The following is a 57671-nucleotide window of genomic DNA, read 5'->3' on the forward strand; positions in this document are numbered from 1 at the left end:
GGCGCCCACTTCACTAGGAAGCTGGCTCATCAGTTTGGCGTGTTCCGCCGTGCTGGTAGGGGCGCATTATAGGGAGCGGCGCTGCGATGACAAGACTTTTTTTGAAGAAAATCACGAAAATTTCAAATTATTCAATTAGAAACAACTTATTCAGTGTATATATACAATGTTATCCACAATCCGGTTATTTCACTCCCATTTTAGCGTCATTTATGTCGCCTTTAGCGACCTTGGGAATGCCATACTGGAGCCGATAACCTCTCCCGAGTGGTCCATGGTAGCGCCAATCAGGAAAGCTGGTTACCATGGAGGTGAATATAGTGTTGCACCTTTTTTGCTTTCATTTACAAAAGGTCTTTTAAGATGAATTTATCCAAGTTTCCCGTATATATGCAGGCCGCAATCCTTGCTCTGGTATTGGCAGTGGTTGGCTACCTGGTTGCCCAGGCCCTGCAGTTCTCTTTGAAAGCGGAAGTGATTTTTGCAGCAGGTCTGGCCATCGGCGGTTTCGTGGTACCGCTGTTCCTGAAGCGAACCCCGGCCAATGTCGCCGAGTCGATCGCCAATCAGGAGACTTGCACCTTATATGTAGGCAACCTGCCCTATCGCGCCAATGAGATTGCAGTGCGCGAGTTGTTTGCCGAACAGGGCCAGGTCATTTCCGTGCGGTTGATGAAAGACAAGGCAACCGGCAAGCGCAGAGGTTTCGGTTTCGTGGAGATGCCCGCCGCCGATGCCGCCAAGGCGATTGCCGCTTTGAATGATAAAGAGTACCAGCAGCGCACCCTCAAGGTGCGTGAAGCAAATGACAAACGTGATAAAGAGGAAAGAGAAGGTAGCGAAACTGACGCCTAACAGCTCGTCAGTACTTCACCTCTTCCAGTGATGACAGCCCCCATGCTTGCAAGGGGGCTGTCAGTTTTTGGGCCTCCCCATCCAGCCGGGTACAGTAGGCCCTGGCAATCACCTCTTCTATATGTACAGGCTGCATGACAGCATGCCCGCCATTGCTCAGCAACCAGGCCACCCGTTTGGCAACGGCACTGCCCGAGTCAATAAGCTGACATTGCGGCATCAGTTGCCCAATCTCTTCATTAAGTAGCGGGAAGTGAGTGCAACCGAGCACCAGCGTATCCGGCTGCTCTTCCCCATCCAGCCAGTCGGCCAATACCTCGCGCAGCAACGCCATATTGACCGGCAGGCCCGCCAGCTTGTGTTCGGCTTCTATGACCAGCTCGGTGGTGCCCTTAAGCAGCACCCGCTTGCCCGGGGCAAACTGGGCGATCAGCTCGTGGGTATAGTCGCGGCTAACGGTGCCTGGCGTAGCCAGCAGACCGATACAACCGTTGCGAGTCTGCGCAGCTGCGGGCTTGATGGCTGGCACCACCCCCACCACGGGAATATCCAGTGCCTCGCGCAGGGCCGGCAGCGCTATGGTGCTGGCCGTGTTGCAGGCAATCACCACCAGATCGATATGATGACGGGCCACCATGGTGGTCACCAAGCGGGTGCAGGCAACAATCAGGGCGGGCTCGCTCAATTCACCATAGGGGAAGTTGGCATTATCGAAGCAGTAGAAATAGTTGTGTGCCGGCAGAACGCGGCGGATCTCGCGGTAGATGGTCAGGCCACCCATACCGGAATCAAACACGAGAATATTGGCCACTTGAGCTCCCCTTTGGTGCAAGGCGGCGATCATACTCCCGCCTGCCGCCAATAGAAAAGGCCCTGCCAATGGCAGGGCCCCTGATTTTTCCACTTGGCCGGCTCCGGCTTAGAGTGAGTAATCCATCGTCACGTAGTAAGCGCGCTCATCGGCCGGATACCCCACTGCAGTCTGATACTCCTTATCCAGCAGGTTGTTGATCTTGCCAGATACCTTGAGCGCCGGGGTGACCTTGTAGCCGACAGCCAGATTCCACACGCTGTAGCCACCGAGTTTGGTGGTGTTGGCCACATCGCCATAGCGCTCACCCTGATAGATCCAGCTCAACGAGCCGTCAAACTGCTGCCACTGCGCCTGCGTAATCCACTTGGCCCCTTTGCGGGAGATCAGCTGCAACTGTTTATCGGTCACCTTGTCTTTGGGATCCTTGTACTCGGCAGAGACCCTATGACTCAACCAGCCAGTGTCGAACTCCCCTTCCAGCTCGATCCCTTCAATGCGCGCCTTGCCAACGTTTTGTGGTGTCCACATCCCCTGACTGTTGGGAGCCCACTGGATCATCTGTTCGAAGTCATTGCGATAACCGGTGGCTCGCCACTCGACACCCGCAGTTTGACCATCCAGCATAAGCTCGCTGCTCTTAGACTCTTCCGGCTTCAGGTTGGGATTGCCAGAGCCCGGATAGTAGAGGTCATTAAAGGAGGGGGCGCGGAAACCGGTGCCGTAGCGGGCACTCAGGCGGTAATCCTCGACAAAACGCCAGCCTGCGCCGGTTTGCCAGGTGTTGTGACGACCAAACTGCTCGTTGTCATCACTGCGGCCGCTCAGCTCACCCTGCCATGTCTGGTTGTCGAACTGGACCAGGGCATAGACCCCGGTATTGTCCCGCTCCTTGGCCCCTGCCGGATAGGGGGAGCCAGAAGATCGCGAGCGATCGTCCAGCATGTCGCGCTGCCAGTCAGCACCGCCGCCGAGCGTCCACAGCTCGTTCAGCTTGAGGCTGTTGACCCAGTTCAGGCTGTACTGGCGGGTGTAGGTCCGGTTATTGGCCTGATCGCGGCCACTGTTGTCCTGATAGTCGTACGCATCCTGTTTGGAGAAGGCGCCACGCAACTCACTCAGATAGCGATCATCGTGATAGCGCGACCCCAGCTGATAGCTCTGGTTTTCAGTCCAGGTCTCGTTGCGCTGATGAGTGGCAGGCCCCCAGGCGGAAGCCGCAGAAGAGCGGTCGTACTGGGCGACATTGCGGAACCAGCGGGTTGTACCGAACAGATCCCAATTGCTGCCGAGCGCCTGCTGGTAGTCCAGCATGGCGTTGTAGCCCTGATGCCCGTGACGATCCCCATCGTTGATGCCGGGCAAGGGGTGTACGTTGTAACCCTCTTCATCATCAAAACCGCCAGCCACCTTGAGCTGACCCGCCTCACCGACCTGGCTGGCACTACTGAAAGCGGCCTGACGCTGTTGATGGGAACCAGCACCGATATTGAACTTGTGCTGATTTGTCCCCTTGTCGGGACGGGTAATGATGTTGATCACCCCGCCGATGGCATCAGAACCATAAATGGTGGCGCGTGGGCCACGAATGTATTCAATGCGCTCCACCTGATTGAGCGGCAGGTTATTCAGTTCGGTCATACCGGCGGTCAAAGAGGCACTGCGCACCCCGTCCACCAGTACCAGTGTCTGGGAGGAGGTGCCACCACGCACCCGCAACGAGCTGAGCTGGCCTCGGCCACCATTGCTGACCACTTCCACACCGGGCAGGGTCTTGACCACATCGGTCACGGTCTGGGCTTGCAGGCGATCGATCTCGTCCCGGGTCACCACATTGACCGGGGCAAGCACGCTGGAAGCAGGTTGGGCGACGCGGGTAGCGGTCACCACCATGGTGGGATTGACGGGAATGGTCAGCTGCTGGGCAAACGCCGCCGTCGGCAACAGGGCAGCCGCCAGAAATTTCTTCGACATGAGAGATCCTTAAGTTCGCGTAAGTATCTACTTCGTGGCCGGTTTCTCTCGGCCCGAAATACGAACTCTGGCAGGTCTTCGGGCTCGGGGGCTGATAGCCTACGGCGACGGCTTCCCGCCTGATGGCAGTGCCCTGATGTCGCTTCGTTCCCCCTTACCGCTGCGCGCCAGCTCCGGATTCTCACCGGATTCCCTATTAAGCATGATGCGCCAAAGCGGGAGGATTATAGGCAGAGCCAAGCTGGATGTATAGCCATCTAGATTTCTATTTATTGCCAACCAGCGCCGCCAACCGCTGCTGGGCCCCCTCCATCACCGCCTGTACCCCGGGATGGGAGAGATGGCGCCCTGCCGAGACCAGATAGTAAGAGAGGGTGACGTCGGTGAGAGTGGCGATCCGTTCCACCCCGTAGAGGCGACCAATCTCGTCGGCCATCGCCAGCGGCGCCGGGAAGATCCCCATCCCTGCCTTGCCGAACGACTTCATCAGGGTGGAGTCATCAAACTGCCCCACCAGATGGGGATGAATGCCCTGCTGCCGATACCACTCCAGCAGCCGATCGTGGGTGGCCGACTTCTCTCCGGGGATCAGCAGCGGCAACCCCTCCAGCGAGGCGGGAAAGCCGTCCCGCGCCCGCGCAGCCAGCTCCGGGCTGGCAAACAGCGCCAGCGGGCTGCGCCCCAGCTCGTGGTTATAGCCACGCACGCCGCTGTCGGGAGGGAGCGGGCGATCGATCAGCACCATATCCAGCTTGTGGCGGGCCAGTTCGCTGAACAGCTGCTCGGCCCGCTCCTCGTGACACACCAGGCGCAGCGGGGTCGCCAGCGCCATGGCGGGAGCCAGCAGCTCGAACGCCAGAGTACGGGGTACCGAATCGGCGATCCCCACCTGCATGGTCAGTTCCTGACTGGCGTGGCGCAGGGTGTGCTCCAGCTCGGCACCGAGCGAGAAAATCGTCCCCGCCTGTTCCTGCGCCTGCCGCCCGGCAGCAGTCAGCACCAGACGCCTACCCACCCGGTTGAACAGCGCCACCCCGAGGGACTGCTCCAGCTCGGCGACCTGACCGCTGATGGTCTGCGGCGTGAGGTGCAGCTGTTCGGCAGCTTGTGTCACGCTGCCACTGCGCGCCACATGCCAGAAATAGTAGAGCTGTTTGTAGTTGAGCATGCCGTTCCCTATCAGTTTTCACCGAACAACCATCAGCGAGAATCTGATTTTATCGAAACATTGCGGGCTCTAGCATGCAACCATTATCTGAACTGCCCTGCGAGCCATCATGCTGGACGTCGTTGTTCTCTTCTTTCTGTTTGGTCTGCTGACCGGTCTGGTGCGCTCCGAGCTCAAACTGCCGCCTGCCCTCTACGATACCCTCTCCCTCTTTTTGCTGCTGGCCATCGGCCTCAAGGGCGGCGTCGGTCTGGCCCAGCAATCCTTGCTGCCCCTGCTGCCGCAACTTGCGCTGGTGATCCTGCTCGGTGTGGTGCAGACCCTGCTCGGCTTTGCCGTGCTGCGCCTCAAGATGAACCGGGTGGATGCCGCCGCCACCGCCGCCCACTATGGCTCGGTCAGCGTCGCCACCTTTGCGGTCGGGGTGAACTGGCTGACCGAGCGGGGCATCAGCTTTGAATCCCAACTCTCCATCTTCCTCGCAGTGATGGAGATCCCGGCCATTCTGGTGGGCATAGTGCTCGCCCGCGGCATCAGTCGCGAGACCCGCTGGCGCATGCTGGCCCACGAGACCTTCCTCGGCAAAGGGGTAACTCTGCTGCTCGGCGGCATGGCAATCGGCTATCTGGCCGGACCGGACGGGATTGCCCCGCTCAAACCGCTGTTTGTCGACCTGTTCAAGGGGGCGCTGGCGCTGTTCCTGCTGGAGATGGGCCTCATCGTCGCCCGCCAGTGTCAGGATCTGCGCCGCCATGGCCTGTTCCTGCTCGGCTTCGCCCTTTTGATGCCGCTCGCCTCGGCGGGACTGGGATTGGCTGCTGGCCAGCTGATGGGGCTCTCCCTCGGCGGCCTGACCCTGCTGGCCACCCTGGCGGCGAGCGCCTCCTATATTGCCGTGCCGGCCACCATGCGCATCGCCGTGCCTCAGGCCAACCCGGGGCTATCCCTCAGCGCAGTGCTGGGGGTCACCTTCCCGTTCAACATCATGCTGGGGATCCCGCTCTACCACAGCTGGGCCCGCCACTTCACGGAGTAGCCACATGCAGACCGAGACCCGCACCCTGCTGACCGTCATCACGGAAGCCAATCTGGAGCCTACCCTGCTGCGCACCCTCACCCGCGAGGGGCTGCGCGGCTACACCATCACAGATGCCCGCGGCCGGGGGGATCATGGCGAGCGCAACGCCAGCTGGAGCGAGAGCGGCAACATCCGGCTGGAGGCCATCTGCAGCCGGGAGCAGGCGGAGCGGCTGCTGGCCCACCTGCAGAGTCGTTACTACCCCGATTACGCCATGATCGCCTTTCTGCAACCGGTCGAAATCGTGCGACCCGAGAAATTCTGAGCCGGCTTGTCGGCTCTTTTGCCCACCAAAAGCAAACGTTTGACAGCAAGGAACCAATACACATGAACACCCCTCCCCTGATCGGCCTGGTAATGGGCTCCGACTCCGACTGGCCCGTGCTGCAGGCCGCCGCCCGCATCCTCAAGGAGCACGGCGTGCCCTACGAGGCGCAGGTAGTCTCGGCCCATCGCACCCCGGATCTGCTGTTCGAGTATGCCGCCACTGCCCGCGAGCGCGGACTGCGCGCCATCATCGCCGGGGCCGGTGGCGCTGCCCATCTGCCGGGCATGGTCGCCGCCAAGACCACTCTTCCGGTGCTGGGGGTGCCCATCCCATCACGCCATCTCAAGGGAATGGACTCGCTACTCTCCATCGTGCAGATGCCCAAAGGGGTGCCAGTCGCCACCTTCGCCATCGGCGAGGCGGGGGCTGCCAACGCCGCCCTGTTTGCGGTCTCTCTGCTCTCCGTTGCACAAGACGACGCCCCACGCTACCGGCAGCAGCTCGACGACTTCCGCACCCGCGAGCGCGACCGGGTGCTTGCCCTCACGCTGGAGGAGCCGACATGATCCTGCCTCCCGCCACCCTCGGCATGCTGGGAGGCGGCCAGCTCGGCCGCTACTTCGTGATGGCCGCCCACTGCCTCGGCTACAAGGTGGTGGTGCTGGATCCCGATCCCGCCAGCATCGCCGGTGCCGCCGCCGATCACCATATTGTCGCTTCCTATGATGACCAGACCGCCCTGCACGAGCTAGCCAGCCGCTGCGAGGCCATCAGCTGCGAGTTCGAAAATGTGCCCGCCACCACCCTCGCCCTGCTCGAAAAACAAAAGCCGGTGCGTCCGACCGCCAGCGCTGTGCGCATCTGTCAGGATCGCCGCGAGGAGAAAGCCTTTCTGCGCGGGGCCAACATCCAGGTCGCCCCCTATCTGGCGCTACTGCCGGAAGAGCCCATCCCCGCACAGGCCAGCGAAATCTTCCCCGCCATTCTCAAGACGGCCCGCGAGGGGTACGACGGCAAGGGGCAGTGGCAGGTGAGCGACCTGGATGAGCTGGCGACGGCGCTGGCAGCCAGTGGCGTGCCCTGCGTGCTGGAAAAACGGCTGGCACTGGAGGGGGAGTTTGCCCTGACCCTGGCGCGCAGCCCGAGCGGTGCCATCAGCGCCCTGCCACTGGTGCAGAACTGGCACAGTGGCGGCATCCTCGATCAGACTCGCTCCCCGGCCAATGTGCCGGCGCTGGAGAGCGAAGCCAAAGCAATAGCCGAGCGGCTGATCGCGACCCTCGATTACGTCGGGGTGCTGACGGTGGAGTTCTTTCTGGTGGAAGGCCGACTGCTGGTCAACGAGCTGGCGCCCCGCCCCCACAACTCGGGTCACCCCAGCCTCGACAACGCCGCATGCAGCCAGTTCGAGTTACAGGTGCGGGCCCTGTGCGATCTGCCGCTGCCGGAGCAGATCGCCGTGCGCCCCGCCCTGTTAATCAACCTGCTGGGGAATCTCTGGGAGAACGGCACGCCAGACTGGGCCGCCCTGCTGGCGCTGCCCGACCTGCAGCTGCACCTCTACGGCAAGGGCGAACCCCGCCCCGGCCGCAAGATGGGCCATATCACGGTAACTGGTGACGACTGGCCAACGGTGGAGGAGAGCTGCCGTCAGGCCCGCCAGCTGCTGGGGCTAGCGCCACGCTGATCGAGCATCGGAAATGCAAAGACCCGGGCATGGCCCGGGTCTCTGTTTTTGCTTGCTATGGCAGGGAGGCTTATCAGGCCCGCTCCACCGCTACCGGTGCCGGCAGGCGGATGGTGAGGGAGAGCACCAGCGCCACCACCAACAACACCAGGATCAGGTGGAAGGTCGCCATAAAGCCGCCAAACAGGGAGGCCACGATGGAGCCGATGATGCTGCCCAGACCAAAGCCCAGATAGATGACGCCATAGTTCTTGGTCAGGTTGTTGAGACCGAAGAAGTCGCTCACCAGCGAGGGGTAAACGGTGATGGTGCCGCCGAAGCTGAACGCCACACAGGCGACCGCCACGAAGAACAGATTGGCATTGAGCGGCACGAACAGCAGCAGCGCCATGCCCGCCAGGGTAATCAGCTGGGCGATGGTGATGACCCGGATGCGGGACATCTTGTCGGAGAGGATACCCAGCACCAGACGGCCACCCAGGTTGGCCATAGCGATGATGGCGACGGCATTGGCGGCGACTACAGCAGGCAGACCCACCATCTTCTCGCCGATATCCTTGGCCACGCCGATGACATAGAGGCCGCTCATGCAGGCGGTGAGGAACATCAGCGCCAGCATCCAGTACTGCGGCTTGCGCATTGCCTCGGCCAGGGTGAAGTCACGGCTCTCGCTCTGCTGCACGGAAGCGGCCTGCTTGGGCGCATCCTTCATCAGCATGCCGCCCACCAGCACCATGGACATGGCGATCAGCCCCCACAGCTGGAAGGTGGTCTCAAGGCCGGAGCTGGAGAGCAGCAGCAGGTTGATATATTTGAAACCGAGACTGCCGAGACCATAGGCACCGATGGAACAGGCGGAGATCAGCCCCTTGCGCTCCGGGAACCACTTCACGCAGTTGGAGAGGGTCATCAGGTAGCCGGTACCGTCGGCAAAACCGACCAGAATACCCGCGCAGAGGTAGAGCATCGCCAGATTGCTGGCATGGGCGGTGAGGAAGAAGCCGATACCGAGCAGCACGCCAGCCCCCAGGGTCACGTTACGCACCCCGAACCGCTCCTGCAGCTTGCCCGCCATGGAGGAGGCGACCGCCAGCGAGAGGCTGAGCAGGCCGAAGGCGAAAGCGACCTGACTCACCGGCTCGTCCAGCTTGTCGGAGAGCTGGGCGTTGAACAGGCTCCAGGTATAAACAGAACCCAGTGCAAACTGGGTGATGATGGTACCGATCAGTGTCAGGTAGCGGGTGCGATTCATCTCTTTGGTCATGATGCGTCTCGGTCGATGGCCTTAAGGAAATTGAGGCCACTATAGGCAAGACGCAGCTCGCGCCGATCGATTAAGGCATGAAATGCAGATCGGCGGGAATGAATGACAATCAGAGCCGCATCAGCTGACGGAACGCCTTGATGTTGCTGCGACTGACCGGCACCTCGAACGGCAGATCATGAAGCCGGATGAGATAGGTGCTGTTAAACCAGGGGACTATTTCGCGGATCTTGTTGATGTTGACGCAGTAGGAGCGGTGGCAGCGAAAGAACCCCTCGGCAGGCAGCCGGCTGACAAACTCGCTGATGGTCATGGTCATCACGTAGCGATCATCGCGGGTATAGACATAGGTGAGCTTCTCGTCGGCTTCCGCGTAGTAGATCTGCTCGCAGGGGGTGACGATGATACGCTCCCCCTTCACCAGATTGACGGTGCGATTGTGGGGGCTGCTCCCCTCGCCGCTCGCCTCCCCCGTGGTGGCTGGCTGCGACTTGCCCGCATGCTCGAGCTTTTGCAGCAGATTGATGATGCGCGGCTCGTTGTAGGGCTTGAGGATGTAGTCGAACGCCTCCAGCTCGAACGCCTCCACCGCAAACTCCTTGTAGGCGGTGACGAAGACAATGTGGGGCGGATGGCTCGACTTGTGCAGGTTCTTGGCCAGCAGCAGGCCATCAATGGAGGGGATCTGGATATCCAGAAACACCACATCCACCTCGTGATCCTGCAGGTATTTGAACGCCTCCAGCCCATCCTCAAAGCTCGCCACTATCTCGATCTGGCTGTGCTGATTCACCAGATAGATCAACTCCTCGCGAGCCAGATACTCGTCTTCCACTATGATCGCTTTCAGCATGACAACACCTCTCGCGGCACACACTTATCCTCAACCATGATGGCACTCAGCATGGCATCGACTCCTGATCCGGCAGATAGAAACTCACCTCGGTACCCGGCTCCAGCCGCTTGAGGTGCAGGCCGTCGCCATAAAGCAGCTTGACCCGCTGATGCACGTTCATCAGGCCGATGCTGCGGCTCTCCACCCGACCGGCGGCCACCCCGTCGATCACCGCCTGACTGATGCCGTAGCCGGTATCCCGCACCGATACCCGGATGCCGCCCGCCAGCTGTTTTACCTCGATGGTGACCCGGCCCGGCGCGCTGCGGGGCTGGATGCCGTGCAGGATGGCGTTTTCCACCAGCGGCTGCAACAGCAGGCTCGGCACCTGAATGTGCACATCGTCCACCTCGAATACCACCTCCAGCTTGTCGCCGAAGCGGGCCTGCTCGATGGCCACGTAGTCGCGCACCTGCTGCAGCTCCTCCTGAATGTCGATGAGTTCATCCCCCTTGTTGAGGTTGTAGCGCAGGTAGTCCGCCAGATTGGCGATGAGCTGGCGCGCCTGCTGGGGCCGGATGCGGATCAAGGATGAGATGGCGTTGAGGGCATTGAACAGGAAGTGCGGGTTGATCTTGCTCTGCAGCGCGGTGAACTCCGCCTTTCGGGTCATCTCCTTGAGCTGCTCGATGCGCGACACCTCCATCTGGGTGGAGATGAGCTGGGAGAGGCCCACCGCCATCTCCCGCAGGGAGCTGGTGATGCTGTGGGTGCGGCGGTAGTAGATCTTGAGGGTGCCGCTCACCGAGCCCTTCTCCCGCAGCGGAATAATGATGACCGAGTGGAAATCGGAGAGGTGATACTGGCGCAGATCGTTGTTGATGATGATCTGGTCGAGCAGCACCGCCTGCTGGGTCATGCCGCTGATGGCGTGGTGCTCATCCAGCTCGTAGTAATCCTTGCCCACCCCGACATAGGCCAGCACGTCATGGGTATCTGTGATGGCCACCGCATCGGCGCTGATGTCGCGCCGGATCACATCGCACACCTGACTGAGGGAGTGGCGATCGATGTTCTGGAAGAAAGGCAGCGTCTTGTTGGCGATATCGAGCGCCAGCTTGGCCTGCTTGGCGGCAATCAGCTCCTTCTCGTCATCCAGATCCTGCACCAGCTTGATGATGAGGCCGATGCAGAGCGCCCCGGCGATCATCGGATAGGCGATATGGCTGACGATCTCGACGCCCACCTCGTGCGGCTCGGTCAGCAGCCAGATCAGCAGCATGGTGAGCCCTTCACACAACATTCCCGCCAGAATGCCGTAGAGCCAGAGCCGCGACTTGCGGCAGCGCAGGTGCAGCCAGGTGGCGAGCAGGCCAGCGATGATGCTGGCGATGAGGCACGGGATCGAGGTGTGGCCATCCATGTCGATAAGATAGCGGTGCAGACCGGAGATAACCCCGGCCGGAATGCCGACCCAGGGGCCAAACAGAATGCCGCCAGAGATAATTGCGATGATCCGCACGTTGACCAGCGCCCCCTCCACCGGAATGCCGGTGTAGGTACTGAACACCGCAAACAGACAGAAGATGGTGGCAACCAGCACCCGCTCCGCCGGGGTGTGATCCCGCTTCTGGAACAACCGCTGGAACGGCCGGGTGCGGGTCAGGAAGAAGAGGGTCATCAGCATCAGCGCCGCCCGTTCGAACACCGCCAGCAGCATCATCTGATTTTCAAGCACAACTGTATTCCTGCATCAACCAAGAGTACTCCGGATCATATCCTATTTGCTGGCAATGTACTGATTTCGAAACAGGATGAAAGTGGCCTAACCGTACGAATAAAACGAAACCATGTCTATGGATAACGAGTCAGCACAAGTTACTGGCTACTAACTTGCCAGCTAAAAAAACAGCTCACGGTTAATGTAATGGCATCCGTCATCCAAGCTCCACGCACAACAAAATCCTCTATCAACTATACTTTTAGAGATAATTACCTGTACAGTGCAAAACTGAATATATTCAAAAGCCATCTCTGAATCCCAGCCTCAAAAACATCCTTTCAAAAATCATTGATGATTTATTTAACATAGGAAATAGTCTACTCAAGTAGACAATCTTAATTTCTCTACTCATCATTGAAGACTTGCCACTTTATTTTGCTATCTGTGAGATTGGTACCCTTGATACCAAGCTAACTTTTTGGAGCAAAAACATCATTTACCGCCTATAAAATGATAGGCGTGATGCACGCACCAGTAAAAATAAAACCCACTGAATTTTTAATCACCCTGATTGCTATACGCTTACTAAACACCACCAATTTAAATGAGTGACCGACTTCAGAAAGTAATTTAATATAAAAGATCTAAAAACAACATAAAATATATCAGTGCAAATAAGTTGTTATTTTCCTCGCTTTATCAAAAAAATCACAAGTTCAAACCAACATGCCAGTCACCATCATGAATCTCCAGGTACTTTGCATGCCAACCCTAAAGGGGTAGAAAGAATACAACAAAAAAACAAAATATATTAAATTACATAAAATACCATGACTTCCAACCCTCCTTTTCAACATCACAGGTAAAAGACAACACCCTGTTTTTATTGGTATTTTTTTGTATTTTTAAATATTTTGAAAACCATCAACCCCGGTGATTAAATAACCACCAAAATCAGTCATCAACATGTCTCTGATGACGTGACACAACAATAAATCTTCTAATAAAAATTTATTTTTTTCTCAAAACCTGTTTCATTTCTGACAACCTTAGTCTTGTCAATAATGAAACTCTCAATTCAGATTAAAAAGGTAAAATATGAAAAAGGCAATTGTAGCTTCTGTATTGTTAGCTGTATTCTCTGGCGCCAGTTATGCTGAAAATAGTGCAACTCCAGCAGCAACTGATCAAGGCCATGGCGTGATCAAATTTATTGGTGCGATTGTAGATGCCCCCTGCTCTATCTCCCCGGAAAGCGTAGATCAAACAATTAATATGGGACAAATCTCCAACAGTGTACTCGAGCATCAAGGTGAGGGTCCTCTGCGTCCGTTCGATATTCATCTTGAAGGCTGCTCTCTTGATACCGCCAAAACTGCCGCGATTACCTTCAACGGCATTCCTGATGATACTGAGAAAAAACATTTAGCCATTAATGGTTTCGCAAAAGGTGCGGCTATCGCCATGATTAGCCAACTGGATGGTTCTGAAGTTGTTTTGGGCACCCCGACCAAAGCTGCCACTCTGGTTGAGGGTGACAATCACCTGAAATTTGGTGCCAAGTTGGTAAGCAATATCAAAGCGGGTGACGGCGAAAAAGCAATCCCGGGTGAATTTAGTGCAACCACTGATTTTATCATGACCTACCAGTAAATATTTAAATTTAATCAAACATTTATCCAGTAATTACGTGCAGGGAGGCGCGTTTCCTTTTGTTTACCTTATAAATTGAAATCTATGGAAAAATCTTTATTATCGTTGGCCATTTTTTTCATTTTTATGAGTGTGGCAAAAAGTTCTCACGCGGGTGATATTGAGTTCAATACTGACCTGTTGGATGTTAAAGATAAAGAAAGCATTGAATCAGGTGCTTTTAAACAGGCGGGTTATATTGTACCCGGTGAATACACCATGCAAATGGTGGTAAACGATGCCTTTATTGGCGAGCGTAACGTCAAGTTTCAAGCAACCTCCAGCAACAGCTCACAGCTGTGTTTGACCGTTGCGCTGGCCAATGAATTGGGCCTTAAAAATCACGATCTGGAACGTCTGCTGACTAGTGGGAAGAGTGGCTCTTGCCTTAATCCTGACGTACTCGAAGGAATAGTGATCAAGGGCGATATCAGCAAAGACACGCTTCTCATTTCTGTCCCTCAAGCATATCGGGATTATGTGAGTGACTCCTGGGATCCCCCGTCACGTTGGGATGAAGGGGTCAATGGTGCCCTGCTCGATTATGGCATCAATCTGCAAGAGAACCATTCGACCCATGGTAATGGTGACACAACCAATGTCAGTGCCTATGGTGTGGCAGGTGTCAATATGGGGGCCTGGCGGCTGCGGGCTGACTGGCAGGGTCGTTATGAGCGTAACAAAGAGCAAGCAGGCTCCCAAAGTGAGCTGGATGTCAGTCGTGTGTATGCCTATCGCGCCTTACCCGAACTCAGCGCCAAGTTGACGATGGGCGAACTCGATCTGGGTAACTCCATGTTCGATAGCTTTCTGTATACAGGCGCCTCTGTAGTTAACGATGACAACATGTTGCCCCCCGACTTGCGTGGCTACGCCCCGGAAGTGGTAGGTATTGCCAAGACCAACGCCAAGGTGGTGATTAGTCAGCAAGGGCGCGTTATTTATGAAACGCAGGTGGCTTCCGGGCCATTTCGTATTCAGGATTTGAGCAGCGCAGTCAGCGGCACCCTGGATGTCAGAGTAGAGGAGCAGGATGGATCGGTGCAGACTTTTCAGGTCAACACCTCTCGCATCCCCTATCTCTCCCGACCAGGCTCGATACGCTACAAGTTCAATAGTGGCAAGATCAGCAGTCAACCCCATCGCTTGGATGGACCGGCCTTTGCCAGCAGTGAATTCTCTTGGGGCGTGAGCAATGGATGGTCACTGTTGGGAGGGGCTCTGCTCAGTGAGGGTTACGATGCACTCTCTGTCGGGGTTGGACGTGATTTGCTGCAATTAGGTGCTATCTCTTTCGATATCACTGAATCTCGTGCCCAGTTGGCAGAGGGCTCAAAAACTGGCAGCTCTTATCGAATCAACTATTCAAAGAACTTCGAAGAGTATGACAGCCAAGTGGCGTTTGCCGGTTACCGCTTCTCGGAGCGGGATTTTATGAACATGAATGACTTTATGGCCGCCCGCAAGATTGGCCAACCATACAGGGGCGGCTCCAGAGAACTTTATAACGTGAGGCTAAGCAAGCAATTCAAAGCAGCTCAGCTGGGAGCATATATCGATTACACCCATCAGTCTTACTGGTCCCAGACAGATAGTGAGCGTATCAGCCTCTCTCTGTCTCACTATTTTGATGTAATGGAGTGGCGTGGCCTGGCGACCTCGCTCACCACCTATCACAACGAGCAGGGCCGTCAGACTGATAATGGCATGTACTTCACACTGTCGATTCCCTTTGGGCTGAACAAACATGTGAGTTACAGCGCCTCAACCATGGGGGGCAAAACCACCAACAATATCAGCCTCTTCAACCGGGTGGATGACCGTAACAGTTACTCAGTCACGGCCTCAACCTCGCCAGCAGGTGAAAGCGCCAGCGGTTTCTATACCCACACTGGCGACAAAACCACCCTGATGGCCAACGTTAGTCACCAGGCAGGTAGTTCAACAGCCGCAGGGCTCTCCATCAATGGCGGAATTACTGCGACCAAAGAGGGGATTGCCATGCACCGGGTAGGCATGATGGGGGGCAGTCGTATCATGGTAGATACTGACGGGGCCAGCGGTGTGCCTGTACACACCGGCGGGCCAGTCACCTTCACGAATCAAAATGGCAAGGCGGTTGTAGCCGATATATCCAGCTACTATCGTCAACGAACCAGCATCGACATCGATCAATTGGGTGATGATGTTGAGCCTATTGGGACACCTATTTCCATGGGGACCCTGACCGAAGGAGCTATCGGTTATCGTCATTTCGATATGTTGTCGGGCGGCAAGCGCATGCTTGAACTGGTCAAAACAGATGGCAGCCCAGTTCCATTCGCCGCTGAAGTCGTCAATGACAAGGGGCAACAATTGGGGATGGTCGGTGATGATGGCATGGCCTATCTCGCAGGCCTGCATGAAGGAAGTCCTGTGGAGGCTCGCTGGGGCAGCGAGCAGCATTGCCGCTTTTATTTGCCATCACCGCTACCAGAAGTCAACACGACGGCGAGACTGACTTGTCAGTAATCGATTTTGTATAACCAGATTGAGATAAACCGATATGACCAAGAAACTGTTGTTCACTCTGCCTCTATTGCTAACCATGATGGCTAGCCAGGTTCAGGCTGCCGTCTCATTGGATCGTACCCGGGTGATCTACCCGGCGGGAGCCAATTCAATGAGCCTGACGATCCACAATAACAACAAAACACTGCCTTACCTGGCCCAGGCCTGGCTGGAAGATGCCAATGGCAACAAGATAAATAGTCCGTTCACCCTGTTGCCACCGGTTCAGCGGCTGGAGCCGGGTATGGAGAGCCTGGTCAAGGTGCAAGCATTACCCGCTGTCGCTCTGCTGCCCCAGGATAAAGAGAGCTTGTTCTACTTCAACTTGCGGGAGATTCCCCCTCGCAGCGACAAGCCAAACACCCTGCAGCTTGCACTGCAAACCCGGATCAAGTTCTTCTACCGCCCCGCAACTCTGCTGGTTGAGCCGGGCAGCAACCAAGCGCCGTGGCAAGAAAAAGTTACCCTGCAAGCGGTAGGAGGAAAATACCAGTTGACCAATCCGACCCCTTACTACATCTCCATTGTGGATGGGGCCCGCACACTCAATGCGGGTAGTACTACGGGATTTGAGCCAGTCATGATTGCCCCCAATAGCAGTGCCATGGTCAATCTTGGTGTGGCCCAGCTTGGCCAGCAACCCACTTTTACCTATGTGGATGACTACGGCGGCCGTCGAACCCTGAGCTACCGCTGCACCGGGATCTGCCATTTGTTGCCCGCTCAAGATGCAAAATAGAGAGATAAATATGTGGCCAGGCTCTTCTCCGCGCGCGGCCCACTCAGGTGTTCGTTACCTGTGGTTCATATTGATCACATTGCAGGGCATGCTTCTCCCGTCTCAAGCTCAGGCGGGGAGTGATAACTTGATGATTAATGTCGTCGCAGAGGTAGTCAATCAAGCCTGTTCGCTGCGCCCCGGTGATGAAACCATCACCGTCAACTTTGGCAATATCGTGAACAAAGAGTTATTGAGGGACAAACGCACACCAAGTAGAGAGTTTCAGCTTCATCTTGAAGAGTGTGACCCCGATATCTCCAAGGGTGTGAAGGTGACATTCAGTGGTCAAGGAGCGCCAGACAATCCGGACTTGCTGGCGCTGATGGGGGACAGTACCGCCAAAGGGATTGCCATCGGACTGGAGCATCAGGGAAAGGCATTACCCCTCAACAAAGCAAGCCGTGCATTGATGTTAACTGCTGGTGACAACGTACTGACCTTTGCGACCTATGTGCAATTGCTACCATCGGGACAAACGGGCTTGGTATCAGGTACGTTTAGTACAAGTGCCAACTTCAAGCTAGAGTATGAGTAAAGATACTGAGTTAAAATTAGAATCCACAGTGTTCCTTCTCGAGATTTTCGACGACCCCCCGTGGCTTACTAAATTTCTACATGTGGTGGTGGATAAGTCTTAAACTTAAGTTAAGCATCATGCTCCATGCTCTCTTAATAGCAATTTTTAGCACCTTATTAATATTTATGTGACACTGAGGTTATATGGTCTTTTTTTTCGAAATAATACGAGGTGTATTTAGCACCAGTGATTTTAAAAAACACCTTGGTTACTTTTGGTGCTTCATAACAAATGTTATGTTTGTTTTTTTACTTGGCATAACAAATACCTATGCATCTAGCCTTTCCATTTCTTTAACCGAAGCTCCAGGACTTACAACGAAAGGCGATCCATATATGAAAGCGGTAATTATTGGGGGAGATAATAATGATCTCACGCCTAATTTATGTGCTGGTAAGAAATGGGGTGATTGTTCCATATTAGCTTGGTTAGTTGAAAGGTCATGGCCAAACAAACAACTTGATGGGTATAAATCATATGATGCCGGTGGCATTAACTCAGAGTCATGGCGAAGCTGTGTAAATTCCAATGAAAATAAAACGTTAGGAAAGGTTATTTCTTGCTGGCGAAATAATGGCGTACTTCAGAGACCCTTATATGATACTATCGGTAGTCGTAGACTTAAATCAGGCCCTGATTTATGTCTTTTTTATGGAAGAGATACAGTACAATCAGCCTCATATCCTGGACCAATATCAAATTGCGTATCAGGTTATAAACCAGCTGAGAGTTGTAAATTTGGCCCTAACATTTCCATAAATGCAAAAGGTACAGCAAGCGAATTTAAAAATATGTCTGCAAGTGCAGAAAGTTACTTAGAGTGTACGAATACAACCTCAGGCACAATTAAATTAACCGATGAAAAAGGTCAATTGGTTTTAGATGGTGGAGGTTATTGTAATCTTGATTTAGGTTCTGGTCCAAATAAACCTCATAAGTTAACAGTGCAATATGGAATGCGGAAAAAAGTGATCGCTAAATGCCTATTTTCAGGCGTGAATACTCTAGGTTTACATCGAGGTGCGGGAATAATTGTATTTACGGTAGATTAAATGCCCAGAAAATTTGGAAGTGCTGCTTCGGCTCGTTACATATAAAGTAAAGATTAAGTTATAATTTGATATCACTTTGACGCTGATATCAGATTGTAACTTGACACATACGCTTTATATATTAGCTTTTACTTATAACTCCATATCAAAACAAGCATTCTTATTCTGACTTTATTAACATCTCATTACCGATAATTCTATTTATAAAACAATGTATCAGTCACTTCTCTATCTGGCGACAAGTAATCATCCATATTAATGAGACACTCAACTTTCTTAAAGTACTAACTATTTTTACCATTGAATACTTTTGTATAAAATAAAACCCCACCAAAAAGACTTGTTACATGAACAATCTCATTTTTTATCTTAATTGTGCGCAAATAAGCATCATCCTGTGTAAATTGATCAAAAATGGTATAAATTTGAGGATCGGCTTGCAAAATATCTTGCTGTATCGATTTGACCTTCAATGACTTATTCTCAAGATGTCTCAAACCATTCTCATAAAAATGCACGCGAGAAATCTTTTTTATTTCAAACACCATGTTTTGCTTTGCATCGTTAAACATCAAATCTTGAGCCCATGCGGCTTGTTCAACATTATCATTATCAATGCCGGTAGTTTTGATCAACATATAACCGATATAGTCTGCTTTAATCTGGCATGGGCGATAGAATCTCAAACGCACAAATCCCATCCCAGGAATATCGTGTACATTGATCGGTGAAACAGCTTCAAGATTAATATTCTGAGCAATGCATTCCAGCTGTTTCTTTATGTCCAGCCGCTCATCCATTAAAAATGTTTTTTGCCAAACTATATTATCCTTTATATTAAAGTCCAAATATGAGAATGCATCTTTTGATGCAAGAGCATAAAAGTTTCGGTCTTTTTTTATCAACTTTTCAATATATTTATACTCGTCAGGGGAACGAATATCCTCTGTATACATAACAATACGATTAACACTTGGTGTTGCTAATTCCTTTATCTTTTCAAGCTTTCTAAACTCTAATGAAATCTCATCTTTTTCTGTCAAAATATAATATGATGTAATAGCTGAAATGACAGTAACAATAAAAACAAAGAACATTAATATATATTTATCAAGTCGACCGCGATCAAAGAGTCTTTGTTCCTCATTTGCATCAACATCATCGGATTCCTCAGTCTTTGTGATCACCTCCGTACGGTGTGACAATTCATCACCATGACCAAGTTCAACCTCCAACTTGAAAATGTAACCCACACGAGGAATTGTTTCTATAGAATTGAAAATCCCGATAGACTCAAACTTCCTACGTAGTAGAAGAATTGTTTTGTTGAGACTAATATCCCTGCTTTCTGTTTCACCCCAAATATCATCAAGTATTTTTTTTCTTTCAACAACTCGCAGACTATTATCACAAAGCACTTCCAGCAATACGGTTTCTTTTTGACTGAGCTTTATTTCTTTCTCGTCAAGAATAATTCTGTATGTCTCAGGTTCAAATATGAACCTGCCGTTATACTTATATTGCTTTGTCATGATTTTATTTAATCTCAACGTTCTGTTGAACTACATTGTATATGATTTTATATACCTTAGAGGAATTTTCTAGGGAATGCGGTAACACGTAATCATGAACAGATAACTGTAGGCACAGCCCCAAGCCGACATACTCGGCCCCCAGTATGTCGGCAATGAAGAACCACACTTATACATAATGTTCTCTTGGGCTCTCCAACAGGGGATATACCCGAATTAGCAGTACTGCCCGGCCACCCAACCGGAAGACCAGGCCCACTGGAAGTTGTAGCCACCGAGCCAGCCGGTCACATCCACCACTTCACCGATGAAGTAGAGGCCCGGCACCTTGCGCGCTTCCATGGTCTTGGAGGAGAGCTCGTTGGTATCGACGCCGCCCAAGGTCACTTCGGCGGTGCGATACCCCTCGGTGCCGTTGGGCAGGATCTGCCAGTCACCCAGCAAGTTGGCCACAGCTTCCAGTTCACGCTCGTTGTACTGGCGCATCGGCTTGCTGACCAGCTGACCCAGCTCCACCAGCTTGTCGACGAAGCGCTTGGGCAGCTCGCGCCCCAGCACGGTTTTCAGCTCCTGCGCCGGGTGCGCCTGCGCCCATTCACGCAGCGCAGCCGGAATATCCAGCTCCGGCAGCAGGTTGATGTGGATCTTCTCACCCGCATGCCAGTAGGAGGAGATCTGCAGGATAACGGGGCCGGAGAGGCCGCGGTGGGTGAACAGCATCGCCTCCTTGAAGCGGGTGCCATCCTCGGCGGTCACCGCTACCGGCAGGCTGATGCCCGCCAGATCGGCGAACGCCTCTTTCTCCGCCTGATGGAGGGTAAAGGGCACCAGACCGGCACGGGTCGGCAGCACCTTGAGACCGAACTGCTCCGCCAGCTTGAAGCCATACGGGGTCGCGCCCAGCTTGGGCATGGAGAGACCGCCGGTCGCCACCACCAGCGAGTGACAGCCGATCTCACCCTTGCTGGTGGTTAACACAAACCCTTCGTCCTGCTTGCTGACGGTGAGGATCTCGGTCTGGAACTGCAGGGTCACCCCGGCCCAGTCACATTCGGTGAGCAGCACATCGACGATATCCTTGGCGCTCTCGAGACAGAACAGCTGCCCCAAAGTGCGCTCGTGATAGTTGACCCCGTGGCGATCCACCAGATCGATGAAGTCCTGCTGGGTGTAGCGGGCCAGCGCCGACTTGCTGAAGTGGGGATTTTCCGACAGGTAGGCGTGAGCGCCCGCCTGATGGTTGGTGAAGTTGCAGCGGCCACCGCCACTGATGAGGATCTTGCGGCCCGGCTTCTTGGCGTTGTCGAGCACCAGCACGGAGCGGCCACGGTAGCCCGCCTGCGCCGCACACATCAATCCGGCCGCACCGGCCCCGATCACCACCACATCGACCTGCTTCATCATCACTCACTTATCAAAATAGAAACGGCACCTGGCCAGAACCGTGATTGCCTCTGGCTGACATCACAACGGTGACTGCCCACCAGAATAAATAACGGCCCTTAAAAGGGCCGTTATTGTACTGGCTGAACACTAAGTGTCCACGACTATCAGGCGTTGCTGTCCATGATGCTGGCAGGGGCGCCCTTGGCCAGTTCGGCCAGCTCCTTGTCGATGAAGTAGAGGCCCTTGCCATCTTCACCCACCAGACCCAGACGGTCGACGATGCTCTTGAACAGCTTCTCCTCTTCATGCTGCTCGGCCACATACCACTGCAGGAAATTGAAGGTGGAGTAGTCCTGGGTAGTGAAGGCTACGTGGGCCAGACCATTGATGCACTTGGTGATGTGGTACTCGTGCTCCAGAGTGGTACGGAACACGTCGCCCAGCGACTTGAACTCGTGGGGAGGGGCATCGATGGCACCCAGTTTTGGCATGGCACCGGTCTCGCTCACATAGGTGAACAGACGCTCCATGTGCTGGCGCTCCTCGACTGCGTGCTGGCGCAGGAAGGTCGCAGCCCCTTCAAAGCCCTTGTCTTCGCACCAGGCGCTCATCTGCAGATAGAGATTGGAGGAGTAGAACTCCAGGTTAATCTGCTCGTTCAACTTCTCGATCATGGCTTGGGCCAGCATCTTGTTTCTCCTCAGTGATTTGGTATCGATTGTCGCCACACTCCCGCCGCGAATCAACCCGCCAACGAGAGGGAGATCCCGTTTCTTTCAGCTCAGGGGGTCAGCTCCCCAAGGGAGGCGACATCCACCGGCGCAGCATAATCAACGCCCGGCAGCTCGAAGCCGTTGAGTTGCATGAAGTCCTGCCGCAGCCCTGCAAAGTCCCCCAGCGCGTGGAAATTGTCCGGCGTCACCTTGGGCCAGAGCGCCGAGACGGCGGCCTGAATGGCCGGGTCGAGCTCGTGGTCATCCATCCGGATCAGCCGGTTACCATCGGCCACCACCCCATTGGCCCCGTACATCTTGGCGGCAAACAGTCGCTGCATCTGCTCGATGCAGCCTTCGTGCACACCGCGCTCCTTCATTACCCCCATCAGCAGGCCCAGATAAACCGGCAGCACCGGAATGTAGGCGCTCGCCTTGGTTACCAGCGCCTTGCAGACCGACACCCAGGCATGGCCGCCAATCTCGGCCAGTTGCAGGTTGATGGTCTCGGCGGTGGCGTGCAGATGCTCCTTGGCATAACCGATGGTGCCATCCCGATAGAGGGGATAGGTGGATTCGGGGCCGATGTAGGAGTAGGCCACGGTTTGCGCACCGGGGGCGAGACAACCGGCCTGCTGCAACGCCTGCATCCAGAGCTGCCAATCCTCGCCCCCCATCACGGTGACGGTATCGTGGATCTCCTCCGGCGTGGCAGGTGCCAGCGATTGCTGCACCAGGGTATCTCGCTCCAGATCCAGCCCCCAGCCGCTGAATGGTTGACCGGTGGTCTTGAGCACGGAGCGCACTTGCGTGCCGTCGGGCAGCACCCGGATGCCACTCGCCAGCGAATAGATCACCAGATCTACCTGCCCCACCTGCTGACGGATGGTGTCGATGGCCTGCTGGCGCATCCCGTCGGAGAAGGCATCACCGATCAGGTTGATGGCGATACGCCCCTCCTGCTCCGCCTCCTTGCGAAACCAGATGTTGTTGTACCAGCCGGCACTGCCCAGCCCCTTGTCAGAGGGGCCCCGCTCGAAGGAGATGCCGATGGTGTCGGCACCGGCACCAAAGGCGAGCGCAATGCGCGACGCCAGTCCAAACCCGGAGGAGGCACCCAGCACCAGCACCCGCTTGGGGCCATTAAACGGGCCCGCTGTCTTGATGCGTTCAATCTGCTGCTGCACGGCGGCGCGACAGCCGATAGGGTGACAGTTGCGGGCAACACAACCTTGAATCTGGGGATGAATGATCATGGGAAGGCCTCCAAAGAAACTGGCTACAGCATAACCAAATCGAAGGAGATTAACTTGATGCCGGATCGCTATCAGTCAGAAAAGCGGCAAGAAATGAGGCGGATAAACAAAAGGGAGCACGTGGCTCCCCAAAGCGGTATTCAGATGCTTTTTGTTGTTTTGTGTTCATTGCGAAGCACGGGCCCATCCTATGCCTCTCCCCCCTGATCGGCAAGCCGGGGGGTGTGACCGGCGTCAAACTCTTGTTTAATTTATAGGCAAATAGTGGTTAATAACTGAGTGGCTGACCCTGTGTCACACGTCATTAAACTCATTTAAATCCCAAAACTGTGCCTGAGGCACCATTTTAGTTTCAGCAGAGATTGGTATAGTGGGCTGAAGGATCGGTAAGGAGAACCCCCATGAGTGGAACAACCTATTACAAGCATATTCTGGCCGCGATCGACCTCTCTGAAGATAACCGCAAGGTGATCGACAAGGCGGTGGACAGAGCCCGCTCCAACGGCGCCAAGCTGTCGGTTATCCATGTCGATGTGGACCTCAAGGATCTCTACACCGAGATGATCGATATCGATATCGACAACGTGCAGGATCAGGTGATCGCCGAAGCGAAAGAGAAGCTGGAGGCATTTCTGGCCTCGGTGGACTATCCCATCGAGAAGAAGCTGGTGATCTGCGGGGATCTGAGCGAGCGGGTCAATCAGGCGGTCAAGGAGTACGAGATCGACCTGCTGGTGTGCGGCCATCGCCAGAGCTTCTGGAGCCTGCTCACCTCCAGCGCCCGTCAGCTGATGAATACGGTGCCCTGCGATCTGCTGGTCGTCCCCTTGCAGAAGTAATGAAACCGGCGTAGTTTGATTTGCTATGAACATGACCGCATTCAATCACAACTACTGGTGGTGCTGCTCCTAAACAGGCGGCACCGCGTTTCTATTGTAAATTTCCCAAAGAAAACACCGTGACCGCCGAGAGGCGGTCAACTGTTTTTATCCCTTTGTCGCCTCCCGGCTCACCCAACTGGAGAGAGTGACATGCACAACCCCGTTATCCTGACTGGCGATCGTCCCACCGGCAAACTGCACATCGGCCACTATGTCGGCTCCCTGCGCCAGCGCGTCGAAGCACAGCACCACTACCGCCAGTTCGTGATGATCGCCGACTTGCAGGCGCTGACCGACAACGGCCACAACCCGGCCAAGGTGACAGACAACGTGCTGGAGGTGATGGCCGACTATCTGGCAGTCGGTCTCGACCCGGCCAAGACCACCTTCTGCCTGCAGAGCGCCCTGCCCGCCCTCGCCGAGCTCACCTGCTACTACCTCAATCTGGTCAGCGTCGCGCGGCTGGAGCGCAACCCCACCGTCAAGGCGGAGATCCAGCAAAAAGGGTTTGAACGCACGCTGCCGGCCGGTTTTCTGGTCTATCCGGTCAGTCAGGCCGCCGACATCACCGCCTTTCGCGCCAGCCATGTGCCGGTCGGGGAGGATCAGCTGCCGATGCTGGAGCAGACCAACGAGATCGTCCGCCGCTTCAACTCTCTGGTAGGCAAAGAGGTGCTGACCGAATGCCAGCCGATCCTGAGCGACACCGGCCGCCTGCCCGGCATCGACGGCAAGGCCAAGATGTCCAAGTCTCTCGGCAACACCATAGAGCTCGGCATGTCGGCGGAAGAGGTCAAACAGGCGGTGTTCGCCATGTATACCGACCCCAACCACCTCAAGGTGAGCGATCCGGGTCAGGTGGAGGGAAATACGGTGTTCGCCTATCTCGATGCTTTCCACCCCGACAAGGCGCTGGTCGCCGAAATGAAGGCGCACTACCGGCGCGGCGGACTGGGGGACATGCGCTGCAAACAGGTGCTGAATGACGGCCTGCAAACCCTGCTCGCCCCGATGCGAGAGCGCCGGGCCGCGGCCATTGCCGACAAGAAGATGCTGCTGGAGCTGCTCTATCAGGGCACCGAGCAGGCTCGCATCATCACCGATGAGGTATTGGCGGAGGTGAAAAGTGCCATGGGGCTCGACTACTTCGCCAGCATCCGCTGAGCGGGGGTCCCGAGTGCATCGTCGCCGTAGAGGTCGAACACCAACTGGTGCAACAGGCTCTTGAACCAGCCGATCGCCTCGTCATGGGCGGTCAGCGGGTGCCCCGCCATCAGGTAGACGATGGGGATGGCGGGGTCGAGCTGGTGCATCCGCAGCGGGTAGTAGCGGCAGAAGTGGCGCCCGATCATCTCGGGCACCACCACCAGATAGCGGCCGGTCGCCATCAACGGCGGCACCGCCATAAAGCTCGGCAACCTGACCCCCAGCTCCCGCTCCACCCCGAAACGGGCCAGCCAGAGCTCCACCATCGCCTGACTGTGACCCCAGCTGGAGGTGTGGATGTGGGGGCGGCTCACCAGCTCAACCGGCGTCAGTACATCGGGCAACTCGCTGCCGAGCGGCGACAGGCAGACCAGCGGGTTGTTGAACCACTCCTCCCGCCACAAACGGGGTGAGAGGTGATTCGCCCCGGCGAAACCGATCACCAGATCCAGCTCACCCTTTTCCAACTCCCGCTCGTAGTCGCTGTCCGCCAGCTCGCACACCTCAAGCCGACAGTGAGGGGCCTGCCGATGGAGCCTGTCCACCAGCACCGGCACCAGCCCGTGCTCTACCGAGCCCGGGGTGGCGATACGGAAAATCCGCCGCGCAGTGGCGGGATCAAACCCCTTGGCCTGCCGCAATCCCTGCTCCAGCATCGCCAGCGCCTGGCGCACCGGACCGGCCAGTGCCTTGGCTCGCTCGGTCGGCATCATCTCGCGCCGACTCATCACGAACAGCGGATCATCCAGCGCCACTCGCAGCCGCCCCAAGGCGTGACTGACGGTGGATTGGGAGAGATGCAGCCGTTCGGCGGCACGGGTGACATTGCGCTCCTGCATCAGCATATCGAATACGGCGAGCAGGTTGAGGTCGAGACGGGCGAGCGAGCTATCCATCGATATTAGCCATAGTTAAATGCCAACAATTCATTTTTACCATAGTAACAGATTGCCTAGAATGCGCTGGCTTAATACATCGGAGATTCAAATGCGTAGCTATCTGTTATTGCTGGCCATTGGCCTGCTGTGGGGTTCCCAGTTCATTTTCATGCACCAGGCCGTTGCCGAGTTGCCCCCCATTCTGGTGGCTGCCGGTCGTGCCCTGTGCGGCAGCCTGACCCTGGGTCTGCTCTGCCTGTTCATGCGGCTCAAGAGTGAGCACACCCCGTGGCGCACCTATATGCTGATCGCCCTGCTGGATGCCACCATCCCCTTCATCATGGTCGCCTGGGGCCAACAGTATGTGGATAGCGCCATCGCCGCCGTGGTCATGGGTTGTATCCCGTTTGTGACCATTCTGGCTGCACCGCTGTTTATTTCTGGTGAAAGAATCACCAAAACCGGTCTGCTTTCCGTGATCATCGGCTTTGCCGGTGTACTCACCCTGTTCTGGCCGAAACTCTCCCAGGGCATGAACGCCGGTCTGCTCGGTGCCATGGCCATCCTGCTGGGAGCCAGCTGCTTCGCCATCGGTCTGCTGATGATCAAGCGCTTCGCCAAGGACCATCCGGTCGTGGTCGCCCGCAATATCCTGATCTCCTCGGCAATCCAGTTGCTGCTGGTCGCCCCCTTCATGGTTGATCTCGGCAGCCTGACCCTGCCGAGCACCCAGGCCCTGAGCGCGATCACCGTGCTGGGTACCCTCTGCACCGGTCTGGTCTACTTCCTCTACATGGCGCTGATCCAGAAGGCCGGCCCGACGTTCGCCTCCTTCAGCAACTATCTGGTGCCGCTGTTCGGCGTGATGCTGGGTGCCCTGTTCCTCGGCGAGCAGATCCATCCCACCACAGGTGTTGCTCTGGCCCTGATCCTCGGCTCGGTCGCCATGAACCAGTGGGCGCAACAGCGTCGCATGCAGCGCGAGGTCTCCCTATGTCAGGCATCCTGACCACACTGTGCGGTGGTCTGGTACTGATTGCCGGCTGGCAATATCGCCAGCGGCTGGCCGGGATCCTGGGCCTGCTGATGGTACTGCTGCCCTGGTTCTTCGATAGCAAGCTGCAAGCCATGTTGAGCTATGCCCTGAATGCCTGAAGTCCATCTCTGAATGTGTGACGAGAGTCTATCTCTCCTGTTTTTGGGACTGTTTTAAAAAACCTCCGATTTGTCCCCCGCTACCGGCGCTCTGCGCCGGTTTTTTTATGCCTGCCAGCCGGCGTCAGATCAGATAGCGATAGCTGAGTCGCTCGTTCTTGCGCGGCCCGGTGATCTGCCAGCTCAGCAGAAAACCGCCGTCGATCTCGGTCAACTCGGCGCTGTAGTGATCCGCCCCGCACAGATGGGGCTCGGCGGTCAGCCAGCGGCCATCCCCCTGCGGCAGCAGCTCGAACAGCTCGACCGGCGCTTCATAACGCAGATGGGAGAGACGGATCCCCCGCGCACTGCGCTGCCACCAGAAGCGGTTGTGCATGGCGAGTTCCCTGCCATGAGGCGTGATGTAACGGCCCTGCTCGTTAAACAGCCAGCCACCCTGATGATCGGTCACCTGCACACGCCCCTCGCCCCGACCATTCCAGTCGGTCGCCGACCCCTCGCCATTGCTGGCGGTAAAGGAAAATGCTCCGACCTGTGGCAATCGCGCCCATAAACGCTGGATTGCCTCTTCCATCTCGGCCATCATAGCCCCCTTAAAATTGACAACTGACGATAAATCAAACACATGAACTACTTGATAGGGGTCACCCTGCTCTGGTCATTCTCCTTCAGCCTGATCGGGGTCTACCTCGCTGGCCAGGTGGATGCCTACTTCTCGGTGCTGACCCGCATCGCCCTCGCCAGTCTGGTGTTTCTCCCCTTCCTGCGCCGCCGCTGGCTACGCCCCGATCTGGCGGCCAAGCTGATGGCGCTGGGCGCCATCCAGCTCGGCATCATGTATCTCTTCTACTACCACTCCTTCCTGCTGCTGACAGTGCCGGAAGTGCTGGTCTTTACCATCTTCACCCCCATCTACGTCACCCTGCTCCACGACTTGCTGGAAGGGCGCTTCAAGCCCACTTATCTGTGGGGTGCCCTGCTGGCGGTGCTCGGGGCTGCCGTCATCCGCTTCGACGGCCTGACCGAAAGTTATGTGCTGGGATTTCTGGTGGTGCAGGGGGCCAACCTCTGTTTCGCCCTGGGTCAAGTGGGCTACAAGGTACTGCTGGCAAGGGAGGCGGAGCAACCGCCGCAACTGGCGGTGTTCGGCTGCTTCTATCTGGGAGCGCTGGTGATCGCACTGCCCGCCTGGTGGCTGCTGGGCAAGCCGCAATACCCAACGTCAGGGTTGCAGTGGGGCATTCTGCTCTGGCTGGGGGTGGGTGCCTCCGGCCTCGGCTACTTCCTCTGGAACAAGGGGGCGACGCTGGTCACCAGCGGGGTGCTGGCCATCATGAACAATGCGCTCATTCCGGCCGGCTTGCTGGTCAATCTGCTGCTCTGGGGCAAGGATACCGACCTGACCCGACTGACCATCGGCGGCCTGCTGATGCTGGCCTCGCTCTGGGTCTGCCAGCGTGACAAGCGCGGCCAACCCTGACCGCACTCAGCCGACGACGGTGTTGTGCTCCCGTCTGGCCTGACTGTGACAGCTGGCCAGCCGGGCCAGCAGATGATCGAGCTGCTCGCCAGCCTGACTCTGCACCAGCCCGATGCTGACGGTGACCGGCCGCTGTGACAGCAGGCTGGCATCGGCAATCTCGAGGCGCAGCCGCTCGGCGATCTCCAGCGCACTCATCCGCTCGGTCTGGGAGAGCATCAGGATAAAACCGTCCTCATCCCAGCGGGCGAAGGGATCTTCCCGCCGCAGTTCGTGACGCACGATACGCGCCAGCTTGGCCAGCATGGCGTCGCAAGCCGCTTCACCAAACAGTTGCTGGATTTTGGCCATGTGATCGACCGAAAACTGCAGCAGACTGAAAGTGCCGCTCTCGGTCGCCAGCCGCTCTTCAAGCAGTTGCTCGAAACGGCCACGGCTCTCCAGACCGGTCAGCGGATCGGTGCCATGTCGCTCCTCCACCAGCACCACGGCAGGATCGAGGTGACGGACCACCCCCAGCAGATACCCCCGCTCATCGCGACGCATTCGCTCTTCCAGCCGGATGTAGTGACCGTGATGATGCAAAATGCGGTATTCGAGGCGCAGACCGCTGCTGCGGCCGCTCTGGCAGGCGAGCAGGGCATCTTCCAGCCGGGCAACATCGTCGGGATGAACCCGATCCAGCCAGCCGAGATCATCCGGCCAGCACTCTCCCAATCCCAACAGGCGCAGGCAGGAGGGATCACGCTGTAGTCCATGTTGGGCTGACCAGCTCCAGATCCCCGCCTCCAGCAGCGCCATGGCATCAGACAGCAGACCCGGATCAAGCCGGGCAGTCACATCGACCAAAGGTGTCTTGAGCATTTCCATGGGGGACCTCGAAACAGGATCTGAATACCTGCTCAATAAGTAACATTGGCGTTCACGCCGAGCAACAGGGTCAGATCGCTTTTCCCTGATACCCGTTCATCAAGGTCTGCCAGTTCTCCGGTACGAAGTGGAAACTGGTGTGCAGTTGAGACTCTTTATTGAATGAACGGAGCAAGCGTTCCAGATTGGCCTTCTGCCATTCGCCGGGGGAGCGGATCGCCCCCTTGTCAAAATCGATCACCCACACCTTGCCCTCTTTATCGAGCAGCAGGTTGTGGCTGTTGAGATCGGCGTGATAGACCCCGGCATCGTGCAGCTGGCGCACCGTCTGGCCTATCTTGTGCCACACCTCGGTCGCCACCGGCCCCTGCTTGAGCAGCGCCACCATATCCTTGGCACCGCAAATTCGCTCAATCAGGATATCGGCACGATAGAAGGGGCCCTGTTTGACCATGCGGGCACCAAACGGACGCGGCACCGGCAGCCCCAGCTCGCACAGCTTGGCCAGCAGGGTGTATTCGGCCATGGCGCGGCTCGACTCAACCCCTTCGAACCAAAAGCGATCCCGCACCACCTTGCCCACCATGCCGCCGCGATAGTAGTGGCGCAGCACCAGATGGCGGGACTCATCCTTGACGAACCAGGTCACCCCCCGCCCGATGGAGGTTCCCACCACCTGACGGTTGTTCTGCCACCAGGCAGGATCGAATAACTGGGGAGAGGGGTCGCGAAAGGCCCCTTCGGCATACCAGCAGATCTGGTTGTGTTCGGTCTGTACTCGCATCGTGGAGATCCCGCTCGGTGGGTCATGGATCGCAATTTTTCAATTGGCGATGAGGCTGCCGCTCTGGCATGCCCGCAATAGTGGCCTTTAATCAACGACGTGCAGAGACAGGTCATGGCGCTGGGCCCGGCCTATCCTGGCTGACGATTGTGCGCAATTTTACAATCCAGAGGGGAGTTTGCATAATGCCATCCACCCTTTTTGCCAGCCGTGCGCCACAACATGCCGCTATTTCAAACGCCCCCCTCCTCCATCTGCATCCTGCGGCTCTCCGCCATCGGGGATTGCTGCCACGCACTGGCGCTGGTGCGCGTCATCCAGCGGGAGTGGCCACAAACCCGCATCACCTGGATCACCGGCAAAATCGAGGCAACCCTGTTTGCTGATCTGCCCGGCGTCGAAGTAATCCCCTTCGACAAGAGCAAGGGGTGGCGCGGCTATCGCGATCTCTGGCATACCCTCAAGGGGCGCAAATTCGATGCCCTGCTCCACCTGCAGGCGGCGATGCGGGCCAGCATTGCCACCCTCGGCATCAGCGCCAAGGTCAAACTCGGGTTTGATCGGGAGCGGGCCAACGACGGCCAGTGGCTGTTCACCAACCACAAAGTGCCTTCGCCTGCCTCCCCCCATGTGCTGGACGGTTTCCTCGCCTTCGCCAAAGAGCTTGGCATCAAGGATCTGACCCCGGACTGGCAACTGCCCATCAGCGCCGATCATCAGGCGTGGGCAAGGGAGAAGATTGGCGGCAAACCGACTCTGCTTATCTGCGCAGCCGCCAGCAAGGCATTCAAAAACTGGACGGCCGCAGGCTATGCCGCGCTGGCAGATCACGCCGCCAACAAGGGCTTTCAGGTCTATCTCTGTGGCGGGCCTGCCAAACTGGAGCGGGATCTGGCTGCCGAGATCCAGCGCTTAAGCCAGAGCAAACCGGTCGATCTGGTGGGGCAGACCAACCTCAAGCAACTGCTGGCGCTGATTGGTGAGGCGAGTCTGGTGCTGGCCCCCGATACCGGCCCCACCCATATGGCCACCATAGTGGGCACGCCGGTGATCGGTCTCTATGCCCACCACAATCCGGCCCGCACCGGCCCCTATCTGTGCCGCGACTACGTGGTCAGCGTCTATCAGGAGCTGGTCGAACAGGAGACCGGCAAGCCGCTGGCCGAATTGAGCTGGCGCACCCGTCTCAAAGACCCGGAGGCCATGCGAAAAATCACCAGCGAGCAGGTGATCACCGCCTTCGACCGCCTCTGTGCAGATCGTCAACTGCCGTAATGACAGGGCACCTCGGGAATTCCGAGCCATCAGGCAGGGATAACCTGATAGCCTCTGCCCTCAGCCAAAGGCACAATGCAGGCTGATGTGGGTTACGCTCCCGCAGCAAGCTACGAATACTTTGATCGGCTGGAATATGATTCCGGCCGTTTTTTTATTCGCCGCATTCTGCTAAAATTCGCCGCCTTTACATCACCCTGACTCAAGAATTTTCCGCGTTTTGCGTTTGGCTGTCTCCCTTTCGGGCACAAGACGGCGGTCTCTGCTACAACCAAAACAGCGGTTTCGATTAAAGGTAATAATATGGCGCAACAAGGCACACTCTATATCATCTCTTCTCCGAGCGGCGCGGGTAAATCCAGTCTGCTCAATGCCTTGCTGACCAACCACAATCAAGCTGGCAAGATGCAGCTATCGGTTTCCCACACCACTCGCGCCACCCGCCCGGGCGAAGAGCACGGCGTACACTACCACTTCGTTCAGGTGGAAGAGTTCAAGGCGCTGATCGAGCGTGGTGATTTTCTGGAGTGGGCCGAAGTATTCGGCAACTACTACGGCACCTCACGCGCCGCCATCGAAGCCTGCCTGGCCAAGGGGATCGACGTATTCCTCGACATCGACTGGCAAGGTGCCCGCCAGATCCGCGAGCAGATGTCGACCAAATCCATTTTCATCCTGCCCCCCAGCCGCGAAGAGCTGGAGCGCCGCCTGATTGGGCGCGGTCAGGACAGCGCCGAAGTGATTGCCGGCCGGATGGCGAAAGCCATTGCCGAAATGGTGCACTACGACGAGTATGACTATGTCATTATCAACGAAGACTTCGAGCAGGCGCTGTTCCAGCTCAGGTCCATTATTGAGTGCCAACGGCTGGAGATGCGTCACCAGCAACAGGCTCAAAAAAACTTGCTGCAACAGCTACTGGCAGAGTAAGCCAAAAACAAGTAAACTTTTGCGTCATTTTTAAACACTGCTTTTCTAAATACAGAAAGCCCAAACACTGGAGTCCTGCATGGCACGCGTTACTGTAGAAGATGCTGTAAAACAGGTAGGTAACCGTTTTGACCTGGTGCTGGTCGCCGCGCGCCGCGCTCGTCAAATCGCGGTACAAGGCAAAGATCCCCTGGTCGACGAAGAGAACGACAAGCCGACTGTGATCGCCCTGCGTGAGATCGAGCTGGGTCTGGTGAACAATCAAGTGATGGACACCCAGGACCGCTACGAACAGCAAGAGCAGGAAGCCGCCGAGCTGGCTGCCGTTGCTGCCATCGCCGAAGGCCGCGGTTAAGTTATTCCTCCGGTTGGCACCCGCCCGGGTGCCGACTGTTCATCCCCATTTACAACCGCTCGAAAACCTCGCAAACTCAGGGCTATACCCTCAATTCCACGAATTGCCGTTTCACCGCTGCGGGGACTGTCTTGTATTTATTTGAAAACCTTAAAGAAATAGCCAGTTCCTACCTGCCGCCAGAGCAGGTTGAGAAGCTCAAGCAAGCCTATGTGGTGGCCCGTGATGCCCACCAGGGTCAGATGCGTTCCAGTGGCGAACCCTATATCACCCACCCTGTTGCCGTTGCCCGGATCCTGGGTGACATGCGCCTCGATCATGAAACCCTGATGGCCGCCGTGCTGCACGACGTCATCGAAGACACCTCTGTCACCAAGGCCGATCTGGCCGAACAATTCGGCAACGCGGTTGCAGAACTGGTGGCCGGGGTCTCCAAGCTCGACAAGCTGAAGTTTCGCGATCGCAAAGAGGCGCAGGCCGAGAACTTCCGCAAGATGGTGATGGCGATGACCCAGGATATCCGGGTCATTCTGATCAAGCTGGCCGACCGCACCCACAACATGCGCACCCTGGGCTCCCTGCGCCCTGACAAGCGCCGCCGTATCGCTCGGGAAACCCTCGAAATCTTCGCCCCCATCGCCAACCGCCTCGGTATTCACACCATGAAGAACGAGCTGGAAGAGCTGGGCTTCGAGGCGCTCTATCCGATGCGATCCCGCGTGTTGCGCGAATCGGTGCGCCGCGCCCGTGGCAATCGTCGCGAGATCATCGACTCCATCCAGAGCGAAATCAGCGGTCGCCTGAAAGAGGCGGGGATCGAGCATCAGGTCAGTGGCCGCGAGAAGAACCTCTTCTCCATCTACAACAAGATGGAGAAAAAAGAGCTGCAATTTCATGAGGTAATGGATATCTACGCCTTTCGGGTCAAGGTGAAGGACATAGATACCTGTTACCGGGTACTGGGGCAGATGCACAGCCTCTACAAACCGCGCCCCGGCCGCTTTAAGGATTACATCGCCATCCCCAAGACCAACGGCTACCAGTCGCTGCACACCTCGCTGGTGGGGCCGCACGGGGTACCGGTGGAGGTGCAAATTCGCACCGAGTTCATGGATCAGATGGCCGACAAAGGGGTTGCCGCCCACTGGGCCTACAAGCAGGATGGCGACAGTTCGGGCACCACTGCCCAGATCCGCGCCCAGCGCTGGATGCAGAGCCTGCTGGAATTGCAACAGAGCGCCGGCAGCTCGTTTGAATTTATCGAAGGGGTCAAAACCGACCTCTTCCCCGACGAAATCTACGTCTTTACCCCCGAAGGGCGCATCATGGAGCTGCCCGCTGGCGCAACGCCGGTGGACTTTGCCTACACGGTGCACACCGATATCGGCCACGCCTGCGTCGGTTCGCGGGTCGACCGCCACCCCTACCCGCTCAGCAGTCCGCTGCACTCGGGCCAGACGGTGGAGATCATCACTGCGCCGGGCGCCCGCCCCAACGCGGCCTGGCTCAACTTCGTGGTGACCACCAAGGCGCGCTCCAAGATCCGTCAGTTCCTCAAAAACCTGCGCACCGAAGAGTCGGTGGTGCTGGGTCGCCGCCTGCTCAACCATGCGCTGGGCGCCAAGAATATCGAAGACATCCCCGAGCCGCGCATCAAACAGGTGCTGGCCGATACCAAGCATGAGAACCTGCAGGGGCTGCTGGCCGATGTGGGCCTCGGCAACGCCATGAGCGTCATGGTGGCGCGCCGTATGCTGGGGGATGAACTGCCGCCGGAAGAACAGCCCAAAACCAGCAGCAAGAAGATGCCGATCAAGGGTGCCGACGGCATGCTGGTCACCTTCGCCAACTGCTGCCGTCCGATCCCGGGGGATGCCATCATCGCCCACATCAGCCCGGGCAAGGGTCTGGTGATCCACCAGGAAGCCTGCCGCAACATCAAGGGCTACAGCAAGGAGCCGGACAAGTACCTGCCGGTGCAGTGGGAAGTGGACAAGGAGCAGGAACAGGAGTTCCGCACCGGTATCAGCATCGAGATCGTCAACCATCAGGGTGCGCTGGCCGAGCTGGCCAACGTGATTGCCGCCACCGGCGCCAATATTCACGCCATCAGCACCGAAGAGAAGGATGGCCGGGTCTATCAGGTCAGCCTGCTCATCACCACCAAGAGCCGCATCCACCTGGCCAACATCATGCGCAAGATCCGCGTCATGCCCAACGTGCTCAAGGTGAGCCGACAGAAGAACTGAACACAGGCGGCGCAAGCCGCCTGCTGCTTTTATTGAGACAAGCCATGACCCCCGAACGCTTCAAGCGCATCACCGACATGCTGGCCCAGCGTCAGCTCGATTTGACCGTCTGTATGGAAGAGGTACACAAACCTCACAATCTGGCCGCCATCGTGCGTACCGCCGATGCCATCGGCATCCACCGGGTACACGCCGTCTGGCCCAAAACCTGGATCCACAAGCGCAAGGGCACCGCCCGCGGCAGCCAGAACTGGGTGGATGTAAAACTGCACCCGGATATCGGCACAGCCGTTGCCGAGCTGAAAGCTTCAGGCATGCAGATCCTGGCAACCCACCTCTCCGACAGCTCCGTCGATTTTCGCGCTATCGACTACACCAAACCGACCGCCATTCTGGTGGGTCAGGAGAAGCATGGCATCGGTGAGGAGGCGCTGGCACTGGCCGATCACCATATCGTCATCCCCATGGTGGGCATGGTGCAGTCCCTCAACGTCTCGGTGGCTGCTGCCGCCATCCTCTACGAAGCGCAGCGTCAGCGCGAGCTGGCCGGTTGCTATCAGCGCGGCTGCCCGCTCACTCCGGAGGAGCAGAACAGCATCCTGTTCGAGGGTGGATATCCCATCTATGCCCAGCTCTGCAAAGAGAAAGAGATGCCCTACCCCCAGCTCGGCCCGGCCGGTGAAATTCTGGCGGACGAAGAGTGGTGGCAACGGATGCAGCTGACCCGCAAAGGGTGGGCGCAGCAGAGCGAGCAGGACGATCCGCAGGAGGAGTGATGGAGAACCCTTTTGGCAGCTGGCTGGAATCGCAAATCATCCGGGATCACCTGACCAACCCGAACATAGAGGCCGGCGACTACAGCTACTACTCCGGCTACTACCACGGCAAGCCGTTCGAGGATCACTGCGTCCGTTACCTGCTCGGCGATGGCTCGACCCGCGACACCTGGGAGAGCGGCCTCTGGGGCGAGGTGGATCGGCTGATCATCGGCAAGTTCTGCTCCATCGGCTCGGGCGCCACCTTCGTGCTGGCGGGCAATCAGGGCCACCGGCTGGATTGGGTTTCCACCTTCCCGTTCAATCCCGACACCTTTGGCGAAGGGGCCCGCAGCGGCTTTCTGCGCAAGGGAGACACCCGGATTGGCAACGATGTCTGGATCGGCTCGGAAGCGATGATCATGCCCGGCATCACCATAGGTGATGGCGCCGTCATCGCCACCCGCGCCGTGGTAACCAGGGATGTGGCCCCTTACACCATAGTCGGCGGCAACCCGGCTCAGCCGATCCGCCGTCGTTTCAGCGATGAGCAGATCCTCATGCTGCAAGAGATGCAGTGGTGGGACTGGCCCCTGCCTCGCTTGCAAGCCTGCATGGCGCTGCTCTGCTCGGAGGATATCGCTGCCCTTTATCACCATTGGCAACAGGAGTGTGCCTGATGAAACCCCTCTCTCTTTCCCTGTTGGCCCTGACCCTGTTTTCTGCCGGAGCCCTTGCCGTGACCAATACCTATCAGCTCACCAGCGAAGCCGATGTACCCAGCCTCTACCAGCAAATCCTACCCGACTTCTGGCGCCAGCATGCGGTTGAAGGGGAGTTCAAGGGCAAGGACGGGGTGACCATCCGCTATGCCGCGCTGCGGCAGGAGAAGGTTGATCGCGCCATCCTCATCGTCAATGGCCGGGTCGAAAGCTACCTCAAGTATCAGGAGCTGACGTGGGATCTCTGGCGTCAGGGCTACAGCCTCTATCTCATCGACCATCGCGGTCAGGGAATGTCTGGCCGGATGCTGAATGACCCGCAGAAGGGATATGTCGACCAATTCGACGATTATGTGCTCGATCTCAAGCAGTTTCACGACCAGATAATCATGGCGGACCAACCTGCCAAGCTGTTCCTGCTGGCCCACTCCATGGGCGGTGCCATCTCGGCCCGCTATCTGGAGCGCTGGCCCGATGATATCAAGGCGGCCGTGCTCTCCTCCCCCATGCTGGGCATCAATCTCGGCGGTCTGCCCAAGTGGCTGGCCAAGGGATTGGCGAGCACCATAGGCACGGTCGGCGGTTGGTTTGGCGAACCACCCTATGGGCCGGGTCAGAGCACCTATCAGGATCACGGCTTTGCCGACAACGAGCTGACTCACAGTCAGTCCCGCTATCAGGCGTTCCGCCAAATCTACGAGCAGCACCCGCAGATCAAGCTGGGTGGCGCCACCGCCCACTGGATTTATCAGGGGATCACAGGTGCCGATGCCGCCATCGCCGATGCGGGCGCCATCAAAACCCCGCTGCTGGTACTGCAGGCTGGCAACGACAGCGTGGTGGACAATGCCGCGCAGGATCGCTTCTGCACCATAGCCAAGTGCGAAGGGGGCAAACCACTGCGCATCGAGGGTGCCTGGCACGAGCTGTTTATCGAATCCGATGACAAGCGCCAGCCAGCCCTGACCGCGATGGTCGACTTTTTCGCCCGCTTCTGAGCTGGCTATTTTTTGTAACCCTAAATAAATGGGGTGACAGTGCGGGCTAAGGTAAACTGCCCCTGTTTTCAATCGATGCCGAGGTAATGATGTTCAAGGTAGTTGTATCCGATCTCGATGGCACTCTGCTCAACAAGCAGCACCAGATCTCTCCCCGTACCCGGGATACCCTGCACCGCCTGGTAGAACAAGGTGTGAAATTCGTGGTCGCCACCGGCCGTCATCACGTTGACGTACGCAGCTTCCGCGATGCGCTGGGGATGGACATCTACCTCATTACCTCCAATGGCGCCGTGGTCCATGACAAACAGGATCAGCTGATTTTCAACCAGCCGCTGCCGACCGAGATCGCCGCCGAACTGATTGCGCTGGAGCGCGACCCCTCTATCCACCTAAATGTCTATCAGGGTGATGACTGGGTGGTGGAAGAGGAGCTGCCCTGGCTGCTGCAGTTCCACGACGAGTCAGGGTTCACCTACCGTCTGGTCGATGACCTGAAACAGGAACCGAAAGAGCAGATCAACAAGGTGTTCTACATCGGCGACCACGAGAAGCTGCTGAAAATCGAGGCGCACCTCAACCAGCGCTATGGCGATCAGCTCAACGTCACTTTCTCCCTGCCGGACTGCCTCGAAGTGATGCACGCCGGGGTGCATAAGGGCAATGCTGTGCGTGCCGTGCTGGAGCAGAACGGGTTCGATATGTCCGAGGCGATCGCCTTCGGGGATGGCATGAACGACTTCGAGATGTTGACCATGGTGGGACGCGGTATCGTGATGGGCAACGCCCATGACCGCCTGAAAATGGCGCTGCCGGAGTATGAGCAGACCCTCACCTCCGACGAAGATGGCGTCGCCGTCTATCTGGAGAAGCTGTTCGAGCTGGAGAGCGTCAGCGCCGCCTGATCCTCTTCATCCCGACATTCGATTCAACAAAGCCTCACCATGTGAGGCTTTGTTTTTTCAGGGTTTCCAGCCAGGGATTGGGCCGCTGCCAGCTGAAGCTCTGGTTTGCGCCACCGTAACATTCGGCCAGCCGCAGCGGCGTGCCGGGGGTATGGCGTCGCCCGGCCACATCGAGGCAGCGGGAGACCTTGCTATTGAACAGCTTGTCTTTCTGCCACTCCCACTGCGCCTGACCGTCACAGGGGGCCAGCATCACTTCGCTGTCGTTTTTAGCTTGCAAACAGAGATCCTGCAGGCGCAACTCACCCAGATCCCACTCGAACAGTTGATCGTCTTTTCCGCTGCAAGGTTGTGCCAACACCTTCTGTCGGGATACTGCGACACAAAAGCCGCCGCTGGTCAGCAAGGGAGAGATCACCCGATCTTCCGACGGTCTCGAAGCGATTGAGTCCATAATTTCATCGGTTGATAGCGGCTTGATGGTACACCCCCCCAGCAGCAAGGCAGCCAGCAGGGCAGGAGAGCAAGCAAAGGAAATTTTGTTATTCATGGAAAAATGCCTGAAATGGGCCGATGACATCCGGTTGTCAGTGACTCGAGGCTGAAGCATAACCGAAAGGCGGGGCGCGCTGCCCAAATAGAGTGTAAACAGACGTAACAGGGAGAGAGTACTGGCACGGCGGAGGCCGGAAAGCAAAAAACCCCGCCGAAGCGAGGTTTTTCTAAATGTGGTCGGTGATAAAGGATTCGAACCTTTGACCCTCTGGTCCCAAACCAGATGCGCTACCGGACTGCGCTAATCACCGAGGCTATTTCTTTCAAAATAGTTTACTTCAAAAAAACAAAGACGACCTGATGGCCATCCTCGTCATACAGCAAGTATGGTGCGAAGAGAGGGACTCGAACCCTCACACCCGGGGGGCACTAACACCTGAAGCTAGCGCGTCTACCAATTCCGCCACCTTCGCGTACCTGACAAGCTGTAAAATGGGGTGGCTGATGGGGCTCGAACCCACGACAACCGGAATCACAATCCGGGACTCTACCAACTGAGCTACAGCCACCACAGCTGTTTTCGTTCCACAACAACGCCCGTTTAACCGACGCACTTTTGATGGTGCGCCCGACAGGATTCGAACCTGTGACCTCTGCCTCCGGAGGGCAGCGCTCTATCCAGCTGAGCTACGGGCGCTACGCTGTCGAACGGGGCGCATTATTAATGATGGTTGCTGGTTTGTCTACACTTTTCTGTCACCGAAACACTGTTCGTTGCTTTTTCAAGCACATTGCGCACTTTTCTTCCACTATTCCCCTGCTGCCAGCCGAAAAGGGGCAGATCGCTGTCACAAATCACCTTGCTGCCTTGACTTGATTTGATGCCCATCTAGAATGAATGAACGTTCATTCAATCGAAAGTCACACTGATGATTCTGGATAAAAAAGAGAGCATCTTCAACGCGGCCCATGAGGTGCTGGGTGAACGGGGTTTTCATGGTCTGTCGATTGCAGAAGTCGCCAAGAAGGCCAATGTTGCCACCGGCACCATCTATCGCTACTTCGGCGACAAGGATGATCTGATCCGGCAACTGCACCAGCACACTATCTTGCAGTGTGTGCCCATGGTCATGGCCGATGTAGCAATCGATAAAGTTTCATTTCAACAATTTCGCCAATTATGGCTCAATATTCATGCCATTTTTGTTAACGAACCCAACGCTATCCGGTGCAAATTGCAGTACGAGAGCTCTCCGCTAGGGGCAGAATTGGAGACCAATCCTGTCATTCTGGCCGCCTGGGAGCCTCTGGACCGATTTTTTGAACAGGGCGTTGAACAAGGATTGTTTATTGATTTACCGATACGGGCACTCCAGGTGTTGAGTCTGGACAGTGTCATGCATCTGGCCCTGCAGTGCAGGGTGCACAACATCACGCTGACCGAATCGCAGTTGGAAACCGCGATCCGGGCCAGCTGGAATGCCATTTTATCCCCCAATCTTTCCACCTCAGGAGCCTGTTCATGAAAAAGTGGATGGCCATTATGTTGCTGATAGCGATCGCCTTGTTTGGCAGCGTCATCGGCTTCAATTTGTTCAAACAGAAGATGATTGCCCAATACATGGCCAACCGGCCGGAACCCGAGTTCCCCGTCACCGCCATGGTGACCAAGGCGCAGGATTGGGTACCGACCATCGAAGCGATCGGCTTCATCGAGCCGAATCAGGGGGTGACCCTCTCCACCGAACTGGCTGGCACCATTGATGCCATCACCTTTGAGTCGGGCAAACCGGTCAAGGCTGACCAACTGCTGCTGAGCCTGGACTCCACCGTGGAGAAGGCCAATCTGCGCGCCTCCCAGGCCAAGCTGCCAGCGGCAAAAGCCAAATTCGAACGCTTCCAGAACCTCTACAAGACCAGCTCCATCTCCAAAGAGCAGCTGGATGAAGCCGAAGCGGCCTATCGCTCGCTGGAAGCGGATATCGAGAGTCTGAAGGCGACCATTGCCCGTCGTGAAGTGCGCGCGCCCTTTAGCGGCGTGGTCGGCCTGCGCAATGTGTTCCTTGGCCAGTATCTGCAACCAGGCACAGATATCGTGCGCTTGGAAGATACCAGCGTGATGCGTCTGCGCTTCACCGTGCCCCAGACCGATATCTCCAAAATCAAGCTGGGCCAGACCATCAAGATCAATGTGGATGCCTATCCGCAAACCCAGTTTGACGGCCATATCACCGCCATCGAGCCTGCGGTCAACTTCCAGAGCGGCCTGATCCAGGTACAGGCAGACATTCCGAACAACGACGGTCAGCTCCGTTCCGGTATGTTCGCCCGCGCCAGCATCATTCTGCCGACGGTGAAAGATCAGATCGTGATCCCGCAGACCGCTATCTCCTTCACCCTTTACGGTCAGAACGTCTATGTGCTCAAAGAGGGCGAAGAGACCGACAAAGAGGGTAACAAGGTGAAAGTGCTGCGAGCCAAGCAGGTTGTGGTCAAGGCGGGTGAGCGCCGTGGCAACGATGTGCATGTGCTCTCCGGCATCCAGGCCGGTGACCAGATCGTACTGTCGGGTCAGGTTCGCCTGAGCAACGACACCAAGGTGCATGTGGTCGAGAACGATGCCCTGGCCGTTCCGGCACAAACCCCGATGCTGTAAGCGCGGAGATCTGCGATGCGATTTACTGACATATTTATAAAACGGCCTGTGCTGGCGATCTCGCTCAGCTTCCTGATCGCCTTGCTGGGCTTTCAGGCCATCTTCAAGATGCAGGTACGGGAATACCCCGAGGTGACCAACACGGTGATCACCGTCAGCACTGGCTACTATGGCGCCAGTTCTGATCTGATCCAGGGGTTCATCACCCAGCCGCTGGAACAGGCGGTCGCGCAAGCCGACAACATCGACTTCATGACCTCCTCCAGCCAGCTGGGTAGCTCCACCATCACTGCATACATGAAGCTCAATACCGACCCCAACGCCGCGCTGTCCGACATCCTGGCGAAGGTGAACTCGGTGCGCTCTCAGTTGCCGAAAGAGGCGGAAGACCCCTCGGTCACCTCCTCCACCGGTTCAACCACGGCGGTGCTCTACCTCGGCTTTACCAGCCCGGAGCTCAACTCCAGCCAGATCACCGACTATCTGGAGCGGGTTATCAAGCCGCAGCTCTTTACTGTCGGCGGGGTCTCCAAGGTTGACCTCTACGGCGGTGTCGAGTTTGCCCTGCGGGTATGGCTGGATCCGGCCAAGATGGCGGCCTTCAACCTGACTGCCAGCGACGTGATGACGGTGCTCAACAGCAACAACTATCAGTCCGCGACAGGTCAGGCGACCGGTTACTTCACCCTGTTCAATGGCAATGCCGAGACCCAGGTCAAGGATGTCGACGAGCTGAAGCGACTGGTGGTGGCTACCCGCGACGGCAAGGTGATCCGTCTGGCGGACATCGCCAAGGTAACCCTCGAGAAGAGTCACGATGTCTATCGTGCCAGCGCCAATGGTCGCGAAGCCGTGGTCATGGCGGTCAACGCCGCCCCGACAGCCAACCCCATCAACATCGCCCGCGATGTGCTGGCACTGCTGCCGAGCCTTGAGCGCAATATGCCGAGCACCATGCGTCTCAACGTGATGTATGACTCCACCGTGGCGATCAACGAGTCCATCCACGAGGTTATCAAGACCATCCTGGAGGCAGCCGCCATCGTTCTGGTGGTCATCACCCTGTTCCTCGGCTCGTTCCGCGCGGTCATCATCCCGATCATCACCATTCCGCTCAGTCTTATCGGCGTGGTGATGATGATGGATATGTTCGGCTTCTCGATAAACCTGATGACCCTGCTGGCGATGGTGCTGGCGATCGGTCTGGTGGTGGATGACGCCATCGTGGTGCTGGAGAACGTCGACCGCCATATCAAAGAAGGTGAAGAGCCGTTCCGGGCCGCCATTATCGGTACCCGTGAAATTGCGGTGCCGGTTATCGCCATGACGGTCACCCTGGCGGCGGTATACGCACCTATCGCCCTGATGGGGGGTATCACCGGCTCCCTGTTCAAGGAGTTTGCCCTGACCCTGGCAGGTGCCGTGTTCGTCTCGGGCATCATCGCCCTGACCCTGTCACCGATGATGTGTTCCAAGATGCTCAAGGCCAACGAGCAACCGGGCAAATTCGAGAGCACGGTCCACCACCTGCTGGAACGGATGACCGATCGCTACGACAGCATGCTGCACGCCGTGATGAAAAAGCGCCCCGTCATCGTGGTGTTCGCCGTCATCGTGTTCGCCAGCCTGCCGTTGCTGTTCAAGTTCATCCCGAGCGAACTGGCACCGTCAGAGGACAAGGGGGTAATGGCCGTGCTGGGTACCGCACCGTCCAACGCCAACCTGGACTACATCGAAAACACCATGGCGGATGTGAACAAGATCCTGGACGAGCAGCCCGAGATCGCCTTCTCCCAGGTCTTCTCAGGGGTGTTCAACGCCAACCAGGCGTTCGGTATCGCCTCCATGGTGCCCTGGAGCCAACGTGAAGCGAGCCAGAAAGAGGTGCTGGATCGGGTCGCCAATCTGGTGAAAGACATCCCGGGTATGGCCATCACCACCTTCCAGTTCCCGGAACTGCCGGGAGCATCGAGTGGTCTGCCGATCCAGTTCGTCATCACCACCCCGAACAGCTTCGAAAGCCTGTTCCTGGTGGCCGGTGAAATTCTGGCCGCGGCGCAGAGTAACGGTCAGTTCGTCTATTCGGATCTCGATCTGAACTACGACTCCGCCACCATGAAGATCCGCATCGACAAGGACAAGGCGGGTGCCTACGGCATCACCATGCAGGATATCGGTATCACCATGGGCACCATGATGGCGGACGGTTACGTCAACCGTATCGACCTGGATGGCCGCTCCTACGAGGTGATCCCGCAGGTCGAGCGCAAATACCGTCTCAATCCGGAGTCCATCAAGGGCTACTACGTGCGGGCCGCAGATGGCAAGTCGATCCCGCTCGGCAGCCTGATCACCATTGAAGTGGTTGGCGAGCCCCGCGCCCTGCCCCACTTCAACCAGCTGAACTCCGCCACTATCGGTGCCGTTCCGGCTCCGGGTGTGGCCATGGGTGATGCGATCAACTGGTTCCAGACCACCGCCGACGAGAAGCTGCCGCAAGGCTATCGTTACGACTTCATGGGTGAAGCCCGTCAGTTCGTCACCGAAGGCAATGCGCTCTATGCCACCTTCGCGCTGGCACTGGCGATCATCTTCCTGGTGCTGGCGATCCAGTTCGAGTCGGTGCGTGACCCGCTGGTCATCATGGTCTCTGTACCGCTCGCCATCAGCGGGGCCTTGATTGCCTTGGCTTGGGGACTGGCGACCATGAACATCTACTCCCAGGTGGGCCTCATCACCCTGGTGGGTCTGATTACCAAGCACGGCATCCTGATCTGTGAAGTAGCGAAGGAAGAGCAGCTGCTGCGCGGCATGAACCGGATGGAAGCCGTGATGCAAGCCGCCAAGGTGCGTCTGCGTCCGATCCTGATGACCACCGCCGCCATGATTGCCGGTCTGATCCCGCTGCTCTACGCCGCAGGCGCCGGTGCAGCACAACGATTCAGCATCGGTATCGTCATCGTGGCAGGCCTTGCCATCGGTACCCTGTTCACCCTGTTCGTACTGCCGGTGATCTACACCTATCTGGCTTCCGAGCACAAACCCTTGCCGGTATTCGATGAAACCATTCCGCCCAAGGCAAACGGCGGACACTGATCATCAATCACTTGCCAAGGCCCCGATACGGGGCCTTTTTTATGGTTCGCAGGAAAGACGACATAAGTCCATGAAGCAGTTAAACTAAAAAACACAACATCCAGACCGCAAGGACGCCATGTCAGGACTCATCTCCAAGACCGCCGAGGCCGTAGGCCGCAACGGACTCTCATACCGCCTGCTCTCCTATATTCTGGTGTGTAGTACCGTATTGGCGATGATCATTACGGTGCTGCAACTCGCCTGGGATTACCGCAAGGATGTCGCCGTCATCGAAGACAGCATCGGCCAGATCGAAGCCTCCTTTTTGCAACCTATTGCCGCCAGCTTGTGGAACCTCGATGAGGAGCAGGTCAAAGTGCAGATCGAAGGGATCATGAACCTGCCCAACATGCAGTTTGTGATGGTCAAGGAGATGCTCGGCAACTCCGAAGTGCCACTGTTGACCCAGGGAGTAGAACGGGAAAGCTATGACATCTCCCAGGAGTTCAATCTCACCTATCAGGGGGAAATTGTCGGCAAGCTGTTTGTCGCCGCGTCGCTGGAGCAGATTTACCAGCGTCTGATTGAGAAGTCAGTGCTGATCATGGTCAGCCAGACCATCAAGACCCTGGTGGTCTCATTTTGTATCCTGATCATCATTTACTATCTGGTGGTCAGGCACATCAACCGCATCGCCAACTACGCCCAGAAGTTCAACCTCGATCGGCTCGACATGGCGCTGGAGCTGGAAGGCCGCCCGCAGCCGCGCAAGAAACCCGACGAACTGGATACCCTGGTATCCACCCTCAACCAGATGCGCACCCGGCTACGTGACGAGCTGGTCGCTCGTCATCAGGCGGTGGAACAGCTGCAACAGGAGCGGGATTTCTCCGCCACCCTGATCAACTCCGCCAACATGGTCATCTGCTGCATGGAACCAGACTTGACCATCGCCAGCATCAACCCGGCAGCCATACTGCTGACCGGCTACCACCAGCAGGAGCTGTTGCAACACAACTGGCTGGATCTCTTTGTCAGCCCGGCGCAACGGGAAGAGCTGAACGATATTCTGGCGGCGGAAGGTTCACTGGCGGACAAAGAGGTCATCATGCATGACCAGCAGGCCCACGAGCTGGTGCTGCAGTGGACCTTCGTACCCTTCTATGAAGGGCCGAACCTCAAGTACCAGATCGGCTTCGGCTACGACATCACCCAGCTGAAAAAGGTCGAGCGGGAGATAATCCAGCTCAACGAGCAGCTGGAAGGAAAAGTGGTGGAGCGTACCCGCAGCCTGAGCGAAGCCAACAACCAGCTGGGCAAGGCGTACGACGACCTGAAACAAGCCCAGCAAACCCTGGTGGAGTCGGAGAAGATGGCCTCCCTCGGCTCGCTGGTGGCCGGGGTGGCACACGAGATCAATACCCCAATCGGCATCAGTGTGACCGCCTCCTCCTACCTGCAGGAACGGGTTGCCGATTTCAAATCTCATATAGAGTCAAAACAGCTGTCGCGTTCCTATCTCAACGAGTTCACCGTCAACCTCGACGAGTCGATGCAGCTGCTGCAGAGCAACCTGCGGCGCGCCTCCGAGCTGATTGCCAGCTTCAAGCAGGTGGCGGTCGACCAGTCATCGGAAGCACGCTACAACTTCAGCCTCGCCGACAACCTCCATCAGGTGGTGGTCTCGCTTGGCCACAAACTGAAGAAGAGCCAGTGCGAAGTGGATATCCAGTGCGATCCCAAGCTGTCTATATTCTCCTTCCCGGGCAGTTTTACCCAGATCTACTCGAACCTGATCCTCAACTCCATCAACCACGGGTTCGACAACTGGGACAAACCGAAGAAGATCACCATCAAGGTGGAACAGCAGGGAGAGGAGCTGTTTATCGACTATTCGGACAATGGCCGCGGCATCCCGCCCGAAATCTTGCCGCGCATCTTCGATCCCTTCGTCACCTCCAAGCGGGGGCAGGGTGGCAGCGGTCTGGGCACCCACATCATCTACAACCTGGTGGTGCAACTGCTGAAAGGCCGTATCAGCTGTGCCAGCGAACCGGGCCAGGGCGCCCAGTTCCATATTCGCCTGCCGATCCAACATAACTGAGTGCTGGCTCTTGTGAGCCAGCCGCTTTATCCCCATCATGCTGTGATTGCATTCTTAATGAGCGGAGAACCTCGCAATGGCACAGCATTTTGACTATATCGCCATCGGCGGCGGCAGCGGCGGTATTGCTTCTGCCAACCGGGCTGCCATGTACGGTAAGAAAGTTGCCCTGATTGAAGCCAAAGAGTTGGGTGGAACCTGCGTCAACGTAGGCTGCGTACCGAAGAAGGCTATGTGGTATGCAGGCCAGATCGCCGATGCCCTGAAATATGGCGCCGACTACGGCTTTGAGACCACCCTCAACCACTTCAACTGGGCCAAGCTGGTCGAGTCCCGCCAGGCCTACATAGGCCGCATTCACCAGTCCTATCAGAACGTGCTGGGCAAGAACCAGATCACCGTCATCAAGGGCTTCGCCCGCTTCGTCAGCAGCAACACCATCGAGGTTAATGGCGAGCACTACACGGCCGATCATATCCTGATCGCTACCGGTGGCCGCCCGGAAATTCCGGCCATCCCGGGTGCCGAGCTGGGTATCGACTCCGCCGGTTTCTTTGACCTGCAAAGCCAGCCCAAGCGGGTTGCCGTGGTTGGAGCTGGCTACATCGCAGTCGAGATCGCCGGGGTGATGCAGGCACTCGGCTCAGAGACCCATCTGGTGGTGCGCAAGCACGCACCGCTGCGCAACTTCGACCCCATGATCCACGAGACACTGGTCGAAATCATGGCGCAGGAAGGGCCCAAGCTGCACACCCACGCCATTCCCAAAGCCGTGCTCAAGAACGCTGACAACAGCCTGACCCTGCAACTGGAAGATGGCCGCCATCTCACCGTCGACTGCCTGATCTGGGCCATCGGCCGGGTACCGGCTACCGACAACCTCAATCTGGCTGCCGCTGGCATCACGCTGGACGAGAAGGGCTTTATCCCGACCGACAAGTTCCAGAACACCGCCGTCGCCAACATCTATGCAGTGGGTGACAACACGGGTCGCATCCAGCTCACCCCGGTGGCCGTCGCTGCGGGCCGTCGCCTCTCCGAACGGCTGTTCAACAACAAGCCGAACGAGCACCTCAACTACGATCTGGTACCGACCGTGGTGTTCAGCCACCCGCCCATCGGCACCATCGGCATGACCGAACCTGAAGCTATCGCCGAATACGGCGAGGACCAGGTGAAGGTCTACCGCAGCCAGTTCACCGCCATGTACTCGGCACTGACCCAGCATCGCCAGCCCACCCGGATGAAGCTGGTCTGTGTCGGCCCGGAAGAGAAGGTGGTCGGTCTGCATGGTATCGGCTTTGCCATGGACGAGATCCTGCAAGGCTTTGGCGTCGCCATGAAGATGGGGGCCACCAAGGCGGACTTCGACAACTGCGTTGCTATCCATCCGACCAGCGCGGAAGAGTTCGTCACTATGCGCTAAGGGCAGATGAAGTTGGCCTGTCACGAGCAGCCGGCGTCTACAGCCATGTAACCCCTTCACCCAAACCCGGCTCAGGCCGGGTTTTTTGATCACTCCTCGCCATTTCTCTCGCAAATCCGTCGTTCTTTACGCCGATTTTACGCCTGCCACATGGCGCTTTATGGCGCCTTTACGCCTGTTTTACATACCCTTTTCAGCGTCAATGACACCAACAGAGTCGATATGATCTTACATCGGCTCTCGCAGCTAATTATCTCAATGGAGTCGATATGAATTGGCTATATCTGCTGCTCGTCCTCGCCTTGATGGCCTATCTGATGCGCGCACTCACGCGCAGTCACGAGTGAGGGACTACCTATATGCAGCAAGAAATTATCTATCCGGTGGCCTTCGTGCTGCTGGTTCTGCTGCCGGCACCGCTGCTGGGCAACTACATCTACCGGGTATTTGAAGGCAAAATCCGCTGGCTGGCACCGGTCGAGCGCGCCACGCTGGCTTGCTGTGGCACCGATGGACGGGAGCAGGACTGGAAGTCCTACGCCCTCAGCCTGCTGGCCTTCAACGGCGCCGGTTTCGGTCTGCTGTTCCTGATCCTGATGGCGCAGGGGTTGCTGCCCCTCAACCCGCAACAACTGCCGGGTCTGAGCTGGCAACTCGCCTTCAACACCGCAGTCAGCTTTATGACCAACACCAACTGGCAAGCCTATTCCGGTGAGGCCAGCCTCTCCTACTTCAGCCAGATGGTGGGGCTGACCACCCAGAACTTCGTCTCCGCAGGGACGGGCGCTGCCGTCGCCATTGCCCTGTTCCGCGGTATCGCCCGTCAGCAGACCATCAACCTTGGCAACTTCTGGCAGGATCTGGTTCGTTTCTGCCTCTATGTGCTGCTACCCATCGCGCTGATCATGGCGCTGGTGCTGGTATGGCAAGGTGTTCCGCAAAGCCTCTCCGCCTATCTGCCGTTCCACGGTGTGGAGGGTCAGGAGCAGCTGCTGCCCCTCGGCCCGGCGGCCTCGCAGATCGCCATCAAGCAGCTTGGCTCCAACGGCGGCGGCTTCTTCGGCATCAACTCGGCACATCCGTTCGAGAACCCGACAGCCCTCTCCAACTGGCTGGAGATGGTCGCCCTGCTCACCATCGCCGCCGCCATGGTCTTTACTCTGGGCCGCTATGTGAAGGACATGGCCCACAGCCGCGCCATTCTCGGTGCCATGACCCTCATGCTGATGCTGGGGCTCTTCGTCTCCCTCTCACAGGAGCTGAAACCGGATCACACCCTCGCCCAACTCATCACTGACGCCAGCAACATGACTGGCAACTGGGAAGGCAAGGAGAGCCGCTTCGGCCCTGTGCTCTCCAGCATCTGGGAAGTGGCGACTACTGCCGCCTCCAACGGTGCCGTCAACGCCATGCACGACAGCTTTACTCCGCTCGGCGGCATGGTGGGCATGATCAACATGCTGCTGGGTGAGGTCATCTTCGGCGGGGTCGGCTCCGGTATCTACGGCATGATGCTGTTCGTGCTGCTGACCGTGTTCCTGTGCGGCCTGATGGTGGGACGTACCCCGACCTATCTGGGCAAACGGCTCGGTATCACCGAGATGAAGTGGGTGGTCGCCAGCATGCTGGTCATGCCGGTGGGTGTTTTGGTGATCGGTGGTGTCACCCTGCTGATGCCGGATGCCAGCACCATCATCGGCCATGATGGCCCGCACGGTCTGTCACGCCTCATCTATGCCTACGCCTCGGCTGCCGGCAACAACGGCTCCGCCTTCGCCGGTTTTGCCGCCGGTGACAACTGGCAGTGCATCGCCATCGGTCTGGCCATGCTGCTCGGTCGCTTCGGCTACATCATTCCGGTACTGGCCATCGCCGGTCAGCTGGCCCGTGCGCCCCGTCAGGAGACGAGCGAAGGGGACTTCCCCATCAGCGGCCCGCTGTTCGTTGCCCTGCTGATCATCACCGTCCTACTGATAGGTGGCCTCTCCTTCCTGCCGGTGCTGGCACTGGGCCCGGTGGCTGAACATCTGAGTCTGATCGGAGGTGCATTCTGATGAACCTGACCCTGTCGATCACCATCCGGATGCCAATGGCCAACTATCTGATGCTGGGAGCTTTCCAATGAGCAAGTCCACTGCAATGAGCACCGACACCATGTTGGTGAAGGGCAACAAACAGAAATCACAGATCATCCAGGCAATGGTTGAGGCCCTTTATCGCTTCAATCCCAAGGCGCTGTTTGGCAGTCCCATCCTGTTCACCCTCTGGCTGGCCGCAGTCATGGCGACCGTGGAGTCCCTGATGGGGCAGCCTTTCTCCGGCGTTGCTCCCTCACTGGCCTGGCAGTTGACCGCCTGGCTCTGGCTGACCCTCTGGTTTGCCAACTTCGCGGAAACCCTGGCCGAGGGGCGCGGCAAGGCGCGAGCCGACAGCCTGAAGGCAGGCATGAGCCAGCTCAAGGCCCGTCGGGTGGCGAATGCCAAAGATGGTCAGGGCGAATGGGTACCCGCCACCAGCCTGATGAAGGGGGATCTGGTGCTGGTACGCAGCGGCGAGATGATCCCGGCCGACGGCGAAGTGATCGCCGGTATCGCCTCGGTCAACGAGGCGGCCATCACCGGCGAATCCGCCCCCGTCATCCGCGAGTCGGGTACCGACCGCAGCGGCGTGACCGGCAACACGACGGTCGTCTCCGACGAGATCTGGGTGCGCGTCAGCAACAATCCGGGCGAGAGCACGCTGGATCGGATGATCGCACTGGTGGAAGGGGCCAAGCGCCAGAAGACCCCCAACGAGATGGCGCTGGATGCCCTGCTGGTCGGGCTGACCCTGATCTTCCTGCTGGTGGTCGCCACCCTGCCCTGGTTCCTCGACTACAACGGCACTCAGGTACCGCGCCTCTACCTGATCGCTCTCTTCATTACCCTGATCCCGACCACCATCGGCGGCCTGCTCTCCGCCATCGGCATTGCCGGTATGGATCGACTGGTGAAGCTGAACGTCATCGCCAAGTCTGGCCGTGCCGTGGAAGCGGCCGGTGACGTGCGCACCCTGCTGTTGGACAAGACCGGCACCATCACCTTCGGCAACCGGATGGCCGACGAGTTGATCCCGGCACCGGGCGTCGACCCCGCCCTGCTGGCACAAGCCGCCATGCTGGCCTCGCTGGGTGACAACACCCCGGAGGGCAAATCCATCCTGACTCTGGCCAGCAAGAGCATGGCCAAGCCGAGCCAGCTGGAGAGCGACAAGGTGATCCCCTTCAGCGCCGAAACCCGGCTGAGCGGACTGGATCGCAACGGTCATCAATATCGCAAGGGGGCGGTAGATGCCGTGCTGAACTACCTCAGCCTCGACCGCAAGGCGGTACCTGAGCTGGTGCTCAAGTCAGTCGACAGCATCGCCCGTCAGGGTGGGACTCCGCTGCTGGTCTGCACTCAGGAGAAACTGCTGGGGGTGGTCTACCTCAAGGACATCATCAAGCCCGGTATCAAGGCTCGCTTCCAGATCCTGCGCCACATGGGGATCCGCACCGTGATGATCACCGGCGACAACCCGAAAACCGCCGCCGCCATCGCCGCCGAAGCCGGGGTGGATGACTTCATCGCCGAAGCGACGCCGGAGAAGAAGCTCGCCTACATCCGGCAGGAGCAGGCCGATGGCCGTCTGGTCGCCATGTGCGGTGACGGCGCCAACGATGCGCCCGCACTGGCGCAGGCTGACGTGGGTCTGGCCATGAACGAGGGCACCCAGGCCGCCAAGGAGGCGGGCAATCTGGTGGATCTCGACTCCAACCCCACCAAGCTGCTGGATGTGGTGCTGGTCGGCAAACAGTTGCTGGTGACCCGTGGCGCCCTGACCACCTTCTCCATCGCCAACGACGTGGCCAAGTACTTCGCCATCCTGCCAGCCCTGTTCATCGCCGCCTACCCGCAACTGGGGGCACTGAACCTGATGCAGCTGGGCAGCCCGCAGAGCGCCATCCTGTCGGCCATCATCTTCAACGCCCTGATCATTGTGGCGCTGGTGCCGCTGGCACTGCGTGGTGTCGACCTGAAAGGCTCGGCCGCCAGCCTGCTGCGCCGCAACCTGCTGATCTACGGTGTCGGTGGCCTGCTGGTGCCGTTTATCGGCATCAAGCTGATCGATCTGGTCATTACCGGCCTGGGTCTGGTGTAACGACATAATCGGGATGCGGGTCAGACCCGCATCCCCTGCCATCCATTTGGAGCAAGAGAATCATGATAGCAATCAGAACCCTGTTGACCCTGACCCTGCTGCTGGGAGTGGGTTATCCGCTGGCGGTGACCGGGCTGGCCCAACTGCTGTTCCCCTGGCAGGCCAACGGCAGCCAGCTGACCGACAGCAAACAACAGCTCATCGGCAGCGCCCTGCTGGGGCAGAAATTCGAGCGGGCTGACTATTTCCATCCCCGTCCCTCCGCCAGCGACTTCAACACCATAGGCGGCAGCGCCAGCAATCTGGGGATGAGCTCACCGCTGCGGGCTGAGTTTGCCGAACAGGCCGCCAAGGCACAGCCGGGAACCAGCTCCCCCGCCATGCTGACCCGCTCCGCCTCTGGCCTCGATCCCCACCTGCCACTGGATGCGGTGCTGGCTCAGGTCGACCGCGTCGCCAAAGAACGTGGACTGGATCCCGCCCAACTGACGGAGCAGGTCAAGTCGGCCACACAAGCTGGTATCCTTGGCCCGCAGGTGGTCAACATTCTCCAGCTGAATCTGCAACTGGATCATAAAAAGGGCGCCTGATGGCGCCCATTCCGGTTTGGTGATGACCTCGATTTTCGAAACGGGCGGTTGGCTCGATAGGGATAACAATGGCTGATGTAGCAAGCGCCGACGCCCTGCTGGCGAATCTGATGCAGGAGCATGGGGATGCGTGATGAGGTAAGGGCCGACGCCCTGCTGGCGAGCCTGGAACAGGAGCACAAGGGCAAGCTGAAGGTGTTTCTCGGGGCCGCTCCCGGCGTGGGCAAGACCTACGCCATGCTGCAGGCGGTGCGGGAACAGGCCAAAGAGGGGGTCGACATCCTGATCGGCGTGGTGGAGACCCATGGCCGGCAGGAGACCCTGGCCCTGCTCGACAAGCTCGCCATCATGCCGCGCAAGATCCACATGCACCGCCAGCAGCGACTGGAAGAGATGGATCTCGACGGCCTGCTCGCCCGCAAACCGGCCATCGCCGTGGTGGACGAGCTGGCCCACAGCAACGCCCCCGGCAGCCGCCACGAGAAGCGCTGGCAGGATGTGGAGGAGCTGCTGAACGCCGGGATTGACGTCTACACCACCCTCAACGTGCAGCATCTGGAGAGCCTCAACGATCTGGTGTGGCAGCTGACCGGGGTCAGGGTGAAAGAGACCCTGCCCGATCAGGTGCTGCTGGAAGCCGACAGTCTGGTGCTGATCGACCTGCCCCCCAAGGAGCTGCTCGGCCGCCTCAAGGAGGGCAAGGTCTATGTGCCCCATCAGGCCAAGGCGGCACTGCAATCCTTCTTCTCCCTCAACAACCTCACCGCATTGCGGGAGCTGGCGATGCAGACTGCCGCCAGCCATGTGGAGGGCGATCTGCAACTGCAGTGGCAGGCGGCGGGCAAGAGCACCTTGCCGCTGCGGGGCAAGTTGATGGTTTGCCTCGGCGACCTGCACGGCTCGGCGCTGGTGCGCTACGGCCACCGCTTTGCCCAGCGCCGCCAACTCCCTTGGCTGGTAGTGCATGTCGACAGCAATGGCCGCCGCTCGGCCGATGTGGAGCAGGCGCTGGCGCTCGCCTCCCACCTCGGTGCCAAGGTGCTGACGCTATCCAGCCCGGCGGTCGCCAACACCCTGCTGGAGACCGCCGAACAGCAGCAGGTCTCCCAACTGCTGCTCGGCAAACCCCACAAGGCGCCGTGGCGTCGCTCGCTGGTGCAGCACCTGCTCAAGCAGGCGCAGGGGCTCGAAATCACGCTGGTCGATACCGAGAAGCAGAAGCCCGAAGTGGGGATGCGCGTCCCGACCCCGAAGGATATTCACCACAGCCTGCTGGCGGTGACCATCATGGGGATCACCTCGGCCGCCGCCTGGGGGCTCTCCTACTGGCTGCCACCAGCAGCGTTGCCGCTCATCTTTGTACTGGGGGTGCTGGCGACGGCCCTCACCACCAGTCTGGTGCCCGCCACACTGGCGGCGGTGCTGGGCTTTATCGCCCACAATCTGCTCTTCACCGCCCCCTACTTCTCCCTGAGCGTCGCCAACCACAGCGACCTGCTCACCCTGTTTGTGCTGCTTATCGTCGGCATGACGGCGGGACGGCTCGCCTCCCGTCAGCGCCAGCAGTTGATCGGTCTGCGAGAGACCCAGCAGCTGGGCAATGCCCTGCTCTCCCTCAGTCAGGGGCTGGCCACCGCCAGCAGCCCGGAGGAGGTTTTGAGACAAGGTGCCCAAGCCATTTCGCTGGCGCTCGGCCAGCCGACCGTGGTGATCGACAAGGAGTTCAACGATCGGCTCGGCAACGAGAAACACAGGCCCGGCCAGACCGACAAGGCGGCCATCGACTGGTGTCTGGCCCAGAAGCAGAGCGCCGGGGCCCACACCGCCACCCTCAATGCCGCCGAGGCCCAGTATCATCATCTCAGCGACGATCTGGTGATCGGTATAACGCTGGCCAATCCGCTCTCCTCCTCTGCCGAGCATCAGCTGCAGGCGCTGCTCACCGATATTCGCGCCGCACTGGCGCGGATCGACCTCAACGAGCGGCTGGCCGACAGCCAGCTACAGGCGGAGACCGACCGGATGCGAGCCGCCTTGCTCTCCTCAGTCTCCCACGACTTGAAGACGCCGCTGGCCACTATCATGGGTGCCGGCAGCACCCTGCTGGAATATGGTGACCGGATCCCCGCCGAAGACCGTGACGAACTGCTCCACTCGGTGCAGGAGGAGGCACGCCGCCTGCACAGCTATGTGCAGAATCTGCTGGATATGACCCGCATCGGCTCCCCCGACTTCCAGCTGAAACGGGACTGGGTCGATCTGGCAGATCTGGTGGAGAGCGCCCGCAAGCGGCTCGACTCCTCCTGGCGCCAGCACAAGCTGCTGGTCCATTTCGATCAACATGTGCCCCAGCTCTATGTGCACGGCGCCCTGATCGAGCAGGTGCTGGTCAACATCCTCGACAACGCCTCCCGCTACTCGCCGGCAGGCACCCCCATCGAGTTCAAGGTGATGGTGGCCGAACCCGACCTTATCATCGACATCATCGATATCGGGGTCGGTATCGCCGAGTCGGATCGGGAGAAGATCTTCAATCTCTTCTACACCCAGCCGGTGGGCGATTGCGGCAGCCGTGGCACCGGGCTTGGCCTCGCCATTTCCCGCGCTATGATAGAGGCCCACGGCGGCAAGATTTGGGCCTTCTCCGGCCCCAATGGCAACGGAACCTGCATGCGCATATCCCTGCCGCTCGCCCTCAATTCACCGGAGGTTTGATGGCGCACATTCTGGTCATAGATGATGAAGCGGCGATCCGTCGCTTTCTGCGGATCAGCCTGATTGCCGAGGGGCATCAGGTGAGTGAGGCGGTGGGGGTCAATGAAGGGCTGGAGCAGTATCGCCACCTCAACCCCGATCTGGTGATCCTCGATCTCGGTCTGCCGGATGGCGATGGCATTCAGGTGTTGCAGGCCATTCGCGAACACCACCCCAATCCGGTGCTGGTGCTGTCGGCCCGCGATTCGGAGCTGGAGAAGGTGCGGCTGCTGGATGCCGGCGCCAACGACTACATGAGCAAGCCGTTCGGCATCGGCGAGATGATGGCCCGCATCCGTGTGCTCTTGCGCCAGCGGGCTGGCGTCAGCAGCGGCGAGCGGCGCCACTTCCCCCAATGCGGCCTGACGCTGGATGTCAGCAGCCACAAGGTGACCATGAAAGACGAGGAGATCCCTCTCTCCCGCAAGGAGTTCGCCCTGTTACAGGCGCTGGTGTGCCACCCTGGTAAGCTGGTGATGCAGACCCAGCTGCTCAACGACATCTGGGGGCCGAGCCACAAGGAGGACACCCACTACCTGCGCATCGTCATCGCCAGTCTGCGCAAAAAGCTGGGGGATAACCCCCAGCAACCGACGCTTATCGAGACCGAATCCGGTATTGGCTACCGCTTTATCGGCAACTGACGTTTCACGTGGAACGACGCCCGCAGCAAATCAGCGCCAACAGACCGCAGCCACTCAGCAACATGCCGAGATCCTGCAATCCGGCCGCTACCGCCAACCCCAGACTGAGCAGCAGGTAGTAGCCAAGCCCGAACAGGGCGCCAGCACTGCCAGCTACCTCACGATAGGCCAGCAGCGCCTGACTCAGCACATTGGGGATAGCCAGCCCGAAGGCCACCACCACACCCATCATGGGCAACAGGAACCAGAGGCTGGACTGACTCGCCCAGACCAGCAGCCCTGCGACCAGCGCCAGAGCGCAAGCTAGTCTACTCAGAGAAGACGGCAGCCACCCCCTCCCCAGCAGATGCTTGTTGAGCAGGCTGCCGAGCAGAGTCGCCAGCGCCAGCAAGATCCCCGAATAGCCAAACTCGCCGGTGCTCAATCCCAATCCGGCAAAGAGGAACGGCGCCAGACTGTAGTAGCCAAACAGCATGGTGTTGAACAGGGCCACCAGCATGGCACTGCGCCAGAGCCCGCCATCTTTCATCATCCGACACGCCAGCGGCCAGAGCGCGACTCGTTGGCTGGTGGCCGGACGGGTTTCCGGCAGCTGCCAGCAGGCAACCAGCAGCAAACCTACCGCCAGTACCAGCAGACCGCTGAACACCCCGAGATAGCCAAACCCGCTCGCCAGCTGACCACCACTGAGCAACCCCAGCACCGGACTGAGTGAGAGCGCAATGCCCATCACCGAGAAGACCCGCGCCAGATCGCTGCCCTGATAGCTGTCGCGCAGCATGGTCTGGGTCACCACGGAGCCCACGGCGGCGCCAAAGGCCGAGATGACCCGGGCCAGCAGTAGAGTTTCAAACTGGTTGGCCAGCAGCGCCAGCAGGGTGCCGACGCCATAGGTAAGCAGACCCGCCAGCATGGCGGGACGCCGCCCGATCAGATCGCATAGCCGCCCCCAGCAGACCACGCCCACCGCAAACGCCAGAAAATAGACCGACAGGGTCTGGGATGCCTGCCCTTCGCTCACCTGAAACTGGGTAGCGATGTGGGTCAGGACCGGGCTGTAGATGGTCTCCACAATTTGGGGAAACATCATCAATCCCACC

Annotated in this window: 49 protein-coding genes, 4 tRNA genes and 1 riboswitch (1 of these 54 running past the window's edge); of the genes, 33 read left to right on the forward strand and 20 right to left on the reverse strand. The window is 57.9% G+C overall.

Going from position 1 to position 57671, the window contains the following annotated elements; genetic code table 11:
• The first annotated feature begins 363 nt into the window (after positions 1 to 363).
• Positions 364 to 855 (forward strand): RNA recognition motif domain-containing protein, encoded by a 492-nt coding sequence (locus G5179_RS10925; RefSeq protein WP_005339200.1) that lies wholly within the window; start codon positions 364 to 366, stop codon positions 853 to 855.
• Positions 856 to 862: 7 nt separating this feature from the next.
• Here the strand turns inward: G5179_RS10925 and murI are convergent, their stop codons facing one another.
• The 3 genes from murI to nhaR form a co-directional block, all read right to left on the reverse strand.
• Positions 863 to 1666 (reverse strand): glutamate racemase, encoded by an 804-nt coding sequence (gene murI / locus G5179_RS10930; protein WP_129503012.1) that lies wholly within the window; start codon positions 1664 to 1666, stop codon positions 863 to 865.
• Positions 1667 to 1774: 108 nt separating this feature from the next.
• On the reverse strand, positions 1775 to 3640 hold the full coding sequence (locus G5179_RS10935) for a TonB-dependent receptor domain-containing protein (protein WP_227341719.1): 1866 nt from the start codon (positions 3638 to 3640) through the stop codon (positions 1775 to 1777).
• A 51-nt stretch (positions 3641 to 3691) separates the two neighbouring features.
• Positions 3692 to 3870, reverse strand: a riboswitch (cobalamin riboswitch).
• A 35-nt stretch (positions 3871 to 3905) separates the two neighbouring features.
• Positions 3906 to 4808: a transcriptional activator NhaR gene (gene nhaR, locus G5179_RS10940; RefSeq protein WP_421258359.1), complete on the reverse strand. Its 903-nt coding sequence runs from the start codon at positions 4806 to 4808 to the stop codon at positions 3906 to 3908.
• 109 nt (positions 4809 to 4917) lie between these two features.
• Here nhaR and G5179_RS10945 point away from each other — a divergent pair, with 109 nt between their 5' ends.
• From G5179_RS10945 to G5179_RS10960, 4 genes are all read left to right on the forward strand, one after another.
• Positions 4918 to 5844, forward strand: coding sequence for a sodium-dependent bicarbonate transport family permease (locus tag G5179_RS10945; RefSeq protein ID WP_421258360.1), 927 nt, complete (start codon positions 4918 to 4920; stop codon positions 5842 to 5844).
• Positions 5845 to 5848: 4 nt separating this feature from the next.
• Positions 5849 to 6151 (forward strand): P-II family nitrogen regulator, encoded by a 303-nt coding sequence (locus G5179_RS10950; RefSeq protein WP_005321666.1) that lies wholly within the window; start codon positions 5849 to 5851, stop codon positions 6149 to 6151.
• 62 nt (positions 6152 to 6213) lie between these two features.
• Positions 6214 to 6720, forward strand: a complete 507-nt coding sequence (purE, locus tag G5179_RS10955) for a 5-(carboxyamino)imidazole ribonucleotide mutase (RefSeq protein ID WP_421258361.1) — start codon at positions 6214 to 6216, stop codon at positions 6718 to 6720.
• Positions 6717 to 7841 (forward strand): 5-(carboxyamino)imidazole ribonucleotide synthase, encoded by a 1125-nt coding sequence (locus G5179_RS10960; RefSeq protein WP_421258362.1) that lies wholly within the window; start codon positions 6717 to 6719, stop codon positions 7839 to 7841. The genes purE and G5179_RS10960 overlap by 4 nt, the downstream gene beginning before the upstream one ends.
• A gap of 73 nt (positions 7842 to 7914) precedes the next feature.
• On the opposite strand, the gene G5179_RS10965 is transcribed toward G5179_RS10960, so the two are convergent.
• From G5179_RS10965 to G5179_RS10975, 3 genes are all read right to left on the reverse strand, one after another.
• Positions 7915 to 9105: an L-lactate MFS transporter gene (locus G5179_RS10965; RefSeq protein WP_040069602.1), complete on the reverse strand. Its 1191-nt coding sequence runs from the start codon at positions 9103 to 9105 to the stop codon at positions 7915 to 7917.
• Between the two features lie 109 nt (positions 9106 to 9214).
• Positions 9215 to 9958 (reverse strand): LytR/AlgR family response regulator transcription factor, encoded by a 744-nt coding sequence (locus tag G5179_RS10970; protein WP_058052680.1) that lies wholly within the window; start codon positions 9956 to 9958, stop codon positions 9215 to 9217.
• Positions 9959 to 10004: 46 nt separating this feature from the next.
• Positions 10005 to 11678: a LytS/YhcK type 5TM receptor domain-containing protein gene (locus G5179_RS10975; protein ID WP_421258363.1), complete on the reverse strand. Its 1674-nt coding sequence runs from the start codon at positions 11676 to 11678 to the stop codon at positions 10005 to 10007.
• 1083 nt (positions 11679 to 12761) lie between these two features.
• Between G5179_RS10975 and G5179_RS10980 the strand changes: the two genes are divergently transcribed.
• From G5179_RS10980 to G5179_RS11000, 5 genes are all read left to right on the forward strand, one after another.
• Positions 12762 to 13316: a fimbrial protein gene (locus tag G5179_RS10980; RefSeq protein WP_216952575.1), complete on the forward strand. Its 555-nt coding sequence runs from the start codon at positions 12762 to 12764 to the stop codon at positions 13314 to 13316.
• An 84-nt stretch (positions 13317 to 13400) separates the two neighbouring features.
• Entirely contained in the window at positions 13401 to 15866 is a 2466-nt protein-coding gene (locus tag G5179_RS10985) for a fimbria/pilus outer membrane usher protein (RefSeq protein WP_421258364.1), read from the forward strand.
• A 34-nt stretch (positions 15867 to 15900) separates the two neighbouring features.
• Positions 15901 to 16644, forward strand: coding sequence for a fimbria/pilus periplasmic chaperone (locus G5179_RS10990; RefSeq protein WP_216952570.1), 744 nt, complete (start codon positions 15901 to 15903; stop codon positions 16642 to 16644).
• Between the two features lie 130 nt (positions 16645 to 16774).
• Complete coding sequence (locus tag G5179_RS10995; protein WP_216954480.1) at positions 16775 to 17221, forward strand: fimbrial protein; 447 nt, start codon at positions 16775 to 16777, stop codon at positions 17219 to 17221.
• A 185-nt stretch (positions 17222 to 17406) separates the two neighbouring features.
• Positions 17407 to 18315 carry a hypothetical protein gene (locus G5179_RS11000; RefSeq protein ID WP_421244778.1) on the forward strand — a complete coding sequence of 303 codons (909 nt, stop codon included), beginning with the start codon at positions 17407 to 17409 and terminating at the stop codon, positions 18313 to 18315.
• A gap of 284 nt (positions 18316 to 18599) precedes the next feature.
• On the opposite strand, the gene G5179_RS11005 is transcribed toward G5179_RS11000, so the two are convergent.
• The 4 genes from G5179_RS11005 to fabV all read right to left on the reverse strand — a co-directional run bounded on the left by G5179_RS11005 (position 18600) and on the right by fabV (position 23202).
• A complete protein-coding gene (locus G5179_RS11005; RefSeq protein ID WP_421258365.1) occupies positions 18600 to 19847 on the reverse strand; it encodes a winged helix-turn-helix domain-containing protein in 1248 nt (415 codons plus the stop codon).
• A 216-nt stretch (positions 19848 to 20063) separates the two neighbouring features.
• Positions 20064 to 21248 carry an NAD(P)/FAD-dependent oxidoreductase gene (locus G5179_RS11010; RefSeq protein ID WP_005355716.1) on the reverse strand — a complete coding sequence of 395 codons (1185 nt, stop codon included), beginning with the start codon at positions 21246 to 21248 and terminating at the stop codon, positions 20064 to 20066.
• A gap of 149 nt (positions 21249 to 21397) precedes the next feature.
• The gene (ftnA, locus tag G5179_RS11015) at positions 21398 to 21922 is read right to left on the reverse strand and encodes a non-heme ferritin (protein WP_005339225.1); all 525 of its coding nucleotides are present in this window, start codon (positions 21920 to 21922) and stop codon (positions 21398 to 21400) included.
• A 92-nt stretch (positions 21923 to 22014) separates the two neighbouring features.
• On the reverse strand, positions 22015 to 23202 hold the full coding sequence (gene fabV, locus G5179_RS11020) for an enoyl-ACP reductase FabV (protein ID WP_421258366.1): 1188 nt from the start codon (positions 23200 to 23202) through the stop codon (positions 22015 to 22017).
• 401 nt (positions 23203 to 23603) lie between these two features.
• Between fabV and G5179_RS11025 the strand changes: the two genes are divergently transcribed.
• Complete coding sequence (locus G5179_RS11025; protein ID WP_005339229.1) at positions 23604 to 24041, forward strand: universal stress protein; 438 nt, start codon at positions 23604 to 23606, stop codon at positions 24039 to 24041.
• Between the two features lie 192 nt (positions 24042 to 24233).
• A complete protein-coding gene (gene trpS, locus G5179_RS11030) occupies positions 24234 to 25247 on the forward strand; it encodes a tryptophan--tRNA ligase (protein WP_421258367.1) in 1014 nt (337 codons plus the stop codon).
• Here trpS and G5179_RS11035 read toward each other — a convergent pair.
• Entirely contained in the window at positions 25226 to 26185 is a 960-nt protein-coding gene (locus tag G5179_RS11035; protein WP_058056572.1) for a LysR family transcriptional regulator, read from the reverse strand. The genes trpS and G5179_RS11035 overlap by 22 nt on opposite strands.
• A gap of 91 nt (positions 26186 to 26276) precedes the next feature.
• Between G5179_RS11035 and G5179_RS11040 the strand changes: the two genes are divergently transcribed.
• Both G5179_RS11040 and G5179_RS11045 read left to right on the forward strand, forming a co-directional pair.
• Positions 26277 to 27176 (forward strand): DMT family transporter, encoded by a 900-nt coding sequence (locus G5179_RS11040; protein WP_005357113.1) that lies wholly within the window; start codon positions 26277 to 26279, stop codon positions 27174 to 27176.
• Positions 27161 to 27322 carry a hypothetical protein gene (locus G5179_RS11045; RefSeq protein ID WP_005339236.1) on the forward strand — a complete coding sequence of 54 codons (162 nt, stop codon included), beginning with the start codon at positions 27161 to 27163 and terminating at the stop codon, positions 27320 to 27322. Before G5179_RS11040 ends, G5179_RS11045 begins: the two co-directional genes overlap by 16 nt.
• A 124-nt stretch (positions 27323 to 27446) precedes the next feature.
• Here the strand turns inward: G5179_RS11045 and G5179_RS11050 are convergent, their stop codons facing one another.
• Positions 27447 to 27908 (reverse strand): DUF6314 family protein, encoded by a 462-nt coding sequence (locus tag G5179_RS11050; RefSeq protein ID WP_307895906.1) that lies wholly within the window; start codon positions 27906 to 27908, stop codon positions 27447 to 27449.
• 39 nt (positions 27909 to 27947) lie between these two features.
• Here G5179_RS11050 and G5179_RS11055 point away from each other — a divergent pair, with 39 nt between their 5' ends.
• Positions 27948 to 28802 (forward strand): carboxylate/amino acid/amine transporter, encoded by an 855-nt coding sequence (locus G5179_RS11055; protein WP_129503003.1) that lies wholly within the window; start codon positions 27948 to 27950, stop codon positions 28800 to 28802.
• Between the two features lie 6 nt (positions 28803 to 28808).
• Here the strand turns inward: G5179_RS11055 and G5179_RS11060 are convergent, their stop codons facing one another.
• Entirely contained in the window at positions 28809 to 29672 is an 864-nt protein-coding gene (locus tag G5179_RS11060; RefSeq protein ID WP_216952557.1) for a sensor domain-containing diguanylate cyclase, read from the reverse strand.
• A gap of 70 nt (positions 29673 to 29742) precedes the next feature.
• Entirely contained in the window at positions 29743 to 30456 is a 714-nt protein-coding gene (locus tag G5179_RS11065; protein WP_421258368.1) for a 3-deoxy-D-manno-octulosonic acid kinase, read from the reverse strand.
• Positions 30457 to 30678: 222 nt separating this feature from the next.
• On the opposite strand from G5179_RS11065, the gene G5179_RS11070 reads away from it, so the two are divergent.
• The 8 genes from G5179_RS11070 (at position 30679) to G5179_RS11105 (ending at position 38645) form a co-directional block, all read left to right on the forward strand.
• Positions 30679 to 31731, forward strand: coding sequence for a glycosyltransferase family 9 protein (locus G5179_RS11070; protein WP_421172827.1), 1053 nt, complete (start codon positions 30679 to 30681; stop codon positions 31729 to 31731).
• A 303-nt stretch (positions 31732 to 32034) separates the two neighbouring features.
• On the forward strand, positions 32035 to 32661 hold the full coding sequence (gene gmk / locus G5179_RS11075) for a guanylate kinase (RefSeq protein ID WP_421258369.1): 627 nt from the start codon (positions 32035 to 32037) through the stop codon (positions 32659 to 32661).
• Between the two features lie 79 nt (positions 32662 to 32740).
• Positions 32741 to 33016, forward strand: coding sequence for a DNA-directed RNA polymerase subunit omega (rpoZ, locus tag G5179_RS11080; RefSeq protein ID WP_005307060.1), 276 nt, complete (start codon positions 32741 to 32743; stop codon positions 33014 to 33016).
• 131 nt (positions 33017 to 33147) lie between these two features.
• On the forward strand, positions 33148 to 35265 hold the full coding sequence (gene spoT, locus G5179_RS11085; RefSeq protein ID WP_005339255.1) for a bifunctional GTP diphosphokinase/guanosine-3',5'-bis pyrophosphate 3'-pyrophosphohydrolase: 2118 nt from the start codon (positions 33148 to 33150) through the stop codon (positions 35263 to 35265).
• Between the two features lie 44 nt (positions 35266 to 35309).
• The gene (gene trmH, locus G5179_RS11090; RefSeq protein WP_159162642.1) at positions 35310 to 36041 is read left to right on the forward strand and encodes a tRNA (guanosine(18)-2'-O)-methyltransferase TrmH; all 732 of its coding nucleotides are present in this window, start codon (positions 35310 to 35312) and stop codon (positions 36039 to 36041) included.
• Complete coding sequence (locus G5179_RS11095) at positions 36041 to 36700, forward strand: CatB-related O-acetyltransferase (protein WP_266135177.1); 660 nt, start codon at positions 36041 to 36043, stop codon at positions 36698 to 36700. The genes trmH and G5179_RS11095 overlap by 1 nt, the downstream gene beginning before the upstream one ends.
• Positions 36700 to 37740 (forward strand): alpha/beta fold hydrolase, encoded by a 1041-nt coding sequence (locus G5179_RS11100; protein ID WP_421258370.1) that lies wholly within the window; start codon positions 36700 to 36702, stop codon positions 37738 to 37740. Before G5179_RS11095 ends, G5179_RS11100 begins: the two co-directional genes overlap by 1 nt.
• 89 nt (positions 37741 to 37829) lie before the next feature.
• Positions 37830 to 38645 (forward strand): Cof-type HAD-IIB family hydrolase, encoded by an 816-nt coding sequence (locus G5179_RS11105; protein WP_005339262.1) that lies wholly within the window; start codon positions 37830 to 37832, stop codon positions 38643 to 38645.
• 34 nt (positions 38646 to 38679) lie between these two features.
• Here the strand turns inward: G5179_RS11105 and G5179_RS11110 are convergent, their stop codons facing one another.
• The 5 genes from G5179_RS11110 to G5179_RS11130 form a co-directional block, all read right to left on the reverse strand.
• The gene (locus G5179_RS11110) at positions 38680 to 39195 is read right to left on the reverse strand and encodes a ricin-type beta-trefoil lectin domain protein (protein ID WP_421258371.1); all 516 of its coding nucleotides are present in this window, start codon (positions 39193 to 39195) and stop codon (positions 38680 to 38682) included.
• A gap of 179 nt (positions 39196 to 39374) precedes the next feature.
• Positions 39375 to 39451 (reverse strand) — tRNA-Pro (locus G5179_RS11115).
• A gap of 76 nt (positions 39452 to 39527) precedes the next feature.
• Positions 39528 to 39613: transfer RNA gene (locus G5179_RS11120), tRNA-Leu, on the reverse strand.
• Positions 39614 to 39633: 20 nt separating this feature from the next.
• Positions 39634 to 39709, reverse strand: a tRNA-His gene (locus G5179_RS11125).
• 51 nt (positions 39710 to 39760) lie between these two features.
• Positions 39761 to 39837 (reverse strand) — tRNA-Arg (locus tag G5179_RS11130).
• A gap of 232 nt (positions 39838 to 40069) precedes the next feature.
• On the opposite strand from G5179_RS11130, the gene G5179_RS11135 reads away from it, so the two are divergent.
• From G5179_RS11135 to G5179_RS11180, 10 genes are all read left to right on the forward strand, one after another.
• Entirely contained in the window at positions 40070 to 40666 is a 597-nt protein-coding gene (locus G5179_RS11135) for a TetR/AcrR family transcriptional regulator (RefSeq protein ID WP_005339267.1), read from the forward strand.
• On the forward strand, positions 40663 to 41796 hold the full coding sequence (locus G5179_RS11140) for an efflux RND transporter periplasmic adaptor subunit (RefSeq protein ID WP_216952544.1): 1134 nt from the start codon (positions 40663 to 40665) through the stop codon (positions 41794 to 41796). The genes G5179_RS11135 and G5179_RS11140 overlap by 4 nt, the downstream gene beginning before the upstream one ends.
• Before the next feature lie 15 nt (positions 41797 to 41811).
• Positions 41812 to 44892 carry a multidrug efflux RND transporter permease subunit gene (locus tag G5179_RS11145; protein WP_216952542.1) on the forward strand — a complete coding sequence of 1027 codons (3081 nt, stop codon included), beginning with the start codon at positions 41812 to 41814 and terminating at the stop codon, positions 44890 to 44892.
• A 118-nt stretch (positions 44893 to 45010) separates the two neighbouring features.
• On the forward strand, positions 45011 to 46978 hold the full coding sequence (locus G5179_RS11150) for an ATP-binding protein (protein ID WP_245148451.1): 1968 nt from the start codon (positions 45011 to 45013) through the stop codon (positions 46976 to 46978).
• Between the two features lie 76 nt (positions 46979 to 47054).
• Positions 47055 to 48404: a glutathione-disulfide reductase gene (gene gorA, locus G5179_RS11155; protein ID WP_421258372.1), complete on the forward strand. Its 1350-nt coding sequence runs from the start codon at positions 47055 to 47057 to the stop codon at positions 48402 to 48404.
• Between the two features lie 359 nt (positions 48405 to 48763).
• The gene (kdpA, locus tag G5179_RS11160) at positions 48764 to 50458 is read left to right on the forward strand and encodes a potassium-transporting ATPase subunit KdpA (protein ID WP_421236170.1); all 1695 of its coding nucleotides are present in this window, start codon (positions 48764 to 48766) and stop codon (positions 50456 to 50458) included.
• Positions 50459 to 50525: 67 nt separating this feature from the next.
• Positions 50526 to 52583, forward strand: a complete 2058-nt coding sequence (gene kdpB, locus G5179_RS11165) for a potassium-transporting ATPase subunit KdpB (protein WP_421258373.1) — start codon at positions 50526 to 50528, stop codon at positions 52581 to 52583.
• 62 nt (positions 52584 to 52645) lie between these two features.
• Positions 52646 to 53173 carry a potassium-transporting ATPase subunit C gene (locus G5179_RS11170; RefSeq protein ID WP_005355772.1) on the forward strand — a complete coding sequence of 176 codons (528 nt, stop codon included), beginning with the start codon at positions 52646 to 52648 and terminating at the stop codon, positions 53171 to 53173.
• 126 nt (positions 53174 to 53299) lie between these two features.
• Positions 53300 to 55888 (forward strand): sensor histidine kinase, encoded by a 2589-nt coding sequence (locus tag G5179_RS11175; protein ID WP_005355773.1) that lies wholly within the window; start codon positions 53300 to 53302, stop codon positions 55886 to 55888.
• A complete protein-coding gene (locus G5179_RS11180) occupies positions 55888 to 56571 on the forward strand; it encodes a response regulator (protein WP_319889842.1) in 684 nt (227 codons plus the stop codon). The genes G5179_RS11175 and G5179_RS11180 overlap by 1 nt, the downstream gene beginning before the upstream one ends.
• A gap of 4 nt (positions 56572 to 56575) precedes the next feature.
• Here G5179_RS11180 and G5179_RS11185 read toward each other — a convergent pair whose 3' ends face one another.
• A protein-coding gene (locus G5179_RS11185; protein ID WP_421251493.1) for a multidrug effflux MFS transporter crosses the window boundary here: on the reverse strand, positions 56576 to 57671 show its 3' portion. 32 nt of this gene lie beyond the right edge of the window; the window shows 1096 of its 1128 coding nt (coding positions 33-1128); the start codon falls outside the window, past its right edge — the gene reads right to left on this strand; its stop codon occupies positions 56576 to 56578.

This window comes from Aeromonas sp. 600886, assembly GCF_049174935.1.
In the GTDB taxonomy this organism is placed as follows: Bacteria; Pseudomonadota; Gammaproteobacteria; order Enterobacterales; family Aeromonadaceae; genus Aeromonas; species Aeromonas veronii_A.

Excerpts from the sequence above, each read along its gene's own strand:
- G5179_RS10925 (WP_005339200.1), top strand. The coding sequence starts at position 364 with ATGAATTTATCCAAGTTTCCCGTATATATGCAGGCCGCAATCCTTGCT.
- G5179_RS10935 (WP_227341719.1), bottom strand. The coding sequence starts at position 3,640 with ATGTCGAAGAAATTTCTGGCGGCTGCCCTGTTGCCGACGGCGGCGTTT.
- nhaR (WP_421258359.1), bottom strand. The coding sequence starts at position 4,808 with ATGCTCAACTACAAACAGCTCTACTATTTCTGGCATGTGGCGCGCAGT.
- G5179_RS10945 (WP_421258360.1), top strand. The coding sequence starts at position 4,918 with ATGCTGGACGTCGTTGTTCTCTTCTTTCTGTTTGGTCTGCTGACCGGT.
- G5179_RS10950 (WP_005321666.1), top strand. The coding sequence starts at position 5,849 with ATGCAGACCGAGACCCGCACCCTGCTGACCGTCATCACGGAAGCCAAT.
- purE (WP_421258361.1), top strand. The coding sequence starts at position 6,214 with ATGAACACCCCTCCCCTGATCGGCCTGGTAATGGGCTCCGACTCCGAC.
- G5179_RS10960 (WP_421258362.1), top strand. The coding sequence starts at position 6,717 with ATGATCCTGCCTCCCGCCACCCTCGGCATGCTGGGAGGCGGCCAGCTC.
- G5179_RS10965 (WP_040069602.1), bottom strand. The coding sequence starts at position 9,105 with ATGACCAAAGAGATGAATCGCACCCGCTACCTGACACTGATCGGTACC.
- G5179_RS10970 (WP_058052680.1), bottom strand. The coding sequence starts at position 9,958 with ATGCTGAAAGCGATCATAGTGGAAGACGAGTATCTGGCTCGCGAGGAG.
- G5179_RS10980 (WP_216952575.1), top strand. The coding sequence starts at position 12,762 with ATGAAAAAGGCAATTGTAGCTTCTGTATTGTTAGCTGTATTCTCTGGC.
- G5179_RS10985 (WP_421258364.1), top strand. The coding sequence starts at position 13,401 with ATGGAAAAATCTTTATTATCGTTGGCCATTTTTTTCATTTTTATGAGT.
- G5179_RS10990 (WP_216952570.1), top strand. The coding sequence starts at position 15,901 with ATGACCAAGAAACTGTTGTTCACTCTGCCTCTATTGCTAACCATGATG.
- G5179_RS10995 (WP_216954480.1), top strand. The coding sequence starts at position 16,775 with ATGATTAATGTCGTCGCAGAGGTAGTCAATCAAGCCTGTTCGCTGCGC.
- G5179_RS11000 (WP_421244778.1), top strand. The coding sequence starts at position 17,407 with ATGGTCTTTTTTTTCGAAATAATACGAGGTGTATTTAGCACCAGTGAT.
- G5179_RS11005 (WP_421258365.1), bottom strand. The coding sequence starts at position 19,847 with ATGACAAAGCAATATAAGTATAACGGCAGGTTCATATTTGAACCTGAG.
- G5179_RS11010 (WP_005355716.1), bottom strand. The coding sequence starts at position 21,248 with ATGAAGCAGGTCGATGTGGTGGTGATCGGGGCCGGTGCGGCCGGATTG.
- ftnA (WP_005339225.1), bottom strand. The coding sequence starts at position 21,922 with ATGCTGGCCCAAGCCATGATCGAGAAGTTGAACGAGCAGATTAACCTG.
- fabV (WP_421258366.1), bottom strand. The coding sequence starts at position 23,202 with ATGATCATTCATCCCCAGATTCAAGGTTGTGTTGCCCGCAACTGTCAC.
- G5179_RS11025 (WP_005339229.1), top strand. The coding sequence starts at position 23,604 with ATGAGTGGAACAACCTATTACAAGCATATTCTGGCCGCGATCGACCTC.
- trpS (WP_421258367.1), top strand. The coding sequence starts at position 24,234 with ATGCACAACCCCGTTATCCTGACTGGCGATCGTCCCACCGGCAAACTG.
- G5179_RS11035 (WP_058056572.1), bottom strand. The coding sequence starts at position 26,185 with ATGGATAGCTCGCTCGCCCGTCTCGACCTCAACCTGCTCGCCGTATTC.
- G5179_RS11040 (WP_005357113.1), top strand. The coding sequence starts at position 26,277 with ATGCGTAGCTATCTGTTATTGCTGGCCATTGGCCTGCTGTGGGGTTCC.
- G5179_RS11045 (WP_005339236.1), top strand. The coding sequence starts at position 27,161 with ATGTCAGGCATCCTGACCACACTGTGCGGTGGTCTGGTACTGATTGCC.
- G5179_RS11050 (WP_307895906.1), bottom strand. The coding sequence starts at position 27,908 with ATGATGGCCGAGATGGAAGAGGCAATCCAGCGTTTATGGGCGCGATTG.
- G5179_RS11055 (WP_129503003.1), top strand. The coding sequence starts at position 27,948 with ATGAACTACTTGATAGGGGTCACCCTGCTCTGGTCATTCTCCTTCAGC.
- G5179_RS11060 (WP_216952557.1), bottom strand. The coding sequence starts at position 29,672 with ATGGAAATGCTCAAGACACCTTTGGTCGATGTGACTGCCCGGCTTGAT.
- G5179_RS11065 (WP_421258368.1), bottom strand. The coding sequence starts at position 30,456 with ATGCGAGTACAGACCGAACACAACCAGATCTGCTGGTATGCCGAAGGG.
- G5179_RS11070 (WP_421172827.1), top strand. The coding sequence starts at position 30,679 with ATGCCGCTATTTCAAACGCCCCCCTCCTCCATCTGCATCCTGCGGCTC.
- gmk (WP_421258369.1), top strand. The coding sequence starts at position 32,035 with ATGGCGCAACAAGGCACACTCTATATCATCTCTTCTCCGAGCGGCGCG.
- rpoZ (WP_005307060.1), top strand. The coding sequence starts at position 32,741 with ATGGCACGCGTTACTGTAGAAGATGCTGTAAAACAGGTAGGTAACCGT.
- trmH (WP_159162642.1), top strand. The coding sequence starts at position 35,310 with ATGACCCCCGAACGCTTCAAGCGCATCACCGACATGCTGGCCCAGCGT.
- G5179_RS11095 (WP_266135177.1), top strand. The coding sequence starts at position 36,041 with ATGGAGAACCCTTTTGGCAGCTGGCTGGAATCGCAAATCATCCGGGAT.
- G5179_RS11100 (WP_421258370.1), top strand. The coding sequence starts at position 36,700 with ATGAAACCCCTCTCTCTTTCCCTGTTGGCCCTGACCCTGTTTTCTGCC.
- G5179_RS11105 (WP_005339262.1), top strand. The coding sequence starts at position 37,830 with ATGTTCAAGGTAGTTGTATCCGATCTCGATGGCACTCTGCTCAACAAG.
- G5179_RS11110 (WP_421258371.1), bottom strand. The coding sequence starts at position 39,195 with ATGAATAACAAAATTTCCTTTGCTTGCTCTCCTGCCCTGCTGGCTGCC.
- G5179_RS11135 (WP_005339267.1), top strand. The coding sequence starts at position 40,070 with ATGATTCTGGATAAAAAAGAGAGCATCTTCAACGCGGCCCATGAGGTG.
- G5179_RS11140 (WP_216952544.1), top strand. The coding sequence starts at position 40,663 with ATGAAAAAGTGGATGGCCATTATGTTGCTGATAGCGATCGCCTTGTTT.
- G5179_RS11145 (WP_216952542.1), top strand. The coding sequence starts at position 41,812 with ATGCGATTTACTGACATATTTATAAAACGGCCTGTGCTGGCGATCTCG.
- G5179_RS11150 (WP_245148451.1), top strand. The coding sequence starts at position 45,011 with ATGTCAGGACTCATCTCCAAGACCGCCGAGGCCGTAGGCCGCAACGGA.
- gorA (WP_421258372.1), top strand. The coding sequence starts at position 47,055 with ATGGCACAGCATTTTGACTATATCGCCATCGGCGGCGGCAGCGGCGGT.
- kdpA (WP_421236170.1), top strand. The coding sequence starts at position 48,764 with ATGCAGCAAGAAATTATCTATCCGGTGGCCTTCGTGCTGCTGGTTCTG.
- kdpB (WP_421258373.1), top strand. The coding sequence starts at position 50,526 with ATGAGCAAGTCCACTGCAATGAGCACCGACACCATGTTGGTGAAGGGC.
- G5179_RS11170 (WP_005355772.1), top strand. The coding sequence starts at position 52,646 with ATGATAGCAATCAGAACCCTGTTGACCCTGACCCTGCTGCTGGGAGTG.
- G5179_RS11175 (WP_005355773.1), top strand. The coding sequence starts at position 53,300 with ATGCGTGATGAGGTAAGGGCCGACGCCCTGCTGGCGAGCCTGGAACAG.
- G5179_RS11180 (WP_319889842.1), top strand. The coding sequence starts at position 55,888 with ATGGCGCACATTCTGGTCATAGATGATGAAGCGGCGATCCGTCGCTTT.